The following is a 57,671-nucleotide window of genomic DNA, read 5'->3' on the forward strand; positions in this document are numbered from 1 at the left end:
CCATCTAGGGCTTACCTCATTTGCGGGATGCTACTACGTCACGGCTGTCAACCGCTTTGGAAGCGAAAGTGCCCCAAGTAACACCGTATGCCGCGACAACTGCCCGATGTATGTGCTGCCAAATGTATTCACGCCAAATGGAGACAATAAAAACGACACATTCCAGCCTTACGAATGTCCTGCTTTTGTACAATCATTGGAATTCAAGGCATTCAACCGCTGGGGAGCGAAGGTATTCTCCACCAACGATGTCAACATCAACTGGGATGGCAAAACCAATGGCGGAAAAGAGCTCTCGGCAGGCCAGTATTATTATGAAGTGACCATCTATTTTGAATCTTCCAAAAGGCAAAGCACGCCGGTAACCATGAAAGGCTGGGTGCAGCTTTTGAGATAGAAAGCGTTTATATGCGAAAAAGGGCAACACAAATTGCCTTTTTTCTTTCACATTCAAGTATTTCCTTTGTAGCCCGGTTTTTGCACCGGGCTTTTTGTTTCATCATGAATAACCTTAAAACATCCATATGAAAACGGCATATGTTTTCCCTGGTCAGGGCTCACAGTTTAAAGGAATGGGTCTGGACCTTTACCAGAGCTCCGATTCCGCCAAGGCATTGTTTGAAAAAGCGAACGAAATCCTGGGTTTTGAAATCACAAAGGTCATGTTTGAAGGCACAGACGAGGAGCTGAAACAAACCAATGTTACCCAACCTGCAATATTCATCCACTCGGTAATCCTCGCAAAAATAACTCCTGATTTTACCCCCAATATGGTTGCAGGCCACTCGCTCGGCGAATTCTCCGCATTGGTAGCAGCAGGCGCTCTTTCATTTGAAGATGGGCTATCACTTGTTGCAAAGCGTGCGGACGCAATGCAGAAAGCATGTGAAATCCGTCCATCGACGATGGCTGCCATTCTGGGCCTTGCCGACAATGTGATTGAAGAGATCTGCTCCAGCATCAACGATGAGATCGTCGTTCCGGCCAATTACAACTGCCCGGGACAAGTAGTGATTTCCGGAACCATCGAGGGTGTTGAGCGCGCCTGCGAATTACTGAAAGCTGCCGGTGCAAAACGTGCATTAATATTGCCTGTGGGCGGTGCATTCCACTCGCCGCTGATGGAGCCGGCACGTGAAGAACTCGCAGCGGCAATACATGCAGCACAGTTCGAGCAACCCATCTGCCCGATATACCAGAATGTAAATGCCAAACCGGCAACAGAAGTAAGTGTTATCAAGGAAAATCTGATCTCGCAACTTACCGCCCCGGTAAAATGGACGCAGTCCGTGGAGCAAATGGTGGCCGATGGCGCGGGAATCTTTACTGAATCAGGTCCGGGCAAAGTTTTGCAAGGCCTTGTAAGAAAGATCGCTAGCAGTGTTGAGGTAAAAAGTATTTAATTTTTTTCTCAAAACACTTGACAAGATAAGGGAGTCCCATTACTTTTGCACCACTGTTTACGGTTTTGGCCGATGGTGTAATGGTAACACAGGACATTTTGGTTGTCTTATTCAGGGTTCGAGTCCTTGTCGGCCAACAGTAATCAAAGAGCTCATTGAAAAATGAGCTCTTTTTATTTTCATCCTGATCCGCTCCAGACCTTTAATAAACCATCCGATTTTCGGAGGTTACATAACCATTTAATAGCATTTCCATCCTTCTGCGACTTTGAGGTGACATTAAGGAAACCAATTTAAAAATTTGGTTACTTAATGTAACTTTTCTGCTATAAAATTTGGATATGAAATGTTACATTTACTATGTTCTAACCTAAACAGCACCCATATGAAAGTAGACAAAGTTAAAAAGCGTGATCGCGAGCGCACGAAGAGTAAAATACTCAAAGCGGTCGGCGAAGTAATTGAACAACATGGTACCGAAAAGGTTGGGGTCAATCTCATCGCCCGAACCGCCGGAGTTAACAAAGTTCTGATTTACAGGTACTTTGAAAGCGTAGATGGCCTGATGGAGCAATACGTCAGGTCGGGAGAGTACACGTCAACCCTCAGCACCGATTACATTGACAGCATCCCCGAGCTAACGCCCGATGAACGGAGCAAGGCTCTCACGTCCCTTATGCACACTTTTACGAACGATCTGCGTCAGCGTAAAGCGACGCGCGACCTGCTCCGCTGGGAGATCGGAACCGGAAAGTCGATGTTATCAGATGCCCGCAACCAGATTGCTACGCGGATTCTGAGCAAGATAGGCGACCTGCCCTATTACAATGACACCAGCGCACTAATCGCATTCATCTCAGCAGGCATTTACTTTTTGACCATTTCCTCCGACTATCGTGAAAAAATGCTGGACGTGGACCTTCAATCAGATGAAGGCTGGAAGCGCATCGAACATGTTATTGACAATATCATACTAAGTGTTCGGCGTTGACAATAAAAAAAGGAAATGCCCTTCCCATCAAACGGGAAGGGCATTTCCTTTTTTTGGCCATTAGTAACCTATATTTGCAGTTGAAAATCCTGCATGAATGAGTGTACTGAAAAAACTGGCCAGTGAAACCGCTACTTACGGCATCAGCACCATGCTGGGCCGCTTTTTGAACTACCTGCTGGTCGCATTACATACCAAGCTCTTCGAACCTCAACAGATCGCCGCGCAAGGGCAGCTTTTTGCCTACGCAGGGCTCGGCCTCGTCCTTTACACATTCGGTATGGAAACCGCGTTCTTCCGCTTTGCGCGCGAGGAGAAGGACCGCAAGCAGTACTACAACGTCATATTGAGTGCCGTGATCCTGGTCAGCCTGACCTGTTCGACGCTCATGTATGTTTTTGCCCAACCCATTGCCGACTTTATCAAATACCCCGAGGCAACTTCGATCATAAAAATGTTCGCCATTATCATGGCCACCGACGGTATTGTTTCGATTCCATTTGCGAAACTGCGGCTCGAAGGGCAAGGCAAAAAATTTGTCATTATCCGGGTTAGCAATATCCTCATCAACATCTCTCTAAACCTCTTCTTTCTGCTTGTTTGCCGGGACATTACGGCTGGGAAATACCTGGCTTCGCTGAAACCGGCCATAGACCTTTTCTACAACCCGCTTCATGCACCAGATTACATTGTGCTTGCCAACCTCATCGCCAACCTGGCATTCTTCTGGATGCTGCGAAAAGAGTTTGCCGAATTCCGGTTTGTTTTTGATCGCAGCCTGTTCAAACCGGTATGGGTTTATGCATTCCCTGTGATGGTGATGAATATAGGCGGCGTACTCAATATGCTTTTCGACCGCGCATTTATCCAGTTTCTGCTGCCCGAAGGCTTCTATCCCGGCCGCAGCAACGAAACAGCCATCGGGATTTACGTGCAATGCTACAAGCTCTCCATTTTTATGAACCTGGCCATTCAAGCGTTCAAATATGCGGCTGAGCCGTTTTTCTTTTCAAAAGGGGAAGACAAGAACGCGCCGCCGGTTTTCGCGAAGGTGACGAAGTATTTTATCATCATTTGTGTGCTCATGTGGGTAGGCATATGCCTGAACCTCGACCTGTTCGCCGAGTTATTCCTCAAAAAGAAGATTTATCACGAGGGTTTGGCCGTTGTGCCCTGGCTGCTGGCGGGTTATTTGTTCCTTGGGGTGTATTACAATCTCGCAACCTGGTTCAAGCTGACTGATAAAACGCAATACGGCACCTGGCTTACGCTCACTGGTGCGGGGATCACTATTGCGACCAGCTTCTCGCTCGTGCCGCAGATCGGCTATATGGGCTTTGCGATCGCATTTGCATTGTCGGGTTTCATTATGCTGTCGCTCTGCTATTATTTTGGGCAAAAATATTATCCGGTGCCTTATGATATCGCTTCCGCATTGGGCTACATCGGCGGCGGTGCGTTACTGATTTATGCGTCGTCGCTGGTTAAAATACCAGATCTCTGGATTTCCGTACCGGTGCATATGGGCATATTCGCCATCTGCCTGGTCGTAGTTTTTCTATTGGAAAGAAAAAGCATTCCTGCGTTCCGGAGGCGATAATGCAGATTACCCCTGCATTTCGCGCAGAAGTTTGTTAGAGAAAAGGAATTCTTTGAGCTCAGGCACCGTCGTTTTGGTAATCTCGGAATTTACCCCCTCCCATAGCTTATCGCCCTGATAAAGGAACATGATATTCTGTCCGATTTCCATCACCGAGTTCATATCGTGCGTAATGATGATGGTCGTGATCTGGTATTCGTCCGTAATTTCCTTGATTAGCTCGTCGATCTTCACGGACGTCAGCGGATCGAGGCCGGAGTTGGGTTCATCGCAAAACAGATAGGCCGGGTTCATCACAATGGCACGTGCAATACCGACGCGCTTTTTCATCCCACCGCTGATCTCCGATGGCATCCGCTTCGCCGCCTGTTCCAACCCTACCCTTTGTAAACAGAATGCCACCCGCTCCTGTTTTTCCTCCGTAGACTGCGAGGTAAGCATATCCAACGGGAAGCGCACATTCTCTTCCACCGTTTTGGAATCAAACAATGCACCGCCCTGGAAGAGTACGCCCATTTCGCGGCGTATCGACTGCTGCGTTTCCTTGTCGCAATTGTAAAAATCGCGGCCATTATAAAGCACATTCCCCTGGTCGGGCTTAACGAGGCCGATCATGCATTTCAGCAACACGCTTTTACCGGTGCCGCTTCCACCGATGATCAGGTTTGTTTCGCCTTTTTGAAACTGGGCCGATATTTCTTTTAAAACTGCTTTACCGTTGAATGCCTTACTAATATTGTTGATTTCGATCATTGTGTGGTCCGGTTGAACGCTTACAAAAGCAGCTGTGCGAGCAGGTAATCTGCGACGAGAATGGAAATACAACTGTTGGTCACGGCTTGTGTGCTGGCTTTACCTACCTCCAACGCACCACCCGAGGTAAAAAATCCCTTGAAAGAGGAAATCGAGGCAATCAGGAAGCCGAAAACGAAAGGTTTAACACACATGAAAAATATGTTGTAGGGCACGAACGAGTCACGGATACCATAGAGATAATCGCGCTCGGTGATGACGCCGGTTAATGTGCCAGCCAGATAACCCCCGAGAATGCCCAGAAATGCCGAAAAAATAACGAGCATCGGGAATGTCAGCATCGCCGCGACCACTTTCGGTAAAACCAGATAAGACGAAGAATTGATCCCCATCACTTCCAACGCATCGATCTGTTCGGTAATGCGCATCGTGCCCAGCTCGCTGGCAATATTGGAACCCACTTTTCCGGCCAGAACGATACAGGTGATGGTAGGTGCAAGTTCGAGGATCTCCATATCACGCACAATGAGCGCCACGGTGGAGATCGGGATGATAGGGCTAACGAGGTTATAGGCCGTCTGAATACAAGACACGGCTCCGATAAACGTGGAAACGATCGCGACGATGAATATCGAACTCACACCGATGCCGACACATTCCTCCATCAATCTGCGCCAGTAAACCGATAATTTCTCGCCCTTCCCGAACAGCGTCCCTAAAAAAATGAAGTATTTACCGATTACAGACATGATATCTTAATTGTATTCAATATTTTCGGGAAAATTAGGCAAAAAAAGAAGCAATCAGAAAAATGAATCCATTAGCGGTTGTAACCGGTGGAACAAAAGGGATAGGAAGGGCAGCGATAGAAAAATTTTTAGCACAAGGCTTCGACGTAATTACCTGCGCAAGAAACGAGAGCGACCTGCTCGAACTGCAACAAGCATTCAACGAAAGTTTCCCCCAATCGAAACTAACTTATTTAACGGCCGACCTCTCGGTAAGGGCCGATGTAGATGCATTTATTGCATTTATCCATCATCATGATCAGCACCCGGAGGTACTTATCAACAACACCGGCGTATTTATCCCCGGGCAGATCCACAACGAAACGGAGGGCACATTGGAAAAGACGATGGAAACCAACCTTTATAGTGCCTATCACCTGACGCGCGGACTGCTGCCAGGGATGATGGAGCACAAAAAGGGCCATATTTTTACCATTTGCTCCACGGCCAGCATTATCGCGTATCCGAACGGCGGATCGTACTGTATTTCAAAATTCGCATTGTATGGCATGACAAAAGTCCTGCGCGAGGAAATGAAACCCTACAGTGTGCGTGTAACGGCCATTCTGCCCGGCGCGACGTATACCGACAGCTGGAAAGGTACGGACTTGCCCGAAGATCGGTTTATGGACGCAAAGGATGTCGCCGACTCCATCTGGTCGGTTTATGCATTGTCGTCCAGGGCGGTTGTGGAAGAAATTTTGATCCGTCCCCAGTTGGGAGATTTGGATTAATGCATGAACAGTAAAGCAATTTTACTAAATTGCCGCATTTTTAAAATTATTTATTAAACCCATATTTTCATTTCATGGAACAATACCTCGGTATAGACGTGGGCGGTACTAACGTAAAAATGGGGATCGTTGACGCTACGGATGGAAGAATCTCTAATTTTTACAGTCACGATACCGCCAGCTGGCGCAGCTCAGGGCATTTTATAGACAGATTAGGTGATGCGATAGCGCTCCAGCTTGTTGAATATCCCGAAGTCAAAAAAGTAGGAATCGGTGTTCCGGGGCTTATTTCCCGCGACAGAAGCACGCTGATCGAAATCACTGCAATACCCGAAATTGACGGGATCACCATTGTTCCGGACTTGAAAGCACGTTTTCCGCAGCATGATTTTTACCTCGAAAACGACGCGAATGCGGCTGCTTTGGGTGAGTATTACTTCGGCGAAGACAAGCTTCCCGAGGATTATATCTTCGTAACGCTCGGCACCGGCATCGGCGGCGCGGCGATCATCGATAAAAAGGTATTCAAAGGCGGCGGGGGTAATGCCATGGAGCCTGGCCACGTTCCTTCCAAAAACGGAAAAGTACTCGAGCGTAACATCGGCAAAAAAGAATTGCTGGATATGGCCCATACCATGCGCGCGTCCTACACCGGAACTACGCAATTACCCGCCGATGGCACTATCTCGACCACAGGACTTGTTGCGGCTGCTTCGGCAGGTGATGAACTTGCAAAAGAAGTCTTCCATGAAATGGGTTATCTCCTCGGTGAAGGTCTGGTTTCCATGATACGCATCCTGGATATCACAACAATTTTGATTGGTGGTGGTATTTCTGCTTCATTTGAATTTATTTTGCCCGCGATTAATGATCGTTTCAAGTACTGGCTCACACCTTATTACCTGAAAACCGTTACTATCAAGCGTGCAACGCTTGCCAATGACGCCGGACTGCTTGGAGCGGCTTCACTTTGTTTTGAATAACGAATAACCACGAAACACAAGATTCACTCTTAAAAACAGTATTACTATTATTTATCCCTGATGAAATTATCGGTTATAGTTCCTGCCTACAATGAAGAAAAAACCATCCGAAATGTGCTGGATAAACTTAAATCCGTTGAGCTGATAGGCCATTTTCAAAAGGAGATCGTAATTGTGAACGACTGCTCCGCCGACAACACGGAGGCGGTTGCCAAAAAATTTATAGAAGAGAATCCAGGGCTGGAAATAGCATATTTCCGGCACGAATATAATCAGGGGAAAGGTGCCGCATTGCACACGGGCATCCGCCGCGCAACGGGCGACTACATTATCGTACAGGACGCTGACCTGGAATACGATCCCCAAGAATTCAACATATTGCTAAAACCGGTTATCGAAGGATATGCGGATGTGGTGTATGGCTCCCGCTTCATGGGTGGAAGACCGCACCGCATCCTTTTTTTCTGGCATACGATCGGGAATAAGTTTCTGACATTCCTAAGCAACATGTTTACCAATCTCAACCTGACGGACATGGAAACATGCTACAAACTCTTTCGTGCCGATCTGCTAAAAAGTCTCAAACTGGTAGAAAACCGTTTCGGCTTCGAGCCGGAAGTGACGGCCAAGATCTCCAAAATCCCTAAAATCCGCATTTACGAAGTCGGGGTATCCTATTATGGCCGCACTTACGAAGAAGGAAAGAAAATCAACTGGAAAGATGGTTTCCGTGCATTGTACTGCATCGTCCGCTACGGATTAGGAAGCTAGCCACAAACGGAGTATCATCAAAAAACTTCTTCCCCTTCCTCCATCCTCCTTTCCTCCCAAAACGAAGCCCTACCGCTTCAAAAACTTCCGCGTAGCTGTAAAACCATTCTTTTGCTCCACCTGTAAGAGGTAGATCCCTGCCGGCCATTTGGAAATATTCTGTTCCCAATCCTGGGTCGCTTTATACTCCGAACGCACTTTTGACTGCCCTGCGGCATTGAAAACCTGGATCACGCCTGATTCAGGATTTTTGAAACCAACTTTCAGAATGTCGTCAACAGGGTTGGGGTAAATCTCCCATGTGAGCTCCTTGCCATTTTCTTCCACGCCTAAAATAGGCGTAAGATCAACACGCGTGGTAGCATAAGCCGATTGCGAAACATCACTCACGGCCTGAATGCGATATGTATATGTCGCATTGATTTCAATGTCCTTATCCTCAAAAAGCAGTGTTTTTGAGTCTAGATTTTTTAATAGCATGTAAGGACCCGAATCGGTCGTCTTCTTTTCGAGTACATATCCCGTGGCACCTTCGACAGCCTTCCACGCCAATATCACCGAATTGAACGTCCTGTTCGCCGTTAGCTCAACATTCGGGAGCAACATCCCTATACCGACTTTATCAAAAGAAAATGCGCCCAAACCATGCTTGTTCAGCAAGTAAGGACCGGTGTAAATGGCAATGTTGAATGAAAACGGCTCGATTAACGGAAGGTTGTCAGGATAAAAAGATGGCAAATAACTGAGCTTGGTCGCATTGGAAGGTTCTTTGAGCGTTAAGGTAACCCGGTTGCCTTCCGCTTTGCCGGCAGAGAATGCCGCTTTCTTCTCATCGCCATCGAGGTAAAAGAAGTTTTTAAGGCTCAAAATCAGTGGCTTTCCATCTTGTCCTTTCACCGTAGAATCGGCGGGCCATTTGAGTTCCTGGCCTTCGTCGAATACAAGAACGATCTCTTTTTTCTCGGCATTGGTATAAAATGCCTTTTTGATATCCGGGCTCCTTACGTTGTCCGAATCTTTGGATCGATAAATGGTTGGGGCAAAAAAACGATACATCCTGCGACCAAACTCTTCGAAACCTGATCTTTCGTAATGCACCGCATCGTAGCCGGGTGTTCCAACGGCTGCAAAATGATCTGTTTTGGGATACAAATACTTAGTTCTTCGCAAAAAATCGCGTACAGAGCCTCCGACGGGGTTTGGTGTATCGTTCCGCAGGATGATCAGGTTGGATTGAACGACCACAAACTGATCTACCTGGGGGTAGTCCTGCACCCAAAACTTATACAATTGATCATATTCTTCCGGATAATTACCTATATTCTCGAAAACCTCCTGCTCGCCGTGCATCCATATAAACGCCCGGATACGCGCAGGATTTGCGACGCGAACCCTTTTCAGCAGTCCTCCGTAAAGCGAAAAGCTCGTAGGGTCATTGGCATCCCTTGCCAGAAAGTCACTCAACTTTTTACCGGGAAGCGATCCGTTGATAACGCAGGTCGGGATACTATCATGCTCTAATATTGTTCTCTGCATTTCGAGACCCCATGCGCCAACGTATGTCCACGACCAGGCCGCATTTGTCCAGAGCGTATCACGCGGGGTTATCGAAGGATCCCCATCAGGCGTGCGGGCGATGGTGCGTGCATATTTGCTCGACCAGGCGCCAAAAATCGTGGCTGCCGCATTGGATTGCCCGCTGATTACATAAAAATCACCCGCCACAACCTCGTTACGCCGCACGATCAGTGCGGAATCCGCTTCGTGGCAGGCATATACTTCGAATGAGTAATCCGCCATTTCGGCTTTGATTTTCGGGGTCATGCTGAATGTCCCGGTCGTTGTGCCACCGTAGTTAATAGCCGATTTCTGATATCCCACCCGCTGGTTATTTCTGAGCACAACCACGGACATATGGTCCCAGCCGGCAAGTTCGATGACGCCCGAAATAGGCACGTCGGCCATATCATCGTCGCCCCGCGCATAAAGCTGCATTTCCTTCGGCAGTTTGTCGAAGACGACGGAGAAAAAACGCTGTGCCTGTGTGCTGCCAGTCATGCAGCTCAGGAAGAGGCAAAAAAGTAAGGATTTTAGGTGTGTAGAATTCATTTCATTAAGAAACTGTTTTCGATGCTGTTTAAAGCTACTCGCTCGCGGATCCGGCCGAGTAGACAAATGGTTATAAATATATCTTTAATATTTTAGATTTAATGCCTCCTGTTTGTTTTCGGTACGGGTTGTCGACGGAAACCAATGTTCGTCGCACATGGCAAGGAACCACAAAACCATGATCATCGGCAAGGAATATTTATCCCACGACAGCTGTGCCTTACCAAGCAGCAAAATATTCAGCAAAAAAACCCATGCAGCCAGATTGAATCGCGGCGAGACAAACCGGACGAGCGTAACAAGAGCTAATGCCCCAAAAACAGCTTGTTTCAGCAAGCCACTGATTCCAATCTTCATCAGCAACTCATCCACATAACCAAGATAAGGCCAGGTAAAATAAGGATTATAAGCCTGCTTAGCCGGAAAAAAGGCGATAATCGCTGCGATGACCAGCAGAAAACCTGCAAACATCACCGGATGCTTCCCCGGATATTCGAGGAAATGGGAAAAACGGCGGGTAACGAACGTTTCGGGTATGATATAGTACACAGCCACGACCACCGACGCATACATCAGATACCCGAAATTGTATTGAATCAGCTTATCCGAATCATAATGCTGATCGGCCATGACCGAAGCTGGTGCCGGTCCGTGCCAGATCAAGACCCATGGCACAATCGCCAGCACTGCGAGGGCGTACCAGATCCAGACGGGATCGGAAAAGACACTTTTTACCAAAACAGCTGGATTCGTACTCCATTTAACATTTTTGAATATCTCATAGGCTAGAACAGCCGCAGGAAATGCGAGCATGTACTGCCGGCAACAAACAGCCGCAGCAAATGAAAGGAAGCTTACCCAATGCCATTTCCGCAAATAGGCAATTACGCCGCCGAGCGTAAAGAACATGGCAAAAATGTCGGTGTAGTAATAAATGCTGACCAGGTAATAGTTGGGAAAAATTAAGAGTCCACCCAGGCAAAGCCAGAAACGCTTTGTACGCTCCGGACTGTACCAAACGAAGAGCATTAGCAATGCAAAGCTGGTAAAAGCCGTTAGCAGGCGGAGGTTTTGAATGTCTTCCCCAAAAATATGGAGCACCCATCCGCCTAAAATAAACGGGATCGGTGTGTTCAGTTCATTGTAAGTTTTAAGGAGGTTGAGCGAGGGAATGGGCTCAGTGCTGAACAATACCGCTGTGGGTAGATAATGGTTTTCATCCTGATAAAGCCCAACGGTAAACCTGTCTTTGAAAAAGAATACAAGAATGAATAAAACGAGCAGGCCTATTGAGGTGTATAATTTCTTACGGTGCATATGCTGCTAAATAAAATTGACTTCTGCGTTGAGCCGGATCCCGAACTTATCTGCGACGGATTCCTGTATTTTTTCCGATAACGTTTTAATCTGTATCCCTGTACCTCCACCATAATTAACCAGTACAAGCGCTTGTCGCGCGTGTACACCGATTTCTCCTTCCCGAAAACCCTTCCAACCCGCCTTTTCGATGAGCCAGCCGGCAGGGACTTTCACGGTTTGAGCATCCACCGGATAACCCGGCACCTCAGGAAATGTTTCTTTGAGCTGGTCAAACTGAGTGACCGATATCTCCGGATTCTTGAAAAAGCTTCCCGCATTACCTATTTCGGCGGGATCGGGGAGCTTGCTTCTACGAATTTTCATAATTGCCCCGCTGATATCGCGGATCGTGGGTACATCTGCGCCCATTTCCTGTAATGTCTTTTGTACGTCACCATAAGCGGCATTCAAAAGCGGTTTTTTGCTCAGTCTAAATGTCGCTCCGGTGATGACATACCGGCTTTTTAATGATTTCTTGAAAATGCTTTCGCGGTACCCGAATTCGCATTCAGCATTCGTAAAAACGCGCTTTTCACCATCGCCAATGCGAACCGCTTCTACGGATTGGATCACGCTTTTGATTTCCACCCCGTAGGCCCCGATATTTTGCATTGGCGCAGCCCCTACCGAACCTGGAATGAGCGAGAGGTTTTCCACACCGCCATAGCCATTATCCACGCAATGCATAACGAAGTCGTGCCAGACTTCACCCGCTCCTACTTTCAACACGACTGAATCCTCATTTTCTTCCACTATTTCAATGCCTCTAATCTCGGGATGGATTACCAGCGCCTCGATATCTTTGGTAAGCAGGATATTGCTACCGCCACCGAGGATAAATTTCGGGAAATCTTTCCATTCAGGATCATTCAAAAGGGTTGTTAATTCTTCAACGGAATGAATATTGATAAAATATCTGGCATGAGCATCGAGCCCGAATGTATTGAGATGACGAAGCGAAACGTTGGATTGTATTTGCATTGAAATCGGGGATTAACCAGGTAAAGTTAGGTATTACATTCAAAATTAAGTGGTATGGTGATTCATCCAATTTTGTTTAAGTTTGTGGGCTCAGTTACAATGGTTCAGGATATGACGCTAAAAAAGAGATTTTTATGGGCTCTGCATCTTGGTATCATTTTGATTTCGGGTTGCAGCAAAAAGTCGGTAGTGAGTTCCGGTTCCGAATACAAGGAAGATCTTTCCACGGTCCGTCCACGCTACGAATACGTTGAGCCTACGATTGTGCCGCGTACCGAAGCTGTAACACCCGCCAAAAGCAATGATGTGCCGAAAACCGATGTGGATAAACCTCTGTATGTCAACAAGAAACTGGAATCAGTGTTGGATACGCTGGCTAAACAAAACAAGGCGATCCGCTATATCAACGGTTTCAGGATTCAGATTTACGTGGGCAATGTGAGGCAGGAAGCGGATAATGCGAAGTCCTATGTGTACCAGGCTTTTCCGGATCTGAACCCTTATGTTTCTTACACTCAGCCCACATATCGGGTAAAAGTAGGAGACTTTATGTACAGGAGCGATGCCGAGCAATACCTGGACCTGATCCGTGAACAATATGCCTCCGCCGTGATCCTTGCCGACCGGGTGGATATCAAGCGAAGTATGATGGTGAACCCGGCTTCTGATCATAACTGACCGTCCATCAAGAAGATGTACATTACTTATTAACCGGATAATATTATCCACATATACATACTAAGACAAGAATGAAGAAAGCGCTAATTACAGGGATCACCGGCCAGGATGGGGCTTATTTGGCCGAGCTACTTTTGAGCAAGGGATATGAGGTACATGGTATCAAACGCCGCAGTTCGTTATTCAACACGCAGCGGATCGACCATATCTACGAAGATCCACACGAGAAAAACGTTCGCTTTCACCTTCACTACGGCGACCTGAGCGACTCGACCAATATTATCCGTATAATCCAGGAAGTACAGCCGGACGAAATTTACAACCTTGGCGCGATGTCGCACGTGCAGGTAAGCTTTGAAGAGCCTGAGTACACTGCCAACGTCGACGGTATCGGGACGCTCCGGATCCTGGAAGCGGTGCGCTTACTAGGCCTTACCCAAAAAACCAAGATTTACCAGGCATCTACTTCCGAATTGTACGGATTGGTTCAGGAAGTGCCGCAATCGGAGCGCACACCGTTCTACCCGCGGTCGCCTTACGCGGTTGCCAAACTGTACGGCTACTGGATCACCGTCAACTATCGTGAGGCATATAATATGTTCGCGGTGAATGGTATTCTCTTCAACCACGAGTCCCCGTTGCGCGGCGAAACCTTCGTAACGCGCAAGATCACCCGCGCTGTCGCTCGTATCGCATTGGGCTTGCAGGACAAAGTTTACCTCGGTAACCTCGACGCACAGCGCGACTGGGGGCACGCCAAAGATTTCGTGGAAGCCATGTGGCTTATCCTGCAACAGGAAACTGCGGAAGATTTTGTCATCGCCACCGGTACTACTACCCGCATTCGTGAATTCGTAAGAATGGCATTTGCGGAAGTAGGCATTGAAGTAGAATTCAGCGGCGAAGGTGCAAATGAGATCGCTAAAGTTACGAAATGCAATAACCCTGAGTTCAAGGTGGAAATCGGCAAGGAAGTAGTAGCTGTTGACCCCCGTTATTTCCGTCCGACCGAAGTGGAATTGCTGATCGGCGATCCTACGAAATCGATGGAAAAATTGGGCTGGAAACCAAAATACGACCTGAAAGCGCTGGTAAACGACATGGTTGCGGCGGACGTCCAGTTGTTCCGCAAAGACCGTTTGCTCGAAAGCAGCGGCCACCGCGTTCCCAACTACTACGAATAAGATTTTGTATACAACATAAATAAAAATCCCGCAGAGCTATTTTCTGCGGGATTTTTATTTGGATTAATATCTTTCTTGAAACAGCCAAATTAAATAGCTGGCCCTTTCTGCACAGATTTTGCAGCCTTGATCAGTTGCTCCGGTTGCTGATAACCGAGCAATTGCTTCACCACTTTGCCTTTACCATCAATAAAGAATAAAGTAGGATAACCTTCGATAGGATATTTCTTAGTCAGTGCCGGACCTTCGCCACTTTCCATATCAATTTTCACGTTGATAAAATTGCCATTGAAAGTCTTGGCCACATCGTCACGGGTGAAAACATTCTTTTGCAACAACTTGCAAGGACCACACCACGTGGTGTACGCATCGAGAAAAATAATCTTGTTCTCCTTTTTGGCCTTTTTTAGGATATCAGACCATGAGGCTTCTGTGAATTGAATTCCTTTCTCGGCATCTCTGCCTGCCTTTTTATCGCCTTCCCCGGCGATTGCTACGGACATCGCCAGCATGAGCGCCACTACCGCAAAGCCGAGATTCTTCAAATTTTTCATTTTCAAGCTATTTATGATTTCAACATTGCATTAACGAAAATACGCCTTTGTTTTATTTTACACAATTCTGGACTGCCGGCTAACTCGACCCACATTGCTGATATGATGTTCAAAAAAGGTAACTTTGCAACTTCATTAACACCATAAAACCATGAAAGTTCAGGAAGCGAAGTATGTGATGAGCAATTTGGATTACCAGAAATGTCCGGAGCCTATCCTTCCCGAATATGCATTCATCGGACGTTCCAATGTAGGTAAATCGTCGCTTATCAACATGCTGACCGGCAAGAAAGCCTTGGCCAAAACCTCACAGCAGCCCGGCAAGACACAGATGATCAACCATTATCTGATCGACAGCGCCTGGTACCTGGTCGATTTGCCGGGTTATGGCTATGCAAAAGTAAGCAAGGTGGAGCGCGACAAGTGGGAAAAAATGATCCATGATTACCTGCATTACCGCGAGAACCTCATTTGCACATTTGTGCTGGTCGACGTCCGCCACTCCGCTTTGGCTGTCGATCTCGATTTTATGGCCTCTTTGGGCGAGGCGGGCATTCCTTTTGAAATCATATTCACGAAAGCCGATAAGCTGAAACCAAGCCAGGTTACCAGCCAGGTGGAGGCCTACAAGAGCAAGATGGCCGAGATCTGGGAAGAGTTGCCGGAAATGTATGTGACGTCGGCTGAAAAAAATGAAGGCCGCGAGCCGGTATTAGCGACAATAGAATCTTATAGTCAGTCGTTTGTGAAGACAAAATAGGGAATCGGTTGTTTCCCCGACAATCTTTCCGTTATTTTGCGCAAAAATTGATTGTCGCATCCAACATTAACATTAAAGATATAAAACATAGTAAGAAAGGATGAGTGAAAAAGTAGAGTCAACAGGAATGGATTTACTGAAAGAAGTAGCCAACGTATCCGGAAAACCAGGGTTGTTCCGCATTTTGAAACCAAGCCGCGCGGGTGTGATCGTGGAAAGCCTGGACGAAAAACGTGAAAAAACCCTCATCGGACCCACTGCGCGCGTATCGGTGCTGAAAGATGTTTCGATTTTTACGGATGGTGCCGAAGAATCCGTTGCTTTGTCGGATGTGTTTCTTAAAATCCTTGAAATTCATGGCGAAGAGGTGGAACTACCAGTCAAAACTGCATCGGACAAAGAACTGATTGAGTTTCTTGCTGAGGTACTTCCCGATTTCGATCGTTCGAAAGTGTATGTGTCGGACATTAAAAAGATCATAACCTGGTATAACCTGCTTTCAAAGCATCTTCCTGAAGCATTTGTTGCAAGTGAGGGTGGGGAAGCAACAGAGGCTGCTGAAACAGAAGCACTTGCAGAAGAAGTTAAAGAAGAATCTCCAAAAAGCGCTTCCAAAAAAGAAAATAGCAAAGCTTAACAGCATTTGAAATGATACTGGACCCTGCCCATCCCGGCAGGGTTTTCCTTTTTAAAATAATCGTCAACACACTAAATGGACAATCTCTCCTCCTACATCGACTATACGCTGCTGACACCCATCGCCAGCGAAACCGATATCCGTAAAATCTGCGAAGAAGCTTGGATACACCAATTCAAGGCGGTATGCGTGGCACCAACTTATGTGCCATATGTCGTCGAAATGCTGGAATTTTGTCCGACAAAAATTGAAATTGCGACGGTAATCGGCTTTCCAATGGGCTATTCTACCACAGCAGTGAAAATTATGGAGGCCGACGACACCTTGCGGAAGGGAGCTACCGAACTGGATGTGGTCATGAATCTGGCCCAATTCAAATCCATGGCTTATATGAGCATTCGCGAAGAATTGAAACAGTTGACAAAGCTCGCTCATGAACAGAGTGCATTGCTGAAAGTCATCATTGAAACCACTTACCTTGACTCGTTCGATTTGTACACCGCATGCGAAATCTGCGCCGAGGCGAAAGTTGACTTTGTAAAAACATCCACCGGTTTCGCACCATCAGGTGCAGCAGTGGAAACTGTCCGAAAGATGCGTTCCATTCTGCCCGCCGACGTGAAAATCGAAGCTTCCGGGGGAATCAAAACTTATGAACAGGCCATTGCGATGATCGAAGCAGGTGCCGAGCGAATCGGTACTTCGTCCGGCGTTGCTATCGTGACCCGAGCATGAAACGCGTGCTGCTCATCAGCACCGTGCATCCGGCGACAGATTCACGCATTATGTACAAAATAGCTCCGTCGTTGCATGGCCATTACGAGGTGTTTTGTGCATTACCAAAACTGCAATCCGTCCCACAACCAGGCATTCATCCGATCGGCTTGCCCCATTTCAAGCGACTCTTGCCCCGATTACTGTTTGCGCACCCCGTTGCTTTGGTCAAATGCCTGCGGTTACGGCCCGATATTGTTCACATCTTCGTGCCGGAACTCATTCCGATGGCATTCATTTTCCAATGGCTGGGCGCGGAAGCGATTTATGAAGTGCAAGAGAATCTTTTCAAGAAATTCGCCATCAAGAAGTACAACAACAGTCTGATTTTCAAGAAGCTATTCTTACTTTTTGACAAGCTGGCTAGGAAGAAATTCCATTGCATTTTTACAGACGACGCGTATCTGGAAGAGTATCACGACCTGGCCAAGCCATTCGCGGTGGTCCACAATTATGTTTCGCTTCCCGTGATCGACGGCTTTGCACGTGCGGCGGTCTGCGGGAGGGAGCCCGTATTTTTCTATCTGGGCGTGGTCTCGATGGAACGTTGTCTTGACACGATGATCCATGCATTGGCATCCCTGAAAAGACGTTACCCGAGTTTCCACTTGCACCTTTTCGGACCGGTGCGGGTAAGCAGACAAGAATTGGAGCGCATTTTGGGATTCACTGATGTGAAGGATCACATCACATTTCATGGTTACACCGACCAGCAAACCGCACTTGCCTATGCTACTCATGCATTAGCGGGCATTGCGTTGCTCAAACCCGTTGCCGATTACCCTGAATCATTCCCCACTAAACTGTTTGAATACATGGCATTAAAATTGCCTGTGATCACTTCCGACTTTCCGCTTTACCGGCAGATTGTCGGTCAACCGGAATGCGGGTTTTGCATATCGCCCTACGACCCGGACGCCCTGTGTGAGAAGCTGGAACGTTGTATTAAGGATGAGTCAAAATGCATTGAAATGGGTGCCAATGGGAGGAAAACAGCGGAAACACATTACAACTGGGTTTCCGAAGAGGTGGTGCTTTTGTCATTCTACAACAACATAAAGTATCACTAACTATGTGATTCTGCATCCGCAGTATTATGATTTTATAAATTTATTATTGAATTGTTCAAATATCAAGTGCTACGATTTCTACGAAATATTTAACTTTCGGAATCTAAAAGAATTGTAGCTTGCGAAGTCAACTTCTCAATCATGTATATTAATACGGTTAGTCATTATCTGCCAAGCGAAGTTATTGGTAATGAATATTTTACAAATCTCAACAACCTATCCAACGAGTGGATCGTAGAAAGAACAGGAATCTCAGAAAGACGTAAGGCATCAGCAGACGAAAATACCTCGACCATGGCCATTATGGCGGTCGAATCACTTCTTGAAAACATTCCTTATAGCAAAAACGAAATAGATTTGATCGTAGGGGCCACTTACACGCCTTACGATACGATTGTTACCCTGGCACACGCGGTACAACACCAGCTCCAGATTCCCGACATTCCGGTTGTCAGTATTTCTTCCGCTTGTTCATCCTTGCTCAATGCAATAGAAATTGTAGAAGGCTACTTCGCAATGGGCAAAGCTTCCAAAGCGCTGGTAGTCGTTTCGGACCATAACACGGCCTATTATAATGAGATGGATACCGTTTCAGGTCACTTGTGGGGTGACGGTGCTTCGGCGCTTTTAATTTCAAAGGAGCGGCAAACGGAAGGCGACATGCATATTAAGAAACTCATTACGGGCGGCGCCGCTACCAGCGGTAAAGCGATTGAAGCGGTGGTACTCCGCCCCAACGACCGCGGCGTGGTAATGCCTTTTGGTCGTGATGTATTCCAGAATGCCTGCGTTTATATGCCCAAAGTAAGCCAGCAGGTGCTGCACGCATGCGGTTTAACAATAAACGACCTCGATTACCTGATCCCGCACCAGGCCAACCATCGCATTAGCCTGAATGTGATCAATACATTAGGAATCCCGGCTGATAAACTGATTTCTAATATTCAATATTTAGGTAACACGGGTTGCGCAGGCTGTGCAATCGCGCTTTCGGAGAATAAGGACAAATTTGAAAAAGGTCAGAACATCGTGATCACCGTATTCGGTGGTGGCTACTCCTACGGCGCCATGTTGCTCACTATCTGATGATCGGCCTCCAAACACCATAAAAAAAGCCTTCCACCCAATGCGGATGGAAGGCTTTTCAATGCTTTCGCTCAGTTAACTTCCGGTTCCGAGTTGTAAGATGCCGGTTTCCAAACATTGTTTTCAGGTTCCATGTCAGGCAGGTTATGCTCCGGATCGATTGTCACCGAACGGATCGCCTGCTGCGTAGCCGCCTTGAATGTCCAGCTGCCACCACGTTGCCATATTTCAACAGGCAGGTCAACGCGTGTTTTCTTTCCACTCACTTCTTCGATATCCACTTTCACAGGCATTGCCAGCTGATCGAGGTTCTCGATAGTGATGTAAGAGCCTTTTTGCGGGTTTTGCTCCACATAAGCCACTTCTTTCACCGCCTGATCTAGTTTATAATTCTCAAAGAACCAGCCTTTCCAGAACCAACCAAGGTCCTCGCCGGCTGCATCTTCAATTGTACGGAAGAAATCATAAGGTGTCGGATGCTTGAATGCCCATCGCTGCACATATATTTTGAATGCATAGTCGAACCGCTCTTTGCCCAGAACTTGCTCGCGCAGCATTTTCAGGCCTAATGCAGGTTTATAATATGCTTCCCACCCCAAATTCACAGCTTGAACCACATCCGGAATGGTCATGATCGGATCGGCTTTCGGACGGAAGATCATCGGTGCCAGGCGGTGCATATCGTTCATCTGGGTCGTTTTATATTCCCCATTATTGAAATTATCGCCCGAAAGGAAGTTGATGAACGTGTTGAAACCTTCGTCCATCCATGCATATTTACGCTCGTTGTTACCTACGATCATCGGGAACCAGTTGTGGCCAAACTCGTGGTCGGTTACGCCCCAGAGATCTTCCTTACGGCTTTTGCTGCTGCAAAACACAATGCCTGGATATTCCATGCCACCCACGATACCGGCCACGTTGGTCGCTACCGGATAGGTATATTCATGCACATAGTTGGAATAGAACTCGATACAGCCTTTTACGTACTCGGTCGAACGGCCCCAGCCATCGAGCCCGCCATCCTCAGCCGGGTACACCGACTGCGCTAATGCCGTTTTGCCTTTTGGCAAATTCATACGCGCCGCGTCCCACACAAATGCCTTGGAAGTAGCCCAGGCAATGTCACGCGCCTGTATGCAACGGAACCGCCACGTAAGCGTTCCCGATTGCTTCGGGCGGGTATTCGGGTTGGTAACTTCTTCCGCACTGCGGATTACGACCGTCTGATCGCTCTTCGCTGCATCAGCGAGCCGTTTACGCTGTTCTGCCGTCAGTACTTCGTTCGGGTTCAACAATTCACCCGACCCTACTACAATATGGTCCCAGGGCACAGTTACATTGTATTCAAAATCGCCATATTCGAGGTAAAACTCACCCGCCCCAAGATAAGGCAGCAAATTCCAACCTTCGATGTCGTCGAAAACGGCTACACGGGGATACCATTGTGCCATTTCGTACACGATACCATTCTTGGTTTCGAGTGTCCCCATCCGGTCGGAGCCGTATTCAGGGATTTTAAAAGAATAGGCAAGTTTGATCTTGATCAGGTCGCCATTGGCTTTTACAGGTGTTTTCAACCTGATTTGCATACGGGTGTCGGTAATCTTATACTCGGCATCCACGAATTGGCTTTTGCCCTGCTGGACGCTCACGGCTTTAATGGAATCACCGCCTTCAAAACCGGTGTTCCCGAAACGGCCGCCCGTTACAGGTGTCGTCTTTCCGCCTCTCGACTTGTCGCTAAATGCGTTCTGATCGAGTTGCAGCCAGATAAATTCCAGATTTTCGGGACTATTGTTTTTATAGGTAAGCTCAATCTCCCCGTTCACAGTACCTTTCTCCTCGTCAAGCGCGACATTGATCTTATAATCTGCCCGGTTCTGCCAGTATTTAGGACCTGGTGCGCCACTTCCTGTCCGGTATTCACTTCCTGGCTGGAAGTTAAACAGTGGATGAAAAAGGACGTGAGCATCGTATTTCCCCTTCTCCGACTCCTGCGCAATAGTGTTGTTGAAGAAGCCCAGGCTGCTCATAGCTATGACGCCCAGACGAAATATTGAAATTTTCATTATAATGGTTAAAAATTGAAAATATTGGGTTGTAAACGAGCAATATACACCTTTTCGCCTTTTTTAGGACAAAAAGTTTCAATTTAGCGACGGACAACGTTTCTCTGTCTACCAATGCTTAATCGATACGCTTATGCGCCAGCGACTATCTGCTGAAACATACATTCGGGGTATTCTGACGGGCGACCGAGCCACCCTCAGCCGCGCCATTACTGTGGCAGAAAGCAGCCTTGCCGAGGATCGTAATCTCGCGGCCGAAATCCTCAAAAATATTCTGCCACACACGGGAAAATCGATTCGAATCGGCATCACAGGTGTTCCCGGTGTAGGGAAAAGCACGTTTATCGAAGCATTTGGCAATTACCTCCTGGCATTGGGTAAGCGTATTGCCGTCCTCGCCGTCGACCCTAGCAGCAAGCTGTCCGGCGGGAGCATTTTAGGGGACAAAACCCGAATGGAGCAGCTCTCCCGAAACCCGAATGCCTACATCAGACCTTCTTCGACCAACCTTCTGCTCGGCGGGGTAGCCCGGCACACCCGCGAGGCCATGTTGCTTTGCGAGGCCGCCGGTTATGATATTATTTTGGTTGAGACCGTAGGTGTAGGCCAATCCGAAACGCTGGTGAAGGGCATGACCGACTTTTTCCTGCTGCTAATGCTTGCTGGTGCGGGCGATGAACTGCAAGGCATTAAAAAGGGAATCATGGAAATGGTGGATGCAGTGGCCGTTAACAAAGCAGATAACGGTAATGAAGTTGCCGTAGCCAATGCAGTTGCGGAATACCGGCAAGCATTACATTATCTTCCCGGAAATCCTTCGGGAATACCTGTACAGGTTGTCGCGTGTTCGGCTTGGAAGGGAACGGGTATGGATGCGATTTGGCAACTCATTGCAGCATATCATGCAAATACTACTGCAAACGGCTTTTTGCAATACAACAGGCAATCCCAGCAGGTCGATTGGCTCCGTGAACAAATACGGGCATCGTTGGAAGATCGGTTTTATGCTAACGAGGCGGTTCGGGAGCGGATGGGAGCTGCGGAAGAACTGGTAAAAAGTGGACAGCAGCTTCCCGAAACAACCGCGGCCGAGTTGACCGACCTTTTCCTCACATCCGGGAAAATTTCCGGTAAGTCATAAAAATTCTCTGTAAAAGCATTTTTCAGTAATTTTGAACGTTAAAACAAACGCGAATCAACTCTATTGATCTTAACCTCTTTACTACCGCAATTATGAAAAAAGCCTATGCCCTTAGTAAGACTTCATTGCTAGCTTTACTGCTGATCCTCTCTGTCGTTTTCGCTTGTAGTGATGATAAGGATGATGATACAAAGCCAGTTGATACTAACCCAATCGCGGCAACGTGGGAATTGGAGGCCATTACCCCGCAAACACCCGGAACTACTATTCCGAACCTGGCGCTGATTGAAGCTGCCGTGCCGTGCCTTTACGATCTGAAAGTTACATTCAAATCTGACAATACCACCTCAACGGCCGATTGTCCGACAGCCGTTACAGCCATCGAAACCTTTGTGCCCATTACTGGCGCTACCTGGAAGGTGGATGGTGATAATCTTATTTTAACAAAAGCTTCTACTAACCAGTCGTTCAAATTCACGCAAACTGCAACCGAATTGAAAATTAATGTAAGCGTCCCGGCAAGCGGCACTACGCCCGCTGTAAATGCAGTATTGAATTTCAAAAAGGTTTAAAATACATTTCAAGCCAACAAAATAGCCGGGCGTTGCAGCCCGGCTATTTTGTTATCCGCTCGTGTGATCACAAACGATCAGCCACTTCCCATTAATCCTCCTGAACAAAAGCGTGTAATGCCCTTCCAGATCGCCTTTTTCGGGTCGTGTCAGATGAAATTTTCCTACTACAAATGCTACGCCCGGGCCTGGAAATGAGAAATTAAGAAAAGTGAATTTCAATGTCCCCATCGTGGCGCGGTCGGGGTAGCGTTTAAGATAACCTTCGTAAGTGGGTTTGTAGCCGTAGGTAATACCCGTTTTCCCCACAAACATAAGCGAATCGGATTCCCAGTAGCCATTCATAAACGACTTCACGTCGCCTTTGTTCCAATCAGCTTCCTGCCGTTTCAAAATGGAAAGTATTTCCTCCTTATCAATTGCCGATTGGGCATTGGCCGTGGCGGCAACACTTATCAGAATGAGGATGAAAAGCCAGTTTCTCATATTTTTTATGGATTTTTGTAAAGCAATTGACGGTTCTAAATATAATGGAAAGATCGGCGGAGCCGAAACGTCTTTTGCCGAAATATCATTGATCCAGCAGGCATGAGCAAGTTTGAAAGCATTTTCAAGAAAATTGACCGTCAGAAATACCCTTTCGTGGATGGCCTCTATTACCTGTTTATTGTCCTCTTTCTGCTCATTCTGTTTCTATTTTTTGCCTAACCAGTGACCCATCCCTATTTATTTATATTAAATCCCAACTCAGGCACCTCGATCGGCAAAAACAGCCAGATCGTGCGGGAAAGGATCCATACAGTGGCAAAAAATAACGCCGGCTCTGCTCAGATCCTCTTCACGGAGGAACCCGCCCACGCAACGGAGCTCGTCCGCGAGCACATGCATAGCGAGAAATGGAAAGCCATCGTAGCTGTCGGTGGCGACGGCACGGTGAATGAAATTGCCAAACCGCTGGTAGGGACCGATATTCCCATCGGCATTCTACCGCTCGGCTCCGGGAATGGTCTCGCAAGGCATCTCGGCCTGCCCTTAACCCTCGACGCAGCATTGAAACGCCTCTTCGAAGGTAAACCTGCCTTGATAGACAGCGCAGAATTGAACGGTATCCCTTTTTTCTGCACAGCCGGAATGGGTTTCGACGCTTACGTCGGTCACCTGTTCAGCCAACAAAAGGCACGCGGGCTTGCTACTTATGTGAATGTGTCGTTCAAGGCATACTGGTCTTATAAGCCGCAGCCGTTCTTACTCAACGGAATTGAAAATCAGGCATTTTCACTTTCATTTGCCAATGCCGGGCAGTTCGGCAACAATGCCTGGGTGGCACCGCAGGCCAGTTTGCAGGATGGTCTGCTCGATATCGCCAAAATCGGCCCCTTCCCACAATGGTACGGTACTGTGCTCGCGTATGGCTTGTTTTCCAAGAGTCTCAAACAATCAAGGTATATCGACTACCAGCGCGCCACTTATGCCGTGGTCGAAACGGATGAACCTCAAATGATCCATTATGATGGAGAACCGTTGCAGCTGGATACAACTAGAATAGAGGTGAAAATAAAGCCGGGAAGCCTGAATGTGATCATTTGACTTCCGTTAACTATTAAAATTATGTCTAAGAAAAACCGCTCAGGCATTGTGTACTCGACCGATCCGGAGTTTGAATACAGTGATCAGGACGACGAGGTCGAAACCCTTGCACCCCAACAGCAGGATCTCCGCATCTGGCTCGACCGCAAAGGCGGCGGGAAGGTGATTACGGTCGTGAAAGGATTCGTTGGCACCAATGCTGATCTGGAAGCATTGGGAAAGCAGCTAAAAAATCTCTGCGGAAGTGGCGGAACCGTTAAGGATGGTGAAGTACAGATCCAGGGCGACCACCGCGATAAGGTCATTACCTGGCTTACCGGCAAAAGCTATAAGGCCAAGAAAGCCGGAGGGTAACTGCCTTATCATAAAGAAAAAGCCGGAGATAACTCCGGCTCGGGCTTGAAGGACAACTCCGGCTCGAGCTTGAAAGACAACTCCGTCTCGGGCTTGAAGGACAACTCCGGCTCGGGCTTGAAGGATAACTCCGGCTCGGGCTCGAAGGACAACTCCGGTTTTGAAGGAAAACTCTGGTTTGGGCTTAGGACAACTCCTGTTTGGGTTTGCTTATTCCAACTTTGCATCAGTTGGAATAATCCCGGCTTCTGTTATAATGCTTTCGTGGTATCAATTTCGGTAGGCGCGGGCAGTGTAGAAGTTGGCGGAGTAGCGGGGCGGCTTGCTTCCAGTACCTCCACATTCGTCACAAAAAACTTGGTATCGCCATTCCAGGGCAGTGTGAAAAACTTTTCTTCGTAAGTCAACGACACCCGGTGGCCGTTTTTGATCGCTTCTTCCAGCTTGGAGATCGCGTCCTTGTTCTTACCGCTCACCGAGAACACCCATTGCGATGAGTTCATCGTACCGTCGCCTTCGAAAAGACCGCCCATTCGCAACTCGCCTTCGTAAGTTTTGAACATATAACCCCGGTTACTGAGCCTTGTCACATATCCTCCCCTCTTTCCTTCACTGTAATATCCAAAAGTGATGTAATACAAAATTCCGAATATGATAGCCAGAAATATGGCGAATATGACCCATTTACGCATAACAGTCGATCAGTGTTGGTGATAGAAGCGAACTTCGCAAAACGCTTTGATTTTTCCTAGTTATTATTTCGAGCGGATCGCGATCACCGGATCCATTCGCGCGGCGAGCATTGCGGGAATAATGCCCGAAAGCACGCCGATGATACTCGACACACCCAGCCCGAGCAGAATATTACCCGGCGTCAAAAGGATTTCGAGCGAGCCCAGTTGGATGAATGAAAGCAGATATACCAAAAATATGCCAACCAATCCACCGACAAGACTTAACATGACCGCTTCGAACAAAAACTGGAAAAGGATTGAATAGTTTTTAGCCCCCAACGATTTCTGGATCCCGATCAGGTTTGTCCGCTCTTTTACTGATACAAACATGATATTGGCAATCCCGAAGCCGCCCACGAGGATCGAAAAGCTGCCGATGACCCACCCTGCAAGCGTTAGCACGGCGAACAAGCCAGAAATAGCCTCAGTTGCAGCTTCCGGACGGTTCAGAGAGAAATTATTGCCATCCAGCGGTTTAATACCTCGTTTGGTGCGCATCAATCCCACAATCTCGGCTTCGACTTCCTTCATTCCCTCATCCTGGGGATAGCCTTTCACGACAATATCCGCGCTCCGTCGGCCGGATTGAAACAATTTAGAAAAAGAAGCAAACGGAATCAGGCAGATCTTGTCGGGACTGCCTCCGAAATCGACCAGGCTTTCTCCATTTTTCACACGCACGCCAACAATTGTAAATTTGTGACCAGCCAGTTTGAACGCCTTTCCGACTGGGTCCTGGCCAGGGAAAAGTGCTTCGGCTATATCTGCGCCCACAATCGCCACATTTCTTGCATTATTGGTTTCAAGCGGTATAAAATAGCGGCCAATCTGAATGGGAATGTCCGAGATCAGGTTGTATTCAAAAGACACCCCCTGTATTTGTGCAGTAATGCTGTTGGAGCCGTTTTTGAGCGTGGTATTGCCCCTGAAATCCATCACCGCTACCGCGCTGGCACTTTCCAGGTTATCATAGAGGTACTTATATTCGGAGTAAGTGGGCTCAGGCCACTGGAAATATTTCCACCATTGATATTCCCCGCCGAAGCCCCAGGGCCATTTTTGTACATAAATCACATTGTCGCCGATGAAGCTCAGGCTATCGCGGATGCTGCGTTCCAGCGAGTCCACAATCGTGAAAACGGCGACGATAGCGAAAATGCCGACGGTCACGCCCAGAAGCGATAGAATGGTACGGGTAATGTTGGATTTAAGGGCTCCCCAGGCAAACCTGAAACTCTCCCAGACCTGTCGTAAAAACTTCATCATGACGTTCGGACAATTTGAATTCAAAAGTTAGCGGATCGCCCCAATGCATCGAAATAAATTGGTACAAAAGGTAAGAAAAAGGGTTCGATTTAATAAATTACAACACTAACCTTAACACTCCTATATGAAATTACGCTTTACGCTAATGCTTCTTGCCGGCATATTACCCGGCATTTCCAAAGCTCAGAAACCTGTTCAGGAATCCACCGGGTTTTACCAGTTCCTGTCTGATGATCCCAATCAAAAGCCTTTTTTCAGCGACCGTAAAGGCGTCATAGCCCGAAGCGGAATGGTGGCCTCTGCCCATCCGGAAGCATCCAGGGTTGGGATCGACATTTTAAAGGCCGGAGGCAATGCGGTAGATGCCGCGGTAGCCGCGCAGTTTGCATTGGCAGTTGTGCATCCGTCGGCAGGCAATATTGGTGGCGGCGGATTCCTGGTTTTAAGGGATAAAGACGGTAAAAGTCACAGTATCGATTTTCGTGAAAAAGCACCAGGCAAAGGTCACGCTGATATGTATCTCGACAAAGAAGGCAATATTATACCCAAATCCAGCACACTGGGACGCCTTGCTTCCGGTGTGCCCGGGTCAGTCGACGGAATGGCGCAAGCCCATGCCAAATTTGGAAAATTGAATTGGAAACAGGTACTGCAACCCGCTATCGACATCGCCAAAAATGGGGTCATACTCACCGAAAGGGAAGCACGCAGCCTTAATTCGATTAAAAAAGATTTACAAAGCGTCAACCCGGGCTCTTCCTATTTTCTGAACCCGACGGGCAAAGACTGGGCTGCCGGCGATTTGTTGGTGCAGAAGGACTTGGCAAAAGTATTAAAGCGCATTCAGAAAAAAGGGCGGGACGGCTTTTATGCCGGAAAAGTCGCAAAACGGCTTGTGAAGGACATTAATCATAACTCCGAAGGCATTATCAGTAAGCAGGATCTCGCCGACTACCATGCACAATGGCGCGAAACCATTACCGAAGGTTATAAGGGTTATAAAGTCATCACGATGGCACCGCCGTCGAGCGGCGGCGTAGCGTTGTTACAGCTAATGCGACTCACTGAGCAACACCCGCTCCGCAAATGGGGCTGGCACAGCGATTCGACCATTCAGGTGATGATCGAAGCCGAACGCCGCGTATATGCCGATCGTGCCAAATTCCTGGGGGACCCGGATTTCGTAAAAGTGCCGGTAAAAGACCTTATTAGCAAAGATTACCTCGAAAAACGGTGGAGCGATTTCTCCTGGGACAAAGCGACCGACAGCAAAAACATTCACGGCGGTGAGCTACCGGGTTATGAAAGTCTGGAAACCACGCATTTCTCAGTAGTCGACAAGGAAGGCAATGCGGTGGCCGTAACAACGACTTTGAATGGTGGCTACGGAAGCCGGGTAGTGATCAAAGGCGGAGGCTTTTTTATGAATAATGAAATGGATGATTTCAGCGTTAAAGCAGGCGCGCCGAATATGTACGGGCTTATCGGTAACAAAGCCAATGCGATTGCACCGGGGAAACGAATGCTGTCTTCGATGACACCGACGATCATCGAAAAAGATGGAAAGCTGCTGATGGTCGTGGGAACGCCAGGCGGTTCAACGATCATTACCTCGGTTTACCAAACTATTCTGAATGTCCTCGAACATGGTATGACTATGCAGCAAGCGGTAAATGCATTGAAGTTCCATCACCAATGGCTGCCCGACAAAACGACTTTCGAAGCCAATGCGTTTTCAGCAGACGCCGTTAAAAAATTGCAGGACAAAGGCTATATCCTCGAACAGCAACGCAATTCTATCGGCCGGATGGATTGCATTCTGGTGTTACCCGACGGCTCGCTCGAAGGCGGCTCAGATCCACGCGGGGACGACACCAGCATTGGATATTAGTCATCCGCCGGGGTCTGCCCGCCGGGGTCTGCCCCCCGGGGTCCACTCTGGGGGGCTGGTCACGACCGTGTGAGTTCGGCGATCAGCCCCGCATGTTGCGGATAAAGCTGTGACAATGCTTCCCGCTCCGCCATTTCAAAATCTGCAAAATCGAAGCCGGGGGCAACTGTGCAGCCTACTAAGGCGTACGAGCTTCCATTAGCCGGTCTGGAACCGAACCACGCACCAGCCGGTACTACTGCCTGAAATGTCTCCCCATTATCCGGGTTATTTCCTAATCTGATCACATTCAATCCGCCCGATCCTAGGTCAATCACAAAAACTTCTAATGCATCCCCGGCATAGAAATGCCACATTTCATCGGCCTGAATGCGATGAAATGCAGAGAAGTTATGCGACTCAAGCAGGAAGTATATACCTGTAGAAAATGCCCTGTCACCCGAAAAGCGCTCAGGTAATGCGCGATGCGCGATAGTTTCGGCTGCACGGTAAGTTTCGGCGTAATAGCCCCCTTCGGGATGCGGAAGAAGATTATATTTCTCAATCCAGTAAGATGCAGGTTTCATAGACCGTCGTTTAATATAACTGCAAAGTAGTCGGCAAAACGTGATTTAAGCCGCTTGCTCATTCTTTTTTGATAACCATATCATTTTGATTAGTTTTGATCATTATTAATCACTAATAATCATTTTTGATCAATGGCAAATTCCCGAGTAAAGATCGCGTCCGAAGAAGTGCTTTCCAATAACTGGTATACGCTGCGCAAGTATACATTTGACTACCAACGCGCCGACGGCTCCTGGGAGCGCCAGGCACGCGAAGCCTACGACCGCGGCAATGGCGCCGTGATCCTTCTTTACAGCAAAGAAAAGCAGACCGTCGTGCTGACAAGGCAATTTCGCCTACCGACTTATACCAATGGCAATACAACCGGCATGATGATCGAGGCCTGCGCCGGGTTGCTCGATAAGGACAAACCCGAAGAATGCATTAAACGGGAAACGGAAGAGGAAACAGGCTATAAAGTGAGCGCGGTGAAAAAAATTTTCGAAGCCTACATGTCGCCTGGTTCGGTGACTGAAATTCTCCATTTCTTCGTAGCGGAATATTCCGATGAAATGAAAGTGAGTGATGGTGGAGGATGTGCTACCGAACAGGAGAATATCGAAGTGATGGAAATACCTTTTGCGAAAGCAAGTCAAATGGTCGCCAGCGGCGAGATAAACGATGCCAAAACCATTATGCTGATCCAATATGCTCAAATCAACGGTTTACTGATTCAATAAAAAACCGGAGAACATCCAGTATTGATATTCTCCGGCCTCGCCTATATTGAATTTCAGGAAATCGGGTCCGGCGTGGGTGTAATATCCGTTTCAGTGGAAGCGGTGCCCTTGCTACCCTTGAATTTTTCGAACAAATCTTTAAAAAATGATTCTGCATCCGGGAAATTGCCTTTCAGAGTCTCGGCGCCCTTTGTTTTAAGTTCCTCGAAATACTCAGGAGCTTTATCGATGGCCCCTTCCGCTTCGGCTTTCAGGCTGTTGGCCTTTGTTTTAAGGTCTTCCAGAAGCTTCTCTCCTTCCTCTGTCTGAAGGTATTTGTGTGCTGCCACTCCCGCGGCGGCGCCCAAAATGAATGTGGCCAGGTGTTTTGCGTTAATGCTCATGATTTCCAGTTACTTAGTTTGAGATTTAATAATTCAATTTAAAGAAACTAATGCTCCCAACAAAAGAACGGATTGACAAATCGGGATGCCTCACACTGAAAAAAATTGTGCCCGGCAACAGACTCGCCGGGCACCTGACAGGGATGTTTAAGCGTGAAACGGCCTATTTGATCTCAAATGCAGCCTGCATACGGTAACTGATTTTGATTTTTTGATATTGCACATCACTATCCTGGACGGTATCGGCCGCCTCTGCAGCAAATGCCCGTACGTTTGCCTTGGCAAATACAGGTTGAGGGAAATACAGGTTTTCATCCAGCTCTTTGATTTCTAGCACCTTACCTAATTTTTGATCGAGTGACGCCACCAAATATTCGGCTTTCACTTTCGCCGCTTTCAATGCATCGATTTTTACCTGTTTTTTGAATTCTTCTCTTTTAGAATGATCGACACGTGAAACATTTGCATACTGCACGCCACGGCTTTCCACCTTCGATAAAATACCGTCCAGCTTCTCGGGACTGGAAACTTTCAGCTCATATTGCTTGGCTTCGAGGAAAGTTGCAGGCTTTTTCTTCTTGTCCACATAATTCTGATAACCTCCGACCCCACTGATCGATAATGCTTCTTTGGGCAGGCCTGCATCGGCTATTGCTTTGATCAACTGCTTTTCCAGCGTTGTGATATTGACCTTGTCTTTCTGGCTTTTCTCATCCTGGAAAAATTCGCGGAGCGATATGTTGAAATAAATTTCGTCGGGCACAACTTCCATTTCGGCAAACCCTGCCACCTCTATGTTGGGTACCTGGTACAACTGTTCTGTCTTAACTTGTGAGAATGCAGGGGTCAGCATTGATGAAGTGATAAGAGCGCCGAGCAAAAAAAACTTTTTCATGGCTTTACAAATGGATAAAAATGAAACTGATTAATAAACTGTTCGTGGTTTAGATACAAAAAGGTATCAAAAGGTTTAATTAGAAATCGCGCGCAATGTCACCCCTGCCTACCGACCGGGCAAATAAAAAGTGGAAGAATGATCTAAAAAGCTGTCATTCTTCCACTTAATGATAGGGTAAAATTTTGTCAGATCAGGTAAAATTCTGGTAAATAGAGTCCATAATCCTGACGAAGTGTTGGTAATCGGAGTCACTGAGACTTCCCCAGCCTTTACGGCGGATATCGGCCACAATCGGGAACGCCTGGTTGTAAATAACTTCGCCGTTTTTCGTGAGAAACAGATTGAATTTCCGGCGGTCTCCTGCTGCCGGACCACGTTCGACCAATCCTTTCCTTTCAAGCAAATCGATGATCCGTGTCACTGTCGGAGGATCCTTAAAGGTCATTTCTGCCAGCTCATTCTGGCTGATGCCCTGCTTTCTGAAAATATGGTCGATAAGCACCCATTGATCTACCGTGAGGTCAAAACCGGCCTCAGTCAGTTGCTTTTGCAAAGCATTCCGAATCTTTTTAATAGTCGTATCTATCTTAAAAAAATAGGCACGATGATCCGAGTGATGTGTCATGATGTGGAAGTGGAGTAGAGGTTTGGAATCAATTGAGTATTATCAGATATAAGCCCGTGCAACAATTCGTCTACTAATAATTGTAAGGAAAAGTTTGACGATTTTATGTTTCCGCCTCAGGCCGCGCTGGCGGTGAATAACGGCAATGAGTAAGATGATATGTGCACTTACTTTCCCCTTCATGAACAACCCTGTCATCTCCATCATTACAGCTACCTACAATCGGAGCAATATCCTGGGTTTCAGCATCCGGTCTGTATTGAATCAAAGCTATCAGGATTGGGAGTTGATCGTTGTCGGGGACTGTTGTACGGATGATACGGAATTGGTGGTAAATGATTTTCAGGATCCCAGAATAACGTTTATCAACCTGAAAGAGAATTTTGGCGAACAGTCGGGCCCCAACAATGTCGGCCTGAAACAGGCCAAAGGCGATGTTATCGCTTTCCTGAACCACGATGATCTATGGTTTCCCGATCATCTTGAATATTCTCTTTCAGTCCTCCGGTCGTCGCAGGCCGACCTGGTCGTTGCCAGCGGATTTATTGACCATCACCAGGAGCACCATGAGTTCTATCTGAGCGGAATACTCTCCGAAAAGTACGGTTATCACCCCTCCCGCACTTTTGTTCCGGCAAGTAACTGGCTTTTCAAGCGAGAGCTCATCCGTGACGTAGGCTTTTGGCGACCAGCGAAAGAAATTTATCTTGCCCCATCACATGATTGGCTGAAACGAGTTTATGAAGCCGCAAAACGCATTGAACCCACCAGGCATTTTACGGTGATCGCGCTCCCTTCCAGCTCGCGTAAAAACGCGTACAAGGATCGGATGTCGTTCGATAGCCAGCATTATTTTGATGAACTTCTCCATAACCCCCGATTTCGGGAACAACTCGCTATCAAGTACTTATATAATTCCTTTGAAAAAAACTTCTACGATGAAAAAACCTATTGCTTTCGTTTTTTCACTAAGAGAATAAAGACCGCATTTATCAAACTGGGGTTTAATACGATCGAATTTAGCTATTGGAGAACTTATGGAAAAGGCGGTTGGCTCGCAAACTTCCGCCAGAAAAGAGGACTCAATTAACTCAACTTAACCTCAATAGAACAATGGTACAAACCGAAAAATGGAGTATCGACGGCGCGATTAAAGACGCCAAAAGTATCACCGCACAATGGAATCCCTCTAATCTGGCCCTGATCGAGGGCGTTAAAGTGAAGGAGGTTAAAAACGTGGTCAAAAACAATGGCTTCCTGACCGAAATCTTTCGGCAGGATTGGGAGCTCGATAACCTCACTGTTGACCAGATTTTCCAGGTTTCACTGCTTCCCGGAGGCATATCGGCATGGCACGCGCACGAGGTTACCACAGATCGGATTTTTGTGAATACAGGTTTGATCAAAGTAGTTTTGTATGATGCACGCCCAGAATCTTCCACTTATGGCCAAATCAACGAATTTCGCTGTGGCACTGTGAGGCCCATGCTCATTATCGTTCCTCCACGTGTATGGCATGGCGTACAGAATTTCACCAACGAACACGCCGCATTGTTAAATATTGTCGATCGGGCATATCAATATGAGGATCCGGACCACTGGAGAATACCGGTCGACTCTCCCGAAGTCCCATACACATTCTCCTGATCCATACCCGAAACAGGCCACACATTGGAAAACATCAACCCCGATTCTTTTGAGCGTTCCGTCTTTTCGGGCATCAGGTGGAATCTGATCATTTCCTTTGGCGGACAACTAAGCAGCATTGGCTTTACTCTATTGCTAAGCCGGATGCTAGGCCCCGACGATTTTGGGTTGTTGGCTGCCGCCATGGCGCTTACAGGCCTGATCGAGACCTTTGGCACGCTGGGAAGCGCTTCTGCGCTCACCCAGCGTGCCGTCGTCACAGACCGCTTTTATTCGGCAGTGCTCGTCGTAACATCGCTGCTTGCGACGTTAATGATGCTTGCTATTGGATTTTCCTCCTCGTTTCTTGCTTCGTTTTATAACAAACCCCAGTTGCGGGATGTATTCCTATTGCTGATGTGGTCCATTCCCTTTCAGGCAATTGAGACATTCCCGCTTTCTGAATTGCAAAGACGTCTGGCTTTCGATAAGATCGCATTTACCAACATATTAAGTATTGTAGTTTCCGGAGTAATTGCTGTATGGCTGGCGTACAGCGGACATGGCTGGATAGCACTGGGAGCGAGGTTGTTGCTAGTGCAAAGCATCCGCACGATTACATTATGCGCCTATGCATGGCCGAAGTTCAAATTTCGTCCTGCCTTGAGCGAAATAAAAGAGCTCCTGCGTTTCGGGCTTCCACAATCGCTATCACAGTTCTTGTTGGTCTTCGGCAGGAAAATAGACGATATCCTCATTGGGAAATGGATGGGGACCAGCGCATTGGGGATATATAGTCTGGCTTATAGTCTCTACGTCTGGCCTGTTTCTAATATCAAAGGCAGAATTTCCCAGGTTATTTTTGCGGCGTTTTCCAAGATCCAGGCGGACAGAGCCGCTATGGGTAACTTTTATCTGAAAACGGTATCGCTCGCAACATTGATCGGTTTTCCTGCGATTGTCGGTTTTTCGGCAATATGCGATCTTGCAGTTCCCGTTTTGATGGGTGATAAATGGCTACAAGCAATTCCTATATTGAGAATCCTGGGTTTTGCCTCATTATTTGAGGTTTGTGTCTTTCCGGGAGCAATTTACCAGGCAATCGGCCAGACCAAATCATACCTAAAAATCATCCTCATCACCCGAATGATTACTGCCATGGGTATCCTGTTTGCATTGCTTGCGGGATATGGAATCGATGGGGTAGCCACAAGCATCGTCGCAACGAGCCTGTTAAGCTTTCTTATCTACAATCATTTTGTGAAGAAAATCATTTTGGTAGGACACTTTGTCCTCATCCGGATTATTCTAAAGAACAGCATTCCCAGCGTTGCAATGCTTGCCTTGATTTTGATGGTTCGATACTTCGTAAATGGCCATCTCACCCCACTGGCAGAACTTGCCTTGTCAGTCTTCATCGGTGCAGCGTCCTATTGGTTATTGATGAAAAGATATCACCCCGAAATTTTGGCCACCAAAGGTTTTTAATAAAAAATGCCGGCAAGATTTCTCTTACCGGCACCTTCCTTTAAAAAGTTAATACTAAGCCGAGTTGCGGGCCGCGTTAATAATACCGAACATCGCCCTGATAATAAGCTGATTATATGTTTCAACATCTACCGGCAAGTCCTTTGGGTCACCGGCGAGCATTTGCAATGCGTATTGCTGAATGGTAATCAGCGGCAACACGATGCGCTCGCGGGTCTTAATGGACACCTTAGTGACATTGTTGCTGTCCAGGAGTTCTTTCTGACCGGATACTTCGAGCAGCAATTCCCGTGTGAGCAGGAATTCGTCATACATTTTATCCCAGAATTCGCGGTAGTCCTCTTCCTCGCGCAGGTATTTGGTCGCCGGGAAAAATGCCTTCGACAGCGATTGCATCGAATTTTCGATCAGCGTACGGAAGAAAAGAGATTTCTGATAGAGCTTTTTAATATCATCGACCTTGTTTTGCTTTACAAGTTCTTGTATGGCCGTTCCAAAGCCATAAAAGCCCGGTACATTCTGCTTCATCTGCGCCCATGAACCTACAAACGGGATCGCGCGCAGGTCTTCGAATTTCAAACCTTCGTCGTCATTACCCCGTTTGGTCGGACGGCTTCCGATATTCGTTTGTCCGTAAAAACGCAGCGGTGTCTTTTTATCCAGGTATTTGACAAACTTCGGATGGTTTTTCAGGTCCAGGTAGGAATTGTAGGCAATTTCTGCCATTTCCTCAATCAGGTCTTTATCATCCTCTGTCAACTCATCATTACGATGACCTTTGAAAAGGTGGTTTTCCAATCCGGCTGTGAATAACCTTTCCAGATTGTACATGGCCGTAGTAACAGTGCCGTAGTTGGAACTGATCGTCTGCCCTTGCACGGTCAGCTGGATCTCTTTGTCCTCGATGTCCTTGCCGAGCGAGGAATAGAAATTATGGTTATTGCCACCGCCACGCGCAGGAGGTCCCCCACGACCATCGAAAAATGTGACTTTAATGCCAAATTCACGCGAAACCTTGGTCAATTCCTCTTTGGCTCGGTAGATAGACCAGTTGGCGCGCAAGTAGCCGCCGTCTTTAGTTCCATCCGAGAAACCCACCATGATCGTCTGGTGGTTTTCGCGATTGGTCAAATGGTTGCGGTAATACTCATTTTCATACAGCGAGCGCATAATGTCGGGGGCATTCGCAAGATCATCCACCGTTTCAAACAGAGGCACTACATCGACTGCCATTTTACCCTCATCGTCCGCAATCAGGTTTTTGGCAAGTGCCAACACCTCCATCACATTCAGTGCTGAAGTATTATTACTGATCACATATCGGTGTGCGCCTTTTTCGCCATTCTTTTCCTGAATCGTTTTAATAGCCCTTATCGATCCGAGAATGTCCTTCGTTAGCTCATCCTCATAGTCTGTGTCGCGAAGTGGTATATTCAACGAGAGGAGCAGATCGATTTTCTTAGCCTCATCCCAGCTCTGATAGTCACTGTATTTCAGAAGTGGGACCTTCTTTTCCAACCTCCTCAAAATATCTTCCCAAGCCTTGCCATGCTTACGGCTGTCCTGACGAATATCCAGGCTTGCAAAGAAGAACCCGAAGAGGTTCAGTTTCAGGATAAAGTTATCCAGCAACTCCACAAAAAGTCCCTGATGCTTGTTAACCAGCACCTCTCGTGCTTTAAGCAATTCGTCGATCAGCTCCTGTGCATTTTCGTAACCTTCTTCAAATGGCCCGAAAATGGTGCTGTTCATTTTCTTTTCAGCCAGCGAAATGGCATCGTCCACACCTTTGAAGGTAAGGCGGCGTTTCAATTGGCGGATATCGCGGTAATAGCCGCGCAAAAGCGTTTCACGCAAGCGGTCAGCTACTTTCAATGTGATTTCAGGGTTCACAAACGGGTTACCGTCCCTGTCGCCGCCCGGCCAGAAGCCCAGCCGGAACACATTTGGGTAAGGCCAGTCATGCACGCTCATTCCCAGGCCATTGATCAGTTTTTCGAGAATGGATGGGATGGCATCATAATATACATTTTCAAGGAACCAGCACAGGCTCACGGCCTCGTCGAACGGTGTAGGCTTTTCATGATTAATGAAAGCCGTCTTACCGAGCTGTAACAACAGCTGATTAACCTCTGTAAAATCGTTTTCCTTGATCGCGTCTTCCAGATCGTTGATAATCCCGAGTACCTTCCCCGAATAGAACTGGGTCGGATGGGCTGTCAGCACAATGCGAACGCTGAAATCTTCCAGCTTGGCGAGTAACTTCTTTTTCAGTTCGTCATTTTCCAACCGCTCTGTCAGGTAGTTTACCGAGCCTTTGCCCGTCAGGTCATGAGTCTCGTCAAATGCGGCATCCTCTACGGAATCAAACAGTACAACCTGCCGTTCGATGTATTGGATAAATGCAAAAAGCAAATCCGCACGTTCCTTGGGGGTAGCTGTTTCCAGCAGCTCAGAAAAAAAATGCTCGATGATTTCTTTGGGAGATTTACCTTCCTGAAAGCCGATTTCGCTTTGCTGAGTTAGTATTGGAAGTAATGAGCCGGTTTGAAAGATACCGCGGTAAGGCAGGCTCAGAAACAGGCTATTGAAAATATTATACTTCGTTACAACTGCGTCCTGGAAACTATTATTCATAATGGAGTGACGAAATTATATTTTGGAATTTGCACTAAAGGCAAATATAACTTTAAAAATCGGTTTCAGGCCTTGGGATGGGCTTGTTGATGTGTTTTTTTAAGCTTTTCGATGGAGTTATGGGTGTATATCTGCGTGGCCGCCAGATTGGCATGGCCGAGCAACTCTTTGATCGCATTCAGATCGGCCCCACGGTTGAGCAGGTGCGTCGCGTAGGTATGCCTTAGCACGTGCGGGCTCTTTTGGGAAAGCGTAGTCACGGCAGTAAGATATTGCTTTACCTTACGCTGCACAAATACATGGTAAATGGCTTTATTTGAGTCCGTTAAAAGCAAAATGTCAGTAACTTCCTCTGGCGCACGCTGTTCTATATATTTTTGAAGCAGTTGTGCCAAAGATGTGGAAACCGGCACGATCCGCTCTTTCGACCGCTTTCCAAAAACCCGGATTGTCCGCGCAGCCAAGTTAAGGTCTTTCACTTCCAGTTCCACCAACTCCGAAAGCCGGATCCCACTTCCATACAGCAGCTCCATAATCACCCGGTCGCGCAAGCCTTCGAAATCGTCCGAAAACACGCCTTCCTCGAACAGCATTTCCATGGATTTTTCTTCCACAAAAGCTGGCAGTTTCTTACGTGTTTTTAAAGCCGTGAGGATCTTCGTGGGATCGCTGTCAATGTGCTTTTTCTTCCTTAAGTATCCATAAAAAGTCCGAAGAGCAGCGATTTTTCTGTTAATAGACGATGGATTAAGCCCTTCTTCCATCAGGCTCACCACCCACGAGCGCAACATCGGCGCCTTGGCCGTTTCAGGTTCCGCGCATTCGTATTGAAAAAGAAGATATTTCTGAAACTGGTCGAGATCGGTCTGGTACGACTTGATGGTATGCGCGCTGGAGCGCTTTTCGAACTGCAGAAATTCCAAAAATGGCTTTATCATAAGCCGAACATACGAAAAGGAGCTATCTTAATCAAGATAGCTCCTTTTCGTATGGTATGGATACAATAATCCTATAGAAGTCTTTCAGAGAACCATTCCACCAGGAACTAGTCTTCTAAATGACCGTAAGTTTTTTCCTTGTAAACTGCACGCAAAACTTCGAAACGACGCTTTACAGATGGCTTTTCAAAAGCAGTACGCGCACGAAGCTGGCGCATTGTACCAGTTCTTTCAAATTTTTTCTTGTAACGCTTAAGAGCGCGGTCAATCGATTCGTTGTCTTTGATGTTAATAATAAGCATGCTTATAATTTCTAATGTTCTTTGAATTGGTTTCTGAAATCGGACTGCAAAGAAAAACTATATTCAACAGAAAATCAAGAAATAAGTCGTTAAAATTCGGTTATTTTTGTATCCATTGCATTGAAACGAAAGTCATTAACAGATTAAACAGCCCGATATGAGTTCGAGACTGGGAATAATTGATTTAGGCACCAACACTTTTCACCTGCTCATCGCCGAGCCGAACGGCGCTCATTTCAAGACGATTTTCCACGAAAGCAGGCCGGCGAGGATCGGGCTGGGTGGCATCAACAAGCGCATCATCACACCCGAAGCGCAGGATCGCGCGCTGACAGTGCTCTCCTATTTCCGCGAAAAGCTCGATTCTTTTGAAGTCATGCCCGAAAAGACATTCGCTTTCGGCACAAGCGCGGTGCGCAATGCAGAAAACCGGCATGAATTCTGTTCTGAAATCCTGCAGAAAACCAATATTGAAGTCACCGTCATCGACGGCAACCGTGAGGCCGAGTACATTTATCAGGGTGTCCGCCACGGTGCTAACATTGGTGACGAACCTTCGCTGATCATGGACATAGGCGGAGGCAGCGTCGAATTCATCATCGGCAATCATTCACAAATCTTCTGGAAACAGAGCTTTGAGATCGGTGGGCAGCGGTTGATGGAGAAATTCATGCGGAACGATCCACTATCCCAAGCCGACCGTCGCAGTCTTTATAACCATTTTGATGAAAACCTCATTCCACTGGCCAATGCGGTTCACCAGTATGCACCCGGAAAGCTGGTAGGATCGTCGGGCACATTTGATACTTTGGTCGATGTTGACTTTCATTACCGGACCAACGGTTGGCCGCCCTCACATCTCACCGATTTCGATATCCCGCTGGAAGAGTTCTATCGCGCCTATGCCCTGATCCTGTCGGGCAACCACGACGAGCGTATGGCCATTCCCGGCATGATCGAATTGCGGGTCGATATGATTGTCGTCGCTGTATGCCTGATCGACTACGTCCTTAAAACACATGGTATACGTGAGATCCAGGTTTCCAAATATGCCCTCAAAGAAGGCGTACTCGCCGAACTCATGGCCCGTTAATATCCCTGCCTCTGATTTATTCATTTAATACTTTACCCACAACCAAACCAAACTCTATGAGATTGATGCGTTACCTTCTCCTCGCGGCGCTGGCATTCGTGTATATGCACGACGCGCAGGCACAACGAAAGAAAAAAAAAGAAAAGCAGGAAGATGTCAAAATCGACAAAGCCGTGGACGCAGTGGCGTCGGCAGTGAAAGACAAACTGAAAGATGACAAAAAGAAGGGACCGAAAGCATTCAAGGACCTGATCGACAGTACCAATGCCGTGAGCCAGAAAGGCATGATTTCGGTGCATAAAGTGGACGATAAATGGTATTTCGAAATCCCGGATTCGCTATTGAACCGCGACATTATGGCCGTTACCCGTTATTCCAAGACAGCGGCGGGCGGCGGGATTTTTGGCGGCGAGGAAGTAAACCGTCAGCTGATCCGTTGGGAAAAAGGCCTGGATAACAATCTGTTGCTACGCTCAGTGACCATCGTAGTCACCAGCCCTGACAGCACCAAACCGATATTCCAGGCTGTTAAGAACTCCAATTCCGACCCGATTATTGGCGTTTTTGATATTAAAGCAGCGAAAAAAGAGCCGTCGAAATCCTCGGTCATCGATGTAACGGACTATTTCAATGCCGACAATCAGGTTTTCTCGTTGAGCTCAGTCAGTAAGCAACTTTTGAAACTGGCCACATTTAAAAAAGAAGCTTCGTTTATTGAAAAAATTAGCTCCTTTCCAATAAATACGGAAATACGATCGGTAAAAACCTTCGCGGTAACGCCGCAGCTACTCACACCGACACCCGTTCCTTCCATCGGGCAATATCTGCCTTCCGGTCTTGACGCCGGTGTGGTCACTTTTGAAATGAACACCTCGCTGATCCTGCTGCCAAAGACGCCGATGAAAAAGCGGATCTTCGACAGTCGCGTGGGTTATTTTGCCAACCAATACGCCACATTCGGTGAAGAATCGCAGCGCTCCGACACCGAGGTTTTTGCGGTTAGATGGCGCCTCGAGCCTAAAAATGCGGAAGACGCCCGCAAGCAGCAAAACGGTGAATTGATCGAGCCCAAGAAGCCTATCGTTTATTACATCGATCCCGCAACTCCTGAAAAATGGCGCAAATACCTGAAACTCGGTGTCGATGACTGGCAGGTTGCCTTCGAAAAAGCGGGCTGGAAAAATGCCATCCGTGGTGAATACTGGCCGGAAAATGACACGACGATGAGCCTTGAAGATGCGCGCTACTCGGTAATCCGCTATTTCGCGGCCGATATCCAGAACGCTTACGGGCCTAACGTGCATGATCCCCGCAGCGGCGAGATTTTGGAAAGTCACATTGGCTGGTATCACAACGTAATGCGGCTTTTGCGCAACTGGTACATTATCCAGGCAGCAGCCGTCGACCCAAAAGCCCGAGGGAAGAAGTTTGACGATGAATTGATGGGACAGCTCGTGCGTTTCGTATCATCCCACGAGATCGGACATACGCTGGGCCTTCGCCACAATATGGGCGCAAGCTCAGCAACGCCGGTCGAAAAATTGCGCGACAAAGCCTGGGTGGAAGAACATGGCCACACCTCCTCGATCATGGATTATGCCCGTTTCAATTATGTAGCCCAACCCGAAGATGGCATTACCAACCTTTTTCCGCGCATTGGCGATTACGACAAATGGGCTATTCAGTGGGGTTACAGCAATTTCCCCGACAAGGATGCAAAGGCTGAAAAGCTGGTCCTGAACGAGCTGACCAAAGAGGCCTACAAAGACGACCGCCTGCACTTTGGAACGGAAATCAGCCCGTACGATCCCCGTTACCAAACGGAAGACCTGAGCGACAATGCAATGAAGGCCTCGGAATATGGCATCAAAAACCTGAAACGCATTATCCCAAACCTGATCGAATGGAGCAAAGAGGATGGTGAAAGTTATAAGGAGCTGGATGAGATTTATGGCAATGTGGTGACACAGTATCGCCGATACCTCGGACACGTGATCAAAAACGTGGGCGGCATTTACGACACTCCAACCACCTACGATATGGAAGGCCCGACCTTCACCACTGTTCCGAAAGTTACCCAAAAAAAAGCCGTCGACTTCCTGAACACGCAACTTTTTAAAACGCCGACCTGGCTCCTCGACCAGAATATCCTGAACAAGGTGAAGCCCGAAACGGGCGTGGAGGCCATTAAGGCATTACATGAATATGCAATAACTGCTCTCTTCGCAGGTGACCGTGCTGTACGTTTGATGGAAACAGGGGTTTCGGCCAAATATTACTCTCTCGACGACCTCTTTACTGATCTCGAAGCAGGGATTTGGTCGGAAACTAAAACCGGCAAAACGATCGATCTATACCGCAGAAACCTGCAAAAAGTGTATGCTGAAAAGTTGATCAGCCTGCTGAAACCTGGCCGGGCGAATGTTCAGTCAATACCGGTCGGCATTACCTATGGTTTCTCAACACGATCGGTAGAGCTCGAAAAAACCGACCTGCCGTCCATTGCACGTGCACATTTGGAAAGTTTGAAGACGTCGCTAACAGCAGCGATCGCTAAAAGCACCGACAAAAACACCCGCTACCATTTGCAAGATGTATCTCAGCGCATTAAGCAAGCGCTTGATCCAAAATAATGTTGTTCAAATCTGGCAGGTCTCAGGGCTTGCCAGATTGCTTTTAGCTCCGTATAACATGTCAGAACTGATTCAAAAACTTCGCGAGTATTGCACATCAGCGCCTATTATCCGGAACGACAAACCATATCGGAATCTGGACTTTACCGCCAATAATACGGATTTGCTTAAACGCGACCTTTTCGAAACACGCGATTTTACAGCCTATGTTTTTGAAGAGCTATTATCGGGGAACACTTACAATGGAATCGGAGGATACGGTGAAGACCGCGTTATTTATAGACATCGGAAACATTTCACTGCCAATGCCGAAAAGCCCCGAAGCATCCACCTGGGTGTTGACCTATGGACCGATGCCGGCACCGCGCTTTATGCTCCGCTGGACGCAACTGTTCACAGTTTTGCATTCAATGATCATTACGGTGATTACGGGCCTACCATTATTCTTGTCCATGAAATAGCCGGAGTAACGTTTTTCACGCTCTACGGCCACTTGTCTTTGGACTCGCTATCGGGGCTATATAACGGCCAACACATCGGGCAAGGTGAACGCTTCGCCTCCATCGGCCCCTATCCCGAGAATGGCGACTGGCCGCCGCATCTGCATTTTCAGGTTATCCGGGATATGGGAAATTATATAGGTGATTTCCCGGGCGTTTGTAACGTCGCTGACCGGGATTATTATCTGAATTTGTGCCCCGATCCGGCGTTGCTATTGCGGGTTAAATCTTGAATTGCGCATATATCAATTTTATGCGCATACTCATAGCATGAAACTCATCTGAACTTTATGAAAGAAGATTACGGTCCTGGCTTATATGAGGGTGCAGCAGCCCGGCAGATCACTATTTCGCAGATTATTGAAGACCACCTCAAAACAATCGCGGCAACGGAAGGGCGCAAACATAATATCCCTCGAAGTAATAGATCAAATGGCCCCGCCAGTGGGCATCAGGGAGGCCCTTTTTGACTAAATCTTCCTGCACCTAGGCGCGTTTTTCCAAATTCGGTAAAAACCCTGTCAGCAATCCAATCAGCGGCAAAAAAGAGCAAATCCAGAATACATATTCGATACTGGTCTTGTCAGCCAATGTCCCTAGAATCGCAGAACCGATACCGGCTATCCCGAACGCAAAACCGAAGAAAAGACCCGCGATCATGCCCACTTTTCCTGGAATCAGTTCTTGCGCGTACACTAAAATTGCCGAGAATGCGGAGGACAAAATCAGACCGATAATGCAGCTCAAAACACCCGTCCAGAAAAGATCAACGTAAGGCAGCAGCAATGCGAATGGCGCCGCGCCGAGGATTGAAATCCAGATCACATATTTCCGCCCGATGCGATCACCAACCGGCCCGCCGACAAACGTCCCTGCCGCTACCGCGAAGAGAAAAGCAAACAGATAAATCTGTGAGCTTTGTATGGATACGCCAAATTTATCGATCAGATAAAAGGTGAAATAGCTCGAAATGCTAGCCATATAAATGTATTTCGAGAAAATGAGCAGCAGCAGAATGCCAATCGATACCACCACTTTGGATTTCGAGAACGGCGCTTCCGCTTTGACAGAAGTCGCTGCTTTCCTGACGACGTTGGTCAGGTTTTGCTTATACCAGCCTCCTACCCACGAAAGAATGATGATTGCCAACAATGCTACCAGTGAAAACCAGATCACCTGAAAGCGACCATATGGCAACAGGATCAACGCGGCCAGCAATGGTCCTAGCGAACTACCCGCATTACCACCCACCTGAAAAAGCGACTGGGCCATGCCATGCTTGCCCCCTGACGCCATCCGCGCAACGCGGGAAGCTTCCGGATGGAATACCGCCGAACCAATGCCGATCAAACCCACCGAGAGCAGCACAATGTGGAAGCTATCTGCCATGGACAACGACACGAGCCCCAGCAACGTAAAACACATTCCTACCGCCAAAGCATAAGGCTGTGGTCTTTTATCGGTAAACGAGCCTACAAGTGGCTGAAAAACAGAAGCGCTTATCTGGAACGTAAACGTAATCAGGCCGATTTGAGAAAAGCTGAGATGAAATGAATCTTTCACCATCGGGTAAATCGATGGAATAAGTGACTGCATCGTGTCATTCAGCAAGTGGGAAAAACTCAGCGCCAGAAGGATCGGAAAGACTGTCTGGGAAGCCGGAACTGCAGTTGTCGATTCAGCGGAGGAACTTTGATCAAAACTTTTCATAGGCATTCAAAATGTCCCCAACTTACATAAACTGCAAGCTGGGGCTCAAAAAAGAATGACAAAGGTATTGGTTTTGGCCTGGATAATGGCCAAAAACCAAAGAAAATTCTATCTGCGATGAATGGTGGTCGCGGCCGACTGCGCTCCGGCCAGAATCGTGATATCGGCAATGGTAACGCGGTCAGGCGCATTAACTGCGTAAAGAATCGCATCGGCAACATCCCCGGCTTGCAATGGGTCGAAACCCTGGTACACTTTGTCCGCTCTTTCTTCATCCCCTTTGAAGCGAACGAGGGAAAATTCAGTTTCCACCGCGCCTGGTGCCACATTGGTCGTTTTGATGCCATGCTGGGTCAGTTCCAGGCGCATTCCTTCACTGATCACTTCAACGGCCGCCTTAGAAGCACAATAAACTACGCCGTTAGCGTAGGTTTGCTTTCCTGCGATCGAACTAATATTCACAATATGTCCTTTCCCGCGTTCTAAAAGTAGCGGGATAATAGCTTTTGAAACGTACAGGAGCCCTTTTACGTTGCCATCCATCATTGCATCCCAATCGTCGGTGTCACCTTCATCCAGCGAGCCGAGACCGTGGGCATTGCCCGCGTTGTTGACGAGAATATCAATGTTTTTCCAATCGTCGGGCAATGCTCCAACCGCCGCCAGAACAGCGCCCTTATCCCGGACGTCGAACAGCAACGTGGTGACTTTCACTTTTGACGATAATGCTTCCGCCACTTCGTCGAGACGGTCCTGGCGGCGGCCACATAAAATGAGGTCAATACCGACCCCGGCAAATGCTTCTGCTGTGGCCTTACCTATACCGGATGTGGCTCCGGTAATAAATGCAATACGGGACATTGAGTTGGATGGTGTGGAGTGACTTTATTTTTTGTTCTTAGGAATATTCAGGCTGCTAAACTGCCCTTTTTCCAACTGCGCCGCCTGATTGAAAAGCTGCACCGCCTGTTGGTAAACATTGTCCGTAGGATTGAGCACCTGGAATACCTCGTTATTCAGGCCGTTTTTCTGCTTTCTACCCCATACATAACGACCGATGATCGCCTTGGTCTGCGAAGTAATGAGCGATTTGGAAAGGTTCAGCTCTTTCTCATTCGGCTTGATACCAGCTTTCGAAGCATCTTTCACAAGCTCTGCAATCATGGCATCTGAGACCTGGAATGATTTCAGATATTCTTTGAACACCTGCTTTTCGAGGCGTTTCTGATTTTCATTGGCATACCGCAGCGCATATTCGCGGATGATATTTTTGGAATACAGTTCAAAGAGGTATTTACTATTCATTAAAGTGTCTTTCGAAACGAATATATCCGGCGTAATACCACCGCCACCATATACGATACGGCCACCATCGGTTTTGTAAATTTTACTCTTATCAAATTTGATGCTGTCGACATTGAAAAGTTCGCCGCTTTCGTAGCGGTGGGTCAAATCCTGGCTGTAATCTTCGCCTTTGCCCAATTCGTAGGGCTTCTGAATGCTACGACCGCTTGGCGTGTAATAGCGCGAAATTGTTAAACGCAATTCAGAGCCATCCGAAAGCTTGATCGGCATTTGTACAAGACCTTTACCGTAGGATCTTCTTCCCACTACCAATGCGCGGTCGTGGTCCTGCAATGCGCCTGCCAGGATTTCGGAAGCAGAGGCGCTGCCTTCATCCACCAATACGATCAGCGGCCCCTGTTCGAACAAACCATCCACATGCGACCGTGTTTTACGATCGAAGCGGCTGTCTTTGCCTTCGGTGTAAACCAGCAATTTATCTCCTGCAATAAACTCGTCAGCCATGCTGGTAGCACGCTCCATATAGCCGCCCGGATTGCCGCGCAAATCCAGGATAAGGTTTTTTAAACCATTAGCTTTCAATGTTTTCAATGCTGATTTGAATTCGTCGAAAGTAGTCTCAGAAAAACGGCTTACTTTGATATACCCTATTTCATCATCCACCATATATGACGCATCTACCGAATAGGTCGGAATGCGATCGCGGACTACTGCAAAGTTCATTTTCTCATTTAAACCAACCCTTTCGATCGCCAAATCAACTTTCGTACCCCGTTTGCCGCGCAGCAGCTTGTAAACTTGCGCATTGGTGACGCCCGGGCCGGAAAGATTTTCTTTATTAACCGATATAATGCGGTCACCGCTCTGAATACCCGCGGTTTCCGATGGGCCTCCGCTCAATGGCGTTACCACATAAACCGTATCATTGTAGATATTAAATTCGACCCCGATGCCATCAAAACCAGATTCGAGCTGTGACCTGGCCGCCGTCGCTTCCTCTGCGTTGAAATAGGCTGTATGAGGGTCAAGTTTTTCGAGCATTTTGGAAATTGAGAAATCCACCAGTTCGTCGGTATTCACCGAATCCACATAATTGTTTTCCACCAGCATTAACACCTCCCTGAACTTTCCATACCCCTTAGCCACGTCGGAGAGCTTTTTCCCGCCGCTAAAAAAGGTACTTCCCAGCAGCATCCCCGCCGCAAGCGTGATCGCGATGATAATAGGCAAACGAACTACGGATCTTGAGTTCTGGATCGGGGGCTGGGGTCTTTCTGAGTTCATACCTGTAAAAATTAGGAGTATGCTGGCGTCACGTTGGAGAAACGGATATTTCCCCAACGTGAATTAAATAATTTTGGTTGCCTAATGCAAATGAATGCAGGCTGTTAACATACCAACAGCACGAATTACTAGATGAATGCTTTCAGGGACTCGGGATTGCGCATGGTATCGATATTAATGCATTTCGCTGGATCTTGTCCCATAAGGATACGTTTCATCGGTGCCTCCATCTTTTTACCGTTGATTGTATACGGAATATCACCTACCTGTTCGATCGTGTCGGGCACGTGGCGTGGGCTGTATTGAGTGCGTAAAGTATCTTTGATCTGCCTTTTGAGCTCCTCCGTCAATTCCTTATCTTTTACCAAGACGACAAAAAGTGAGATCGTACCCTCTCCATTCGATTTTTCGAGATAAACCGCGAGGCTGTCCTTCACATCCGGAATGCTTTCTACGGCCCGGTATATTTCGGCAGTACCAATGCGGACGCCGCCCCTGTTCAAGGTAGCATCGGAACGACCATAAATGATGACCGATTTCCTGTCCGTGATCCTAATCCAGTCACCGTGCCGCCATACGTGCGGGTACATTTCGAAGTAGCTGGATATATATTTTTCGTCGTGATCGTCATTCCAGAAATAGATGGGCATCGAGGGCATCGGCTGTGTGATCACCATTTCCCCCATCTCATTCAGCACTGGTTTACCGTTTTCATCAAAAGCCTCGATCCTGGCACCTAACATCCTGCATTGAATCTCCCCCGCATACACGGGCAGGATCGGGCAACCGCCTACGAACGCGCTGCACACGTCGGTGCCCCCGCTGAGCGAGATCAACCACACATCTTTCTTAACGTGTTTATAAATCCATTCGAATGCGTCTGGCGGCAGTGGGGAGCCTGTCGAACCGATTGTTTCGAGATGGCCCAGCCGCTCTGAAGTTATGCTGACGCCACTTTTCATGGAGGCAATAAAAAAGGCAGCGCCGCTTCCGAAATGCGTAATGCGGGCCTTCTCGGCCAATGTCCAGAGGACTTGCGATGACGGATAAGCTGGTGCACCATCGTACATGACCAACGTGGCCCCGCAAAGCAATGAGCTTAATGCATAATTCCACATCATCCAGCCGGTTGTCGAATACCAGAAGTACCGGTCGCCCGGCTTTACATTCTGATGAAGCACCAGTGCCTTCAAATGTTCGATTAGGCAACCGCCGACACTGTGCGTGATGGCTTTCGGCTTAGCCGTGGTACCCGACGAATAGAGAATCCAGATCGGATGGTCGAAGGGTACCGGCTCGAAATCGATACCGAAATTTTCGAAATGCAGAATGTCATCCCACGAAGTAAAGCGGTCGGGGCGGGTCTCCGAGAATATATTGCTGATTAGGACCGTGTCTTTCACGCTGGGAAGCGCTGCGGAGAGCTCACCGGCGAAAGAGGTGATGTCGTAGCTTTTGCCATTGTACACATAGCCATCGACCGTGAACAATACCTTTGGCTCAATTTGCGAGAAGCGCTCGGTAATGGCGGGTTTTCCGAAATCAGGTGAACAAGATGACCACACAGCGCCTACCGCGCTAGTAGCCAGAAATGCTACTACTGCCTCGGGAATATTCGGCAACACTGCCGCGACCCGATCACCAGGCTTCACACCTCGCTGTTTCAGCCAGGTGGAAACTGCAGCCACTTGCATTTCGAGCGTTTCCCACGAAATTTCCGTCAGTTCGGATCTTTCCGATTGAAAGAGGATCGCCGGGCGGTCTTTTGTTTTGTTCCTGAAAATATGTTCAGCATAGTTCAGCTTGGAGCGGGTGAACCAGCGCGTGCCAATGAAACCGCTGATGGGCCTTTGAAGCACTTCCAGGTATAAATCATGCGATTTGATATTGAAATAGTTCCAAAGACTTTCCCAAAAATCTTCCAGGTCAGTCACCGACCATTCCCAAAGATCATGATACGATCGGAAATAGAGCCCCTTTTTGACGAACAGCCAGTCCATATACTTTTTGAGATTGGACTGCTCGAATAGGGTCCTTCCCGGTTTCCACAAAGGCTGAACCTGCGTCTCAACTGACATAATGAACTTGTTAATGAAGGTTTAGTTAGGTAAAAACAGGCTGTCAGACCGGATTTCACCGATAGAACTTATAAACGTTTCCGTATCATTTTTGACATAAACACTTTCAAAAATATTTACTCAAAAAATTCCCGTATCTTTGCAGGCTAAATTTTGTATAATACAAGTACTCTGACCATCAGATACGTTGGCCAACCAGTTTTAGTGGCAATTCAAACCATATTGTGCGAACTAAGGCACTAATCGGTTACAAGGTAAATTTGTAAGAGGAAATAAATCCAGTAGTGATACTGCATTCCTAATGAGAAACAGAAACGATTCCAGAGGCGGCAACAGTGCCCGTCCATCAGCCGGAGGCTCCAAAAGCGGAGGCGGCTACTTCAAACGCACAAAACCGGAGACCGAAAGCCGGTTCAGCAAACCAAGCATCAAAAAATCCAGCCTGAAATTTTCAGCCTCTGCCGAAAGCAAAGGCCAGAAAGCACGTCCTAATTTCGACCACGAGAAACCCAGAGAAGATCGCCCGCGCTTCGATAAGCCGAGCTTCGGTAAGCCGGGCTTCGACAAGCCACGTTTCGACAAACCGGGCTCCGGTAAGCCGGATTTCAAAAAATACGGTTCTGACAAAAGTGGATCTGGCAACGAACGTTCATTCCGTCGTGAAGGCGGTTCTTCTGAACGTAGTTTTAAAAAGGATTTTGCTAAAAGCGACTCCCGCCCCGGTGACAGAAAACCATTTGGCGACCGTTCTGAAAAGCCTCGTTTTGAACAAAACGACCGCAATCGTGAGTCAAAACCCCGATTTGATAGAGATAACGACGAACGTGAGTTCCGACCCCGTCCGGAAAGAGACGATCGCGAATTCAAGCCGAGAGGTGACAGAAATGAGGGTGCGCGTGAGTTCAAGCCACGCACCGAAAGAGAGAGTAGCGACCGCGAGTTCAAGCCAAGAAGTGACAGAAATGAGGGTGCGCGTGAGTTCAAGCCACGCACCGAAAGAGATAGTAGCGATCGCGAATTCAAGCCGAGAGGTGACAGAAATGAGGGTGCGCGTGAGTTCAAGCCGCGCACTGAAAGAGATAGTAGCGACCGCGAGTTCAAGCCAAGAGTTGAGAGAAGCGAGGGTGGACGGGAGTTTAAGCCACGTTCAGAAAGAGACAATGGCGAGCGTCCCGTACGTTCATTCGACCGGAACTCTGAAAGACCTGCGTTTAAAAAAAAAGACGATAGAGAAGAGCCCGCCGACAAGCCACTCCGTTCACGGTTTCAGGACGACGAGCAAGAAAGCCGTAGTGGCTTGGAAAGACGAGTAGGCCGCTATGAGACTGCTCCTCGTTACAATTTGGATTACTATGAGCAGAAAAAGAAATCGCCCAAACAGAAGGATAAGGAGGAAAGCGACGAGATCCGTCTCAACCGATACATCGCGAATGCGGGAATTTGCTCCCGCCGTGAGGCCGACGATCTGATTTCTTCGGGCCAGATTTCGGTAAATGGCAAGACCATCACCGAAATGGGTTATAAGGTGAGGCCAACCGACGTGGTGAAATACGGCAAGAAGGCATTGAACCCGGAGAAAATGGTGTATATTCTGATCAACAAACCGAAGGATTACATCACCACCACCGACGATCCTGAAGAGCGCAAAACCGTCCTCGATCTGATCGCTGGCGCATGTTCGGAGCGCGTATACCCGGTAGGCCGCCTCGACCGCAATACAACTGGCTTGTTGTTACTTACAAATGATGGTGAATTAGCTGAAAAGCTGACACACCCGTCAAGCGGTATCAAGAAGATTTATCAGGCAGAACTGGACAAGCCCATTGCTACCGAAGATTTCGAAACCTTGCAACATGGTGTTGAATTGGAGGACGGCTTTATCCGCCCCGACGAAGTGGGTATCGTAACGCCGGACGCATTCGTTGTAGGTCTTGAAATCCATAGCGGCCGCAATCGTATCGTTCGCCGGATGTTCGAGCATTTGGGATATGAAGTTCAGAAGCTCGACCGCACAGTTTTTGCAGGTTTGAATAAGAAAGACCTGCCTCGCGGCAAATGGCGCTTCCTGAGTGAGAAAGAGGTAATCAAATTGAAGTTTATGCTTTAATAGCATGCATTATACAAGAAGGGCTGCGATGGTGATCATCACAGCCCTTTATTTATGCGTTTTGATTGAATTACAATCTGAATCCGAATGAGTAGATATCGTAAGGAGCATCGGGGTAAAGCCCTTCAAACTGCACCATCGATTCTTCCTTACCGGCGATGGCCGCTTCAAATTCCTTCACCGTCTTCACCGCCTTACCATTCACTTTGGTAATAATGAAACCTTCTTCCACCTGCGAGCGAGCAAATTTGCCGCCGTCGATCGACAATACTTTCACACCACCATCGATTTTGTAACGCGATAGTCTTTGCTTTTCCTGATCCGTCAGATTACCAAACTGCGCGCCTAGCGAACTCATTACAGCTGCTGATTCGTCACGTTTGATGATCTCTGAACCACCTGTCCGGTTGCGCAACGTAATGCTCAGGTCTTTTTCTTTACCGTCGCGATTCACAGTAAGATTCACTTTATCGCCAGGTTTGTGCAAGCCGATAGACTGCTGCAATTCAGGGATCGAATGAATGTTGGCACCATCTACTTTTACGATTACATCACCTTTGCTCACGCCGCCTGCTTTTGCAGCGCTATTTTCGGTGAAGTCACGGACATAAACGCCGTCATTTACCTTCACACCGTATTCTTCGGCTTTTCTGCTGTCTAGGTCATCCAGGGAAATACCCAGGTAACCGCGTTGTACATTACCAAATTTGATCAGATCGCTCGACACTTTTTTCACGATGCTCGAAGGCACTGCAAATGCATAACCTGCAAAACTACCCGTTGGGCTGGCGATCGCGGTATTGATTCCGATCAGCTCGCCTTTGAGATTCACCAATGCACCACCACTGTTTCCAGGATTCACAACGGCGTCAGTCTGGATAAATGATTCCAACGGCGAATCGCCTGGGGCAGAAGAAGTTGGCTGCATTTGGTTTCGACGTGATTGACCGATAATGCCTAATCCACGGCCTTTTGCACTCACAATACCGGCTGTTACAGTAGATTCGAGGTTGAAAGGGTTACCCACGGCGACTACCCATTCTCCTACTTTCACAGCATCTGAATTACCCAGCGTTACCGCAGGCAAATCTTTTCCGTCGATCTTAATCACCGCAATGTCGGTAGAAGGATCTGTACCGATCACTTTCGCGCGGAATTTGCTTTTATTATGTAAAGTCACTTCCAACTCCTGCGCACCTTCCACCACGTGGTTATTGGTAACGATATAGCCATCATTGGAAATAATCACGCCTGAACCGGTCGCCTCCGATTGCTGCGGGCCGCGCTGACCTCCGAAATCATCTCCGAAAAAGTCACGAAAAATATCGGGAATTTGCTGCTGCCCACGGGACGCTTGCCTTGTACTGGTGGATTTAATGTGGACAACGGTCGGTGTAGTGGCCTCGGCTGCATAAACGAAATCACCCGGAGCACCCGCAGGGGCACCTGCCGATGTGAAGCGCGCTATATTTTCAGAAGCCGCTTCTTTAAAAATTACATCTTTATCATTATCAGGAGCCAGGAGTTTGAGGCCAGCTATGGTTGACGCACTTGAAATCAACCCAACCAACACCAAACCTTTCCAATTTGTTTTCATAGACATATGTTGGGGTTATATTTTTATAGACAAATAACGTAAATCGATTAACAAATTATTCCCGTCGTAGATTCGTTTAACATCTTTTAACAAAGATATTCTATTTAGGAATTTACTAAAATATCCTGCCAGGGGATTATCAAAAGGCATCCATAAAAAAGGCGCTATCCTTACGAATAACGCCCATCATTTGGATTCGTCCGACTATGCGATCTCGATTAGACGCGCAGGTTTTTCTTTCGCTTCCTCACGCTTTGGCAGTGCAATGCTTAGGATGCCGTCGGCATAGTTTGCTTGGATTTTTTCGCCATCCACGGTGTTGGGCAAAGTGAAGGTTCTTTGGAAAGAAGTGTATTTAAATTCTTTCCTGGTGTATTTCTCATTGTTCTCTTCTTCCTTCTGCTCTTTCTCCGCCGAAATGGTCAGTTGATTTTTCTCGAGGTTGAGTTTAAAGTCAGATTTTTGAAGACCGGGAGCTGCTACTTCAATGCGGAAGCCTTCTTTACTTTCAACCACATTCACAGCTGGTACGGTGCCTGCGAAAGCAGGGTTGTTATACTCGTGGAATAGATCCTTACCAAAAAATCCGTTCAAATAAGATGGACCTGCGAAATGTTTGACTAATGTGCTCATTGTTATAAGGTTTTGTTGTTCTAAGATTTCAGATTTTTAACCCCTTGCGGTTATGCCCTTATATAACAACTACCGTTCCGAGCCAGAAAAGGACGAAATTTATCAGACAGAATGGCCGTTTTTGCAACTTTTATTTAAAAACACAGACAAAATGGCCGTTTTCTATCTTATAAAATGACAAAAACACAGTTAGCTCATTGGGTAGCCAATGAGCGCGCATTTATCAGTATGGAGTGTTATTTCAATTCAAGAATTGCACAAGCCTGCTCCGATGCGGATTGTTCGGCTTTCTTTTTGGTAAAACCATTTCCTACGGCGAAAGGCTCGTCGTTAACGAGTATTTGGGAAATAAATTCGCGGTGATGGCGGGTGCCCCGCTCTTCGAGTATTTCGAAGCGTATCTCCTTGCCTTCGCGCTGCGCCCATTCGATGATAAGGCTTTTGAAGTTCACATTGTTCTGGATAATATTGTCCAGATCGTAATGCGTGATCAGTTTGCTGATAATGAAGGTTCGCGTGAAGCGGAAACCTTTGTCCAGGTAAATAGCTCCTACAAACGCTTCGAGCGCATCGCCGTACATAGACGAGCGGGGAGACATGCCGCGACGGTTGCCGTCATATTCGATCAGCCGATCAAGACCAAGTTTTCGCGAAATCTGGTTCAGAGATTCACGGTTTACAATCCGAGAGCGAATTTCGGTCAGGAATCCTTCGTCCTTATAGGGATATTTAGTAAAAAGAAATTCAGCTACCACCATACCGAGTACCGCATCGCCCAGGTATTCCAAACGCTCGTTCGATTCCCTGAAACCCTTGATAGCAGTCTCGCGAGAGGCGGATGTATGCCTGAAAGCCAGCTGATAAACGCCCAGATTAGAAGGCTTGTCGCCTATTACATGCGCAATCGACTCCTTAAATTTTTTGTCCTCAGCACTTCCGGTCCTGAAAAGGGAAAGTATCGGTATAAGAATTCGCTTTGCCAATGGTAGAGAATTAATCAGTCTTCATACTTTTTGAAAACGACTGATGCATTATGACCTCCGAAACCGAAAGTATTGCTCAAAGCAATATTTACACGACGTTTTTCAGCTTTATTGAAAGTAAGCTTCAACCGCGGATTGATTTCCGGATCGTCGGTAAAATGGTTAATGGTTGGCGGCACGACCTGGTCTCTGATCGCCATAATACAGGCCGCAGCTTCGATGGCTCCTGCTCCTCCCAATAAATGCCCTGTCATCGATTTCGTAGAGCTGATACTTAGATCATATGCATGCTCGCCGAAGAATTTTTCTATGGCCTTGATCTCCTGCGGGTCACCGATCGGGGTGGATGTACCGTGGGTATTAATGTAGTCGATGTCCTCAGGCTTGATACCTGCATTCTCGATCGCATTTTTCATTACCATGTAAGCTCCCAGGCCTTCCGGATGCGGAGCGGTGATGTGATAGGCGTCGGACGACATGCCGGCACCAATCATTTCGGCGTATATTTTGGCTCCCCGTGCTTTTGCATGCTCGAGTTCTTCCAGGATAATAGCCGCCCCGCCTTCTCCAAGCACGAAACCATCGCGGTCTTTATCGTAAGGGCGCGAAGCCGTTTCGGGCGAATCGTTTCTTTCGGACAATGCTTTCAATGCATTGAAACCGCCTACACCGGCAATCGTTACCGCCGCTTCCGAACCGCCGGAGATACACACATTCATCAAACCAAGTTTGATATAGTTGAATGCGTCGATCAATGCGTTGGTTGCCGAAGCGCAAGCAGACACTGTGATAAAATTAGGCCCCCGGAAACCATATCGGATCGAAAGTACACCTGAGGCACTGTCAACGATCATTTTCGGGATAAAGAAAGGGTTGAAGCGGGGTGTCCTGCCGTTCTCGGAGAAGTTCATCACTTCTTCCTCGAAAGTTTTGAGGCCGCCGATTCCGGAGCCCCAAATTACACCGGCTTTGTCGAGATCAAGCGTATCTGCGTCAAAGCCGGCGTCCTTCATCGCTTCATCAGCTGCGATGACGGCGTATTGTGTAAAGGGGTCCATTTTACGGGCTTCTTGCCGAGGGATGTAATTGGTAACGTCCAGGCCTTTTACCTCACACGCAAAGCGGGTACGAAACTTCTCGGCATCGAACCGCGTGATGGGGGCCGCACCGCTTACGCCTGCAACCAGATTTGACCAAAAGGTAGGAACATCATTGCCAACGGGCGTCAATGCGCCCATTCCTGTAATTACAACTCGCTTAAAACTCATAAAATTGGGACAGAAATAGAAGATTGTACTGGTAAAAACCGGATTACTTCACGTTTTCTTCCAGATATGCAACAGCCTGACCAACTGTACCGATGTTCTCTGCCTGATCGTCAGGAATAGAAAGATTGAATTCCTTTTCGAATTCCATAATCAATTCAACGGTGTCTAGAGAGTCTGCTCCCAAGTCGTTCTGGAAGTTTGCTTCCGGTGTAACCTCCGACTCTTCAACGCCGAGTTTTTCGACGATAATTTGCTTAACTCTTTCTGCAATTGCTGACATTTTATAATCACTTTTTGGTTAAAATCGCCACAAAGAAAGATATTTCAGTTCACTTTTTCAAAAATTTTTTAAACACTTCATTTTAATGCACAATCCCCGTTCAAAATAAAAAAAAGCAGGAAATCAGTCATTTATAAGGGTTCTGTTTCAAGAAATCCGCAGAGTGCAAAGAGAACATTAAGGATAGCCGTACATTCGCAAAACATTTATCAATATCTACACCAATACCAGTATGATCTCGATACCGAAGCTGAAAAACACCGATTCTGCATCATTTTTACTGATGGCCGGCCCCTGCGCCATCGAAGGCAGGGATATGGCCCTGAGAATCGCTGAACACATCGTTACAGTAACCGACCGACTTCGTATCCCCTATATTTTCAAAGGTTCTTACCGGAAAGCCAACCGTACCAAAATTGACTCATTTACGGGAATTGGTGATGAAAAAGCGCTGAAAATCTTGCAAGAGGTAAGTCAGACATTCGGCATTCCTACTGTAACCGACATACACGAATCACACGAAGCCGCATTCGCTGCGGAATATGTGGATGTCCTGCAAATCCCCGCATTCCTCTGCCGCCAAACCGAGTTGCTAGCAGCCGCAGCACGTACGGGCAAAGCGGTGAATGTTAAAAAGGGACAGTTCCTTTCCGGCGCATCGATGAAATTCGCAGCCGAAAAAATTAATGAAGTAAACCCCAAAGTCCAGGTTATCCTCACCGACCGCGGCAATAGTTTCGGTTATGGAGATTTGGTTGTCGATTACCGGAACCTTCCCGAAATGGCGGCATTCGGAGTTCCTGTTGTGATGGACTGCACGCACTCGCTGCAACAGCCTAACCAAAGTTCCGGCGTCACAGGCGGCAAACCCAAACTGATCGAGACCATTGCCAAAGCAGCCATTGCCGTGGGGGCCGACGGGCTTTTTATAGAAACGCATTTCAACCCGTCTGAAGCCAAATCCGACGGCGCAAACATGCTCCCGCTCGACCAGCTCGAAGGATTATTGGAAAGACTCGTACGTGTGAGAGAAGCCATTTTATGATCCCAAAATTTACAAAGGCATATCTGATATGCCTTTTTCTTTGCGCATTAATACTTCCTGAGGCATCATTTGCCCAGCAGGATTCCACATTATGGAAAGTCACGGCCGGGGATGTGATCCCGCCCGTAACGCTAGGGCTG

Annotated in this window: 56 protein-coding genes and 1 tRNA gene (2 of these 57 cut by a window edge); 31 read left to right on the forward strand and 26 right to left on the reverse strand. The window is 47.5% G+C overall.

Going from position 1 to position 57,671, the window contains the following annotated elements; translation table 11 throughout:
• The 5 genes from LZD49_RS18785 to LZD49_RS18805 all read left to right on the forward strand — a co-directional run.
• On the forward strand, positions 1-397 hold the end of the coding sequence (locus LZD49_RS18785) for a gliding motility-associated C-terminal domain-containing protein (protein WP_234669112.1). The gene continues 2,456 nt to the left of window position 1, outside the view; the window shows 397 of its 2,853 coding nt (coding positions 2,457-2,853); the start codon falls outside the window, past its left edge; it ends in the stop codon at positions 395-397.
• Positions 398-524: 127 nt separating this feature from the next.
• Complete coding sequence (fabD, locus tag LZD49_RS18790) at positions 525-1,403, forward strand: ACP S-malonyltransferase (protein WP_234669113.1); 879 nt, start codon at positions 525-527, stop codon at positions 1,401-1,403.
• A gap of 66 nt (positions 1,404-1,469) precedes the next feature.
• Positions 1,470-1,540, forward strand: a tRNA-Gln gene (locus LZD49_RS18795).
• Between the two features lie 248 nt (positions 1,541-1,788).
• A complete protein-coding gene (locus tag LZD49_RS18800) occupies positions 1,789-2,394 on the forward strand; it encodes a TetR/AcrR family transcriptional regulator (protein WP_234669114.1) in 606 nt (201 codons plus the stop codon).
• Between the two features lie 97 nt (positions 2,395-2,491).
• Positions 2,492-3,994, forward strand: coding sequence for a lipopolysaccharide biosynthesis protein (locus tag LZD49_RS18805; RefSeq protein WP_234669115.1), 1,503 nt, complete (start codon positions 2,492-2,494; stop codon positions 3,992-3,994).
• Between the two features lie 6 nt (positions 3,995-4,000).
• Here the strand turns inward: LZD49_RS18805 and LZD49_RS18810 are convergent, their stop codons facing one another.
• A complete protein-coding gene (locus LZD49_RS18810; RefSeq protein ID WP_234669116.1) occupies positions 4,001-4,747 on the reverse strand; it encodes an ABC transporter ATP-binding protein in 747 nt (248 codons plus the stop codon).
• 20 nt (positions 4,748-4,767) lie between these two features.
• A complete protein-coding gene (locus tag LZD49_RS18815; RefSeq protein ID WP_015813410.1) occupies positions 4,768-5,496 on the reverse strand; it encodes an ABC transporter permease in 729 nt (242 codons plus the stop codon).
• Positions 5,497-5,558: 62 nt separating this feature from the next.
• Here LZD49_RS18815 and LZD49_RS18820 point away from each other — a divergent pair, with 62 nt between their 5' ends.
• The 3 genes from LZD49_RS18820 to LZD49_RS18830 all read left to right on the forward strand — a co-directional run bounded on the left by LZD49_RS18820 (position 5,559) and on the right by LZD49_RS18830 (position 8,023).
• Positions 5,559-6,269 carry an SDR family oxidoreductase gene (locus LZD49_RS18820; protein WP_234669117.1) on the forward strand — a complete coding sequence of 237 codons (711 nt, stop codon included), beginning with the start codon at positions 5,559-5,561 and terminating at the stop codon, positions 6,267-6,269.
• A 74-nt stretch (positions 6,270-6,343) separates the two neighbouring features.
• Positions 6,344-7,252 (forward strand): ROK family protein, encoded by a 909-nt coding sequence (locus LZD49_RS18825; protein ID WP_234669118.1) that lies wholly within the window; start codon positions 6,344-6,346, stop codon positions 7,250-7,252.
• Between the two features lie 60 nt (positions 7,253-7,312).
• A complete protein-coding gene (locus LZD49_RS18830; protein WP_234669119.1) occupies positions 7,313-8,023 on the forward strand; it encodes a glycosyltransferase family 2 protein in 711 nt (236 codons plus the stop codon).
• A gap of 69 nt (positions 8,024-8,092) precedes the next feature.
• Here LZD49_RS18830 and LZD49_RS18835 read toward each other — a convergent pair whose 3' ends face one another.
• From LZD49_RS18835 to murB, 3 genes are all read right to left on the reverse strand, one after another.
• Complete coding sequence (locus LZD49_RS18835) at positions 8,093-10,132, reverse strand: T9SS type A sorting domain-containing protein (RefSeq protein ID WP_234669120.1); 2,040 nt, start codon at positions 10,130-10,132, stop codon at positions 8,093-8,095.
• 84 nt (positions 10,133-10,216) lie between these two features.
• Positions 10,217-11,449 carry a hypothetical protein gene (locus tag LZD49_RS18840; protein WP_234669121.1) on the reverse strand — a complete coding sequence of 411 codons (1,233 nt, stop codon included), beginning with the start codon at positions 11,447-11,449 and terminating at the stop codon, positions 10,217-10,219.
• Between the two features lie 6 nt (positions 11,450-11,455).
• Positions 11,456-12,472, reverse strand: coding sequence for a UDP-N-acetylmuramate dehydrogenase (gene murB / locus LZD49_RS18845; RefSeq protein ID WP_234669122.1), 1,017 nt, complete (start codon positions 12,470-12,472; stop codon positions 11,456-11,458).
• A gap of 54 nt (positions 12,473-12,526) precedes the next feature.
• Here murB and LZD49_RS18850 point away from each other — a divergent pair, with 54 nt between their 5' ends.
• Positions 12,527-13,150, forward strand: coding sequence for an SPOR domain-containing protein (locus tag LZD49_RS18850; RefSeq protein ID WP_234669123.1), 624 nt, complete (start codon positions 12,527-12,529; stop codon positions 13,148-13,150).
• 71 nt (positions 13,151-13,221) lie between these two features.
• A complete protein-coding gene (gene gmd / locus LZD49_RS18855; protein WP_234669124.1) occupies positions 13,222-14,334 on the forward strand; it encodes a GDP-mannose 4,6-dehydratase in 1,113 nt (370 codons plus the stop codon).
• Positions 14,335-14,423: 89 nt separating this feature from the next.
• Here gmd and LZD49_RS18860 read toward each other — a convergent pair whose 3' ends face one another.
• Positions 14,424-14,888, reverse strand: coding sequence for a thioredoxin fold domain-containing protein (locus LZD49_RS18860; protein ID WP_234669125.1), 465 nt, complete (start codon positions 14,886-14,888; stop codon positions 14,424-14,426).
• 151 nt (positions 14,889-15,039) lie between these two features.
• Between LZD49_RS18860 and yihA the strand changes: the two genes are divergently transcribed.
• The 5 genes from yihA to LZD49_RS18885 all read left to right on the forward strand — a co-directional run bounded on the left by yihA (position 15,040) and on the right by LZD49_RS18885 (position 19,215).
• Positions 15,040-15,648 (forward strand): ribosome biogenesis GTP-binding protein YihA/YsxC, encoded by a 609-nt coding sequence (yihA, locus tag LZD49_RS18865; RefSeq protein WP_234669126.1) that lies wholly within the window; start codon positions 15,040-15,042, stop codon positions 15,646-15,648.
• Between the two features lie 100 nt (positions 15,649-15,748).
• Positions 15,749-16,285, forward strand: a complete 537-nt coding sequence (locus LZD49_RS18870) for a DUF5606 domain-containing protein (protein ID WP_234669127.1) — start codon at positions 15,749-15,751, stop codon at positions 16,283-16,285.
• Between the two features lie 75 nt (positions 16,286-16,360).
• Complete coding sequence (gene deoC, locus LZD49_RS18875) at positions 16,361-17,020, forward strand: deoxyribose-phosphate aldolase (protein ID WP_234669128.1); 660 nt, start codon at positions 16,361-16,363, stop codon at positions 17,018-17,020.
• Entirely contained in the window at positions 17,017-18,129 is a 1,113-nt protein-coding gene (locus LZD49_RS18880; RefSeq protein WP_234669129.1) for a glycosyltransferase family 4 protein, read from the forward strand. Before deoC ends, LZD49_RS18880 begins: the two co-directional genes overlap by 4 nt.
• 141 nt (positions 18,130-18,270) lie before the next feature.
• A complete protein-coding gene (locus LZD49_RS18885; RefSeq protein ID WP_234669130.1) occupies positions 18,271-19,215 on the forward strand; it encodes a 3-oxoacyl-ACP synthase III family protein in 945 nt (314 codons plus the stop codon).
• Between the two features lie 71 nt (positions 19,216-19,286).
• Here LZD49_RS18885 and LZD49_RS18890 read toward each other — a convergent pair whose 3' ends face one another.
• On the reverse strand, positions 19,287-21,287 hold the full coding sequence (locus tag LZD49_RS18890) for a M1 family metallopeptidase (protein ID WP_234669131.1): 2,001 nt from the start codon (positions 21,285-21,287) through the stop codon (positions 19,287-19,289).
• 133 nt (positions 21,288-21,420) lie between these two features.
• Between LZD49_RS18890 and meaB the strand changes: the two genes are divergently transcribed.
• Complete coding sequence (gene meaB, locus LZD49_RS18895) at positions 21,421-22,428, forward strand: methylmalonyl Co-A mutase-associated GTPase MeaB (protein ID WP_234669132.1); 1,008 nt, start codon at positions 21,421-21,423, stop codon at positions 22,426-22,428.
• Between the two features lie 92 nt (positions 22,429-22,520).
• Positions 22,521-23,000: a lipocalin family protein gene (locus LZD49_RS18900; protein WP_234669133.1), complete on the forward strand. Its 480-nt coding sequence runs from the start codon at positions 22,521-22,523 to the stop codon at positions 22,998-23,000.
• Positions 23,001-23,051: 51 nt separating this feature from the next.
• Here LZD49_RS18900 and LZD49_RS18905 read toward each other — a convergent pair whose 3' ends face one another.
• Complete coding sequence (locus tag LZD49_RS18905) at positions 23,052-23,486, reverse strand: DUF4440 domain-containing protein (protein ID WP_234669134.1); 435 nt, start codon at positions 23,484-23,486, stop codon at positions 23,052-23,054.
• Between the two features lie 225 nt (positions 23,487-23,711).
• Here LZD49_RS18905 and LZD49_RS35830 point away from each other — a divergent pair, with 225 nt between their 5' ends.
• Both LZD49_RS35830 and LZD49_RS18915 read left to right on the forward strand, forming a co-directional pair.
• Positions 23,712-24,587, forward strand: a complete 876-nt coding sequence (locus LZD49_RS35830) for a diacylglycerol kinase family protein (protein WP_234669135.1) — start codon at positions 23,712-23,714, stop codon at positions 24,585-24,587.
• Positions 24,588-24,608: 21 nt separating this feature from the next.
• Positions 24,609-24,941, forward strand: coding sequence for a translation initiation factor (locus LZD49_RS18915; RefSeq protein WP_234669136.1), 333 nt, complete (start codon positions 24,609-24,611; stop codon positions 24,939-24,941).
• 251 nt (positions 24,942-25,192) lie between these two features.
• On the opposite strand, the gene LZD49_RS18920 is transcribed toward LZD49_RS18915, so the two are convergent.
• Together LZD49_RS18920 and LZD49_RS18925 are read right to left on the reverse strand one after the other, a co-directional pair.
• Complete coding sequence (locus tag LZD49_RS18920; protein WP_234669137.1) at positions 25,193-25,633, reverse strand: hypothetical protein; 441 nt, start codon at positions 25,631-25,633, stop codon at positions 25,193-25,195.
• Positions 25,634-25,696: 63 nt separating this feature from the next.
• Positions 25,697-26,941 (reverse strand): ABC transporter permease, encoded by a 1,245-nt coding sequence (locus LZD49_RS18925; protein ID WP_234669138.1) that lies wholly within the window; start codon positions 26,939-26,941, stop codon positions 25,697-25,699.
• A 124-nt stretch (positions 26,942-27,065) separates the two neighbouring features.
• Here LZD49_RS18925 and ggt point away from each other — a divergent pair, with 124 nt between their 5' ends.
• Positions 27,066-28,832: a gamma-glutamyltransferase gene (ggt, locus tag LZD49_RS18930; protein ID WP_234669139.1), complete on the forward strand. Its 1,767-nt coding sequence runs from the start codon at positions 27,066-27,068 to the stop codon at positions 28,830-28,832.
• A gap of 59 nt (positions 28,833-28,891) precedes the next feature.
• Here ggt and LZD49_RS18935 read toward each other — a convergent pair whose 3' ends face one another.
• On the reverse strand, positions 28,892-29,398 hold the full coding sequence (locus tag LZD49_RS18935; protein ID WP_234669140.1) for a cupin domain-containing protein: 507 nt from the start codon (positions 29,396-29,398) through the stop codon (positions 28,892-28,894).
• A gap of 132 nt (positions 29,399-29,530) precedes the next feature.
• On the opposite strand from LZD49_RS18935, the gene nudK reads away from it, so the two are divergent.
• Positions 29,531-30,118, forward strand: coding sequence for a GDP-mannose pyrophosphatase NudK (gene nudK / locus LZD49_RS18940; RefSeq protein ID WP_234669141.1), 588 nt, complete (start codon positions 29,531-29,533; stop codon positions 30,116-30,118).
• A 53-nt stretch (positions 30,119-30,171) separates the two neighbouring features.
• Here nudK and LZD49_RS18945 read toward each other — a convergent pair whose 3' ends face one another.
• The 3 genes from LZD49_RS18945 to LZD49_RS18955 all read right to left on the reverse strand — a co-directional run bounded on the left by LZD49_RS18945 (position 30,172) and on the right by LZD49_RS18955 (position 32,024).
• A complete protein-coding gene (locus LZD49_RS18945) occupies positions 30,172-30,501 on the reverse strand; it encodes a YtxH domain-containing protein (RefSeq protein ID WP_234669142.1) in 330 nt (109 codons plus the stop codon).
• Between the two features lie 163 nt (positions 30,502-30,664).
• A complete protein-coding gene (locus LZD49_RS18950) occupies positions 30,665-31,396 on the reverse strand; it encodes an SIMPL domain-containing protein (RefSeq protein WP_234669143.1) in 732 nt (243 codons plus the stop codon).
• A gap of 193 nt (positions 31,397-31,589) precedes the next feature.
• On the reverse strand, positions 31,590-32,024 hold the full coding sequence (locus LZD49_RS18955) for a MarR family winged helix-turn-helix transcriptional regulator (protein WP_234669144.1): 435 nt from the start codon (positions 32,022-32,024) through the stop codon (positions 31,590-31,592).
• 181 nt (positions 32,025-32,205) lie between these two features.
• Between LZD49_RS18955 and LZD49_RS18960 the strand changes: the two genes are divergently transcribed.
• The 3 genes from LZD49_RS18960 to LZD49_RS18970 are packed head-to-tail and all read left to right on the forward strand — an operon-like array spanning position 32,206 to position 35,138.
• The gene (locus LZD49_RS18960) at positions 32,206-33,114 is read left to right on the forward strand and encodes a glycosyltransferase family 2 protein (protein ID WP_234669145.1); all 909 of its coding nucleotides are present in this window, start codon (positions 32,206-32,208) and stop codon (positions 33,112-33,114) included.
• 23 nt (positions 33,115-33,137) lie between these two features.
• Entirely contained in the window at positions 33,138-33,671 is a 534-nt protein-coding gene (locus LZD49_RS18965; RefSeq protein ID WP_234669146.1) for a dTDP-4-dehydrorhamnose 3,5-epimerase family protein, read from the forward strand.
• A 24-nt stretch (positions 33,672-33,695) separates the two neighbouring features.
• Positions 33,696-35,138 carry a lipopolysaccharide biosynthesis protein gene (locus LZD49_RS18970; RefSeq protein WP_234669147.1) on the forward strand — a complete coding sequence of 481 codons (1,443 nt, stop codon included), beginning with the start codon at positions 33,696-33,698 and terminating at the stop codon, positions 35,136-35,138.
• Positions 35,139-35,192: 54 nt separating this feature from the next.
• On the opposite strand, the gene LZD49_RS18975 is transcribed toward LZD49_RS18970, so the two are convergent.
• From LZD49_RS18975 to rpsU, 3 genes are all read right to left on the reverse strand, one after another.
• A complete protein-coding gene (locus tag LZD49_RS18975) occupies positions 35,193-37,775 on the reverse strand; it encodes a phosphoenolpyruvate carboxylase (RefSeq protein WP_234669148.1) in 2,583 nt (860 codons plus the stop codon).
• Between the two features lie 65 nt (positions 37,776-37,840).
• Positions 37,841-38,713 (reverse strand): tyrosine-type recombinase/integrase, encoded by an 873-nt coding sequence (locus tag LZD49_RS18980; protein ID WP_234669149.1) that lies wholly within the window; start codon positions 38,711-38,713, stop codon positions 37,841-37,843.
• Between the two features lie 107 nt (positions 38,714-38,820).
• Positions 38,821-39,015, reverse strand: a complete 195-nt coding sequence (gene rpsU, locus LZD49_RS18985; protein ID WP_090154901.1) for a 30S ribosomal protein S21 — start codon at positions 39,013-39,015, stop codon at positions 38,821-38,823.
• 157 nt (positions 39,016-39,172) lie between these two features.
• Here rpsU and LZD49_RS18990 point away from each other — a divergent pair, with 157 nt between their 5' ends.
• The 4 genes from LZD49_RS18990 (at position 39,173) to LZD49_RS19005 (ending at position 43,711) form a co-directional block, all read left to right on the forward strand.
• Positions 39,173-40,108, forward strand: coding sequence for a phosphatase (locus LZD49_RS18990; RefSeq protein ID WP_234669150.1), 936 nt, complete (start codon positions 39,173-39,175; stop codon positions 40,106-40,108).
• Between the two features lie 65 nt (positions 40,109-40,173).
• A complete protein-coding gene (locus LZD49_RS18995; protein ID WP_234669151.1) occupies positions 40,174-42,741 on the forward strand; it encodes a zinc-dependent metalloprotease in 2,568 nt (855 codons plus the stop codon).
• Between the two features lie 58 nt (positions 42,742-42,799).
• The gene (locus LZD49_RS19000; RefSeq protein ID WP_234669152.1) at positions 42,800-43,474 is read left to right on the forward strand and encodes a peptidoglycan DD-metalloendopeptidase family protein; all 675 of its coding nucleotides are present in this window, start codon (positions 42,800-42,802) and stop codon (positions 43,472-43,474) included.
• A gap of 57 nt (positions 43,475-43,531) precedes the next feature.
• Positions 43,532-43,711, forward strand: a complete 180-nt coding sequence (locus tag LZD49_RS19005; RefSeq protein ID WP_234669153.1) for a hypothetical protein — start codon at positions 43,532-43,534, stop codon at positions 43,709-43,711.
• A gap of 16 nt (positions 43,712-43,727) precedes the next feature.
• On the opposite strand, the gene LZD49_RS19010 is transcribed toward LZD49_RS19005, so the two are convergent.
• The 4 genes from LZD49_RS19010 to LZD49_RS19025 all read right to left on the reverse strand — a co-directional run bounded on the left by LZD49_RS19010 (position 43,728) and on the right by LZD49_RS19025 (position 49,618).
• On the reverse strand, positions 43,728-44,951 hold the full coding sequence (locus tag LZD49_RS19010; protein WP_234669154.1) for an MFS transporter: 1,224 nt from the start codon (positions 44,949-44,951) through the stop codon (positions 43,728-43,730).
• A 108-nt stretch (positions 44,952-45,059) separates the two neighbouring features.
• Positions 45,060-45,812 (reverse strand): SDR family NAD(P)-dependent oxidoreductase, encoded by a 753-nt coding sequence (locus tag LZD49_RS19015; protein ID WP_234669155.1) that lies wholly within the window; start codon positions 45,810-45,812, stop codon positions 45,060-45,062.
• 24 nt (positions 45,813-45,836) lie between these two features.
• Positions 45,837-47,540, reverse strand: a complete 1,704-nt coding sequence (locus LZD49_RS19020; RefSeq protein WP_234669156.1) for a S41 family peptidase — start codon at positions 47,538-47,540, stop codon at positions 45,837-45,839.
• A gap of 128 nt (positions 47,541-47,668) precedes the next feature.
• Positions 47,669-49,618: an acetoacetate--CoA ligase gene (locus tag LZD49_RS19025; protein ID WP_234669157.1), complete on the reverse strand. Its 1,950-nt coding sequence runs from the start codon at positions 49,616-49,618 to the stop codon at positions 47,669-47,671.
• Positions 49,619-49,919: 301 nt separating this feature from the next.
• Between LZD49_RS19025 and LZD49_RS19030 the strand changes: the two genes are divergently transcribed.
• Complete coding sequence (locus LZD49_RS19030) at positions 49,920-51,725, forward strand: pseudouridine synthase (protein ID WP_234669158.1); 1,806 nt, start codon at positions 49,920-49,922, stop codon at positions 51,723-51,725.
• Positions 51,726-51,795: 70 nt separating this feature from the next.
• Here the strand turns inward: LZD49_RS19030 and LZD49_RS19035 are convergent, their stop codons facing one another.
• The 5 genes from LZD49_RS19035 to LZD49_RS19055 form a co-directional block, all read right to left on the reverse strand.
• Positions 51,796-53,322, reverse strand: coding sequence for a Do family serine endopeptidase (locus tag LZD49_RS19035; protein WP_234669159.1), 1,527 nt, complete (start codon positions 53,320-53,322; stop codon positions 51,796-51,798).
• A gap of 204 nt (positions 53,323-53,526) precedes the next feature.
• Positions 53,527-53,955, reverse strand: coding sequence for an Hsp20/alpha crystallin family protein (locus LZD49_RS19040; RefSeq protein WP_234669160.1), 429 nt, complete (start codon positions 53,953-53,955; stop codon positions 53,527-53,529).
• Positions 53,956-54,191: 236 nt separating this feature from the next.
• Positions 54,192-54,938 carry a ribonuclease III gene (gene rnc, locus LZD49_RS19045; RefSeq protein ID WP_234669161.1) on the reverse strand — a complete coding sequence of 249 codons (747 nt, stop codon included), beginning with the start codon at positions 54,936-54,938 and terminating at the stop codon, positions 54,192-54,194.
• Positions 54,939-54,952: 14 nt separating this feature from the next.
• Positions 54,953-56,206: a beta-ketoacyl-ACP synthase II gene (gene fabF, locus LZD49_RS19050; protein ID WP_234669162.1), complete on the reverse strand. Its 1,254-nt coding sequence runs from the start codon at positions 56,204-56,206 to the stop codon at positions 54,953-54,955.
• Positions 56,207-56,249: 43 nt separating this feature from the next.
• Positions 56,250-56,486: an acyl carrier protein gene (locus LZD49_RS19055; protein ID WP_015813362.1), complete on the reverse strand. Its 237-nt coding sequence runs from the start codon at positions 56,484-56,486 to the stop codon at positions 56,250-56,252.
• A gap of 232 nt (positions 56,487-56,718) precedes the next feature.
• Here LZD49_RS19055 and kdsA point away from each other — a divergent pair, with 232 nt between their 5' ends.
• Both kdsA and LZD49_RS19065 read left to right on the forward strand, forming a co-directional pair.
• Positions 56,719-57,531: a 3-deoxy-8-phosphooctulonate synthase gene (kdsA, locus tag LZD49_RS19060; RefSeq protein WP_234669163.1), complete on the forward strand. Its 813-nt coding sequence runs from the start codon at positions 56,719-56,721 to the stop codon at positions 57,529-57,531.
• Positions 57,528-57,671 carry the 5' end (the start) of a phosphatase PAP2 family protein gene (locus LZD49_RS19065; RefSeq protein ID WP_234669164.1) on the forward strand. It continues 546 nt past the right edge of the window, so only the first 144 of its 690 coding nucleotides appear in the window; it begins with the start codon at positions 57,528-57,530; its stop codon lies beyond the right edge, outside the window. Before kdsA ends, LZD49_RS19065 begins: the two co-directional genes overlap by 4 nt.

Source organism: Dyadobacter sp. CY261, from assembly GCF_021440085.1.
GTDB lineage: Bacteria > Bacteroidota > Bacteroidia > Cytophagales > Spirosomataceae > Dyadobacter.

Excerpts from the sequence above, each read along its gene's own strand:
- fabD (WP_234669113.1), top strand. The coding sequence starts at position 525 with ATGAAAACGGCATATGTTTTCCCTGGTCAGGGCTCACAGTTTAAAGGA.
- LZD49_RS18800 (WP_234669114.1), top strand. The coding sequence starts at position 1,789 with ATGAAAGTAGACAAAGTTAAAAAGCGTGATCGCGAGCGCACGAAGAGT.
- LZD49_RS18805 (WP_234669115.1), top strand. The coding sequence starts at position 2,492 with ATGAGTGTACTGAAAAAACTGGCCAGTGAAACCGCTACTTACGGCATC.
- LZD49_RS18810 (WP_234669116.1), bottom strand. The coding sequence starts at position 4,747 with ATGATCGAAATCAACAATATTAGTAAGGCATTCAACGGTAAAGCAGTT.
- LZD49_RS18815 (WP_015813410.1), bottom strand. The coding sequence starts at position 5,496 with ATGTCTGTAATCGGTAAATACTTCATTTTTTTAGGGACGCTGTTCGGG.
- LZD49_RS18820 (WP_234669117.1), top strand. The coding sequence starts at position 5,559 with ATGAATCCATTAGCGGTTGTAACCGGTGGAACAAAAGGGATAGGAAGG.
- LZD49_RS18825 (WP_234669118.1), top strand. The coding sequence starts at position 6,344 with ATGGAACAATACCTCGGTATAGACGTGGGCGGTACTAACGTAAAAATG.
- LZD49_RS18830 (WP_234669119.1), top strand. The coding sequence starts at position 7,313 with ATGAAATTATCGGTTATAGTTCCTGCCTACAATGAAGAAAAAACCATC.
- LZD49_RS18835 (WP_234669120.1), bottom strand. The coding sequence starts at position 10,132 with ATGAATTCTACACACCTAAAATCCTTACTTTTTTGCCTCTTCCTGAGC.
- LZD49_RS18840 (WP_234669121.1), bottom strand. The coding sequence starts at position 11,449 with ATGCACCGTAAGAAATTATACACCTCAATAGGCCTGCTCGTTTTATTC.
- murB (WP_234669122.1), bottom strand. The coding sequence starts at position 12,472 with ATGCAAATACAATCCAACGTTTCGCTTCGTCATCTCAATACATTCGGG.
- LZD49_RS18850 (WP_234669123.1), top strand. The coding sequence starts at position 12,527 with ATGGTGATTCATCCAATTTTGTTTAAGTTTGTGGGCTCAGTTACAATG.
- gmd (WP_234669124.1), top strand. The coding sequence starts at position 13,222 with ATGAAGAAAGCGCTAATTACAGGGATCACCGGCCAGGATGGGGCTTAT.
- LZD49_RS18860 (WP_234669125.1), bottom strand. The coding sequence starts at position 14,888 with ATGAAAAATTTGAAGAATCTCGGCTTTGCGGTAGTGGCGCTCATGCTG.
- yihA (WP_234669126.1), top strand. The coding sequence starts at position 15,040 with ATGAAAGTTCAGGAAGCGAAGTATGTGATGAGCAATTTGGATTACCAG.
- LZD49_RS18870 (WP_234669127.1), top strand. The coding sequence starts at position 15,749 with ATGAGTGAAAAAGTAGAGTCAACAGGAATGGATTTACTGAAAGAAGTA.
- deoC (WP_234669128.1), top strand. The coding sequence starts at position 16,361 with ATGGACAATCTCTCCTCCTACATCGACTATACGCTGCTGACACCCATC.
- LZD49_RS18880 (WP_234669129.1), top strand. The coding sequence starts at position 17,017 with ATGAAACGCGTGCTGCTCATCAGCACCGTGCATCCGGCGACAGATTCA.
- LZD49_RS18885 (WP_234669130.1), top strand. The coding sequence starts at position 18,271 with ATGTATATTAATACGGTTAGTCATTATCTGCCAAGCGAAGTTATTGGT.
- LZD49_RS18890 (WP_234669131.1), bottom strand. The coding sequence starts at position 21,287 with ATGAAAATTTCAATATTTCGTCTGGGCGTCATAGCTATGAGCAGCCTG.
- meaB (WP_234669132.1), top strand. The coding sequence starts at position 21,421 with ATGCGCCAGCGACTATCTGCTGAAACATACATTCGGGGTATTCTGACG.
- LZD49_RS18900 (WP_234669133.1), top strand. The coding sequence starts at position 22,521 with ATGAAAAAAGCCTATGCCCTTAGTAAGACTTCATTGCTAGCTTTACTG.
- LZD49_RS18905 (WP_234669134.1), bottom strand. The coding sequence starts at position 23,486 with ATGAGAAACTGGCTTTTCATCCTCATTCTGATAAGTGTTGCCGCCACG.
- LZD49_RS18915 (WP_234669136.1), top strand. The coding sequence starts at position 24,609 with ATGTCTAAGAAAAACCGCTCAGGCATTGTGTACTCGACCGATCCGGAG.
- LZD49_RS18920 (WP_234669137.1), bottom strand. The coding sequence starts at position 25,633 with ATGCGTAAATGGGTCATATTCGCCATATTTCTGGCTATCATATTCGGA.
- LZD49_RS18925 (WP_234669138.1), bottom strand. The coding sequence starts at position 26,941 with ATGATGAAGTTTTTACGACAGGTCTGGGAGAGTTTCAGGTTTGCCTGG.
- ggt (WP_234669139.1), top strand. The coding sequence starts at position 27,066 with ATGAAATTACGCTTTACGCTAATGCTTCTTGCCGGCATATTACCCGGC.
- LZD49_RS18935 (WP_234669140.1), bottom strand. The coding sequence starts at position 29,398 with ATGAAACCTGCATCTTACTGGATTGAGAAATATAATCTTCTTCCGCAT.
- nudK (WP_234669141.1), top strand. The coding sequence starts at position 29,531 with ATGGCAAATTCCCGAGTAAAGATCGCGTCCGAAGAAGTGCTTTCCAAT.
- LZD49_RS18945 (WP_234669142.1), bottom strand. The coding sequence starts at position 30,501 with ATGAGCATTAACGCAAAACACCTGGCCACATTCATTTTGGGCGCCGCC.
- LZD49_RS18950 (WP_234669143.1), bottom strand. The coding sequence starts at position 31,396 with ATGAAAAAGTTTTTTTTGCTCGGCGCTCTTATCACTTCATCAATGCTG.
- LZD49_RS18955 (WP_234669144.1), bottom strand. The coding sequence starts at position 32,024 with ATGACACATCACTCGGATCATCGTGCCTATTTTTTTAAGATAGATACG.
- LZD49_RS18960 (WP_234669145.1), top strand. The coding sequence starts at position 32,206 with ATGAACAACCCTGTCATCTCCATCATTACAGCTACCTACAATCGGAGC.
- LZD49_RS18965 (WP_234669146.1), top strand. The coding sequence starts at position 33,138 with ATGGTACAAACCGAAAAATGGAGTATCGACGGCGCGATTAAAGACGCC.
- LZD49_RS18975 (WP_234669148.1), bottom strand. The coding sequence starts at position 37,775 with ATGAATAATAGTTTCCAGGACGCAGTTGTAACGAAGTATAATATTTTC.
- LZD49_RS18980 (WP_234669149.1), bottom strand. The coding sequence starts at position 38,713 with ATGATAAAGCCATTTTTGGAATTTCTGCAGTTCGAAAAGCGCTCCAGC.
- rpsU (WP_090154901.1), bottom strand. The coding sequence starts at position 39,015 with ATGCTTATTATTAACATCAAAGACAACGAATCGATTGACCGCGCTCTT.
- LZD49_RS18990 (WP_234669150.1), top strand. The coding sequence starts at position 39,173 with ATGAGTTCGAGACTGGGAATAATTGATTTAGGCACCAACACTTTTCAC.
- LZD49_RS18995 (WP_234669151.1), top strand. The coding sequence starts at position 40,174 with ATGCGTTACCTTCTCCTCGCGGCGCTGGCATTCGTGTATATGCACGAC.
- LZD49_RS19000 (WP_234669152.1), top strand. The coding sequence starts at position 42,800 with ATGTCAGAACTGATTCAAAAACTTCGCGAGTATTGCACATCAGCGCCT.
- LZD49_RS19005 (WP_234669153.1), top strand. The coding sequence starts at position 43,532 with ATGAAAGAAGATTACGGTCCTGGCTTATATGAGGGTGCAGCAGCCCGG.
- LZD49_RS19010 (WP_234669154.1), bottom strand. The coding sequence starts at position 44,951 with ATGAAAAGTTTTGATCAAAGTTCCTCCGCTGAATCGACAACTGCAGTT.
- LZD49_RS19015 (WP_234669155.1), bottom strand. The coding sequence starts at position 45,812 with ATGTCCCGTATTGCATTTATTACCGGAGCCACATCCGGTATAGGTAAG.
- LZD49_RS19020 (WP_234669156.1), bottom strand. The coding sequence starts at position 47,540 with ATGAACTCAGAAAGACCCCAGCCCCCGATCCAGAACTCAAGATCCGTA.
- LZD49_RS19025 (WP_234669157.1), bottom strand. The coding sequence starts at position 49,618 with ATGTCAGTTGAGACGCAGGTTCAGCCTTTGTGGAAACCGGGAAGGACC.
- LZD49_RS19030 (WP_234669158.1), top strand. The coding sequence starts at position 49,920 with ATGAGAAACAGAAACGATTCCAGAGGCGGCAACAGTGCCCGTCCATCA.
- LZD49_RS19035 (WP_234669159.1), bottom strand. The coding sequence starts at position 53,322 with ATGAAAACAAATTGGAAAGGTTTGGTGTTGGTTGGGTTGATTTCAAGT.
- LZD49_RS19040 (WP_234669160.1), bottom strand. The coding sequence starts at position 53,955 with ATGAGCACATTAGTCAAACATTTCGCAGGTCCATCTTATTTGAACGGA.
- fabF (WP_234669162.1), bottom strand. The coding sequence starts at position 56,206 with ATGAGTTTTAAGCGAGTTGTAATTACAGGAATGGGCGCATTGACGCCC.
- LZD49_RS19055 (WP_015813362.1), bottom strand. The coding sequence starts at position 56,486 with ATGTCAGCAATTGCAGAAAGAGTTAAGCAAATTATCGTCGAAAAACTC.
- kdsA (WP_234669163.1), top strand. The coding sequence starts at position 56,719 with ATGATCTCGATACCGAAGCTGAAAAACACCGATTCTGCATCATTTTTA.